Source organism: Cognatundibacterium squillarum (genome assembly GCF_014652435.1).
GTDB lineage: Bacteria > Pseudomonadota > Gammaproteobacteria > Burkholderiales > Burkholderiaceae_D > Undibacterium > Undibacterium squillarum.
Genome location: NZ_BMYU01000005.1, coordinates 230685 through 287986 on the forward strand (window position 1 = coordinate 230685; position 57302 = coordinate 287986).

Genomic DNA, 57302 nt, shown 5'->3' on the forward strand with positions numbered 1-57302 from the left:
GGGTCAGGCTGACTTTGACGCCCGGCAGCAAGACCGCTTTGGAACGCAGCAGACGCTGCAGTTCGCCCAGCGGAATATTCGCGGAATCAAAATACTGCGCATCCGGCCAGACTGTGACACGGGTACCATTTTTCTTATCGCCGCGCGGAATCGGCTGGGTGCGCAGCGGTTCAATCACATCACCGCCGGCAAAGGTCAGCAGATGCAGACCGGCATCGCGCCAGACCATGATTTCTAAACGCTTAGACAGCGCATTTGTCACCGACACGCCGACACCGTGCAGACCGCCGGAAAAAGCGTAAGCGCCGCCGGAACCTTTATCGAATTTGCCGCCGGCATGCAGGCGGGTGAACACGATTTCTACTGTCGGTACACCTTCTTCCGGATGCAGACCAACCGGAATGCCGCGGCCATCGTCTTCAATACTGACGCTGCCATCGGTGTTGAGCGTGACCTGAATGTGTTTGCAATAGCCACCGAGCGCTTCGTCGGAGGCATTGTCGATCACTTCCTGAATGATATGCAGCGGATTTTCGGTACGGGTGTACATACCCGGACGCTGTTTCACCGGCTCCAGTCCTTTCAGGACGCGGATCGACGATTCACTGTAATCAGATGTTGTATTTTTCTTCGTTGCCATGCAGGTTGAAATCGTTGGTTTAAGCAAAATTTGAGCAAAACTGTATGCAGGCTTGCATTTTTTTGTCAGAAGGATACGTTTCGATGTATGCTCTCTGAGTTTTCGGCAGCTATTGTAGCTGCAATGCGTAGCTGGATAAACGATGACAACAAAAACATCTGCCATCGCGATTAGACTCCTCGGTTTTCCCCCGAAAGAAGAAGAAACCTTTCGCAACGTGCTCGTCGTGGCGCGTGAAAAGGGCTATCGCTATACCTGTCTGCTTCCCGGCAGTATTCAGGACCCTGACATGTACATCGTTAATGCCGGTAGTCTGGCGGCGCTGGCATTGCTGTCCGACCTGCATCCCGGAGAGGCGCAACCGGTTTTGCTGATCGGCAAAACGGAGCTGGAATTTGACTATCCGGTGATGCCGCGCCCGATTCGCTGGCGCAAAATTTTCGATGTGCTGGACGATATTATTGATAAGCGCCAGTTGCTGCTGACCACGCTCAGTGCGCAAACGGTGTTGTCGGTGCATGAGCGCCGCAAACATCCGCGTCTGGATCTGGATCTGACCGATCCGGAAGTGTATCAGCGTATGCGCAAGCAACCGCTGGCACGCGGCGGCATTCTGATTGTCGATAAAGACACGCAGTTCCGTGAATATGTTGCGTCGATCATGGATCCTTACGGTATTCCGGTAACACTGGCCAATGATGAGCGCAGCGCTTTGCTGCTGGACGGGAATAATCAGCACGCGCTGACTTTTATTAATACCTCCACGCCCGGAGTTGACCCTTACCGCTTGTGTGATGGCTTAAAACGCCAGAATCAGGGACTGAAGACAGCGGTGGTTCTGCTGGTTGACCGGCACTTTGAATACAAGCCTGAGCTGGGACAGAAAGTCCGCTGCGAAGGTTTTCTGACGAAGCCGATTTCGCGCAAGGTCATACTGAAAACGATGAAGAAATACCTGTATCTGGATCATTAAAAGCGATCTGCGCAGACTATGTGCAACGTGATCTCAGATGAATTTCAAAGTAATTTCAGTCTGAACCGGCTGTAAGATTAAGAAGCAAAGTAGCAAAGTAGCAAAGTAGCAAAAAAGGGCAGCCAGGCTGCCCGTTTTTATTGCGGAACTGCATCGCGATTATTTGCTGAGTAAACGCATCGCACGATCCAGTCCGTCCAGCGTCACCGGAAACATTCGGCCCGCCATCAGTTGCTGCATGATGGCGATGGATTGCCGGTACTGCCACAATCCTTCCGGTTCCGGATTCAGCCAGGCTGCTTTCGGAAAAGTATTCGTGAAGCGCTGCATCCAGACCGCACCTGCTTCCGGATTGTTATATTCCACTGATCCGCCCGGTTGCAGTATCTCGTATGGACTCATGGTCGCATCGCCGACAAAGATCAGTTTGGTATCCGGCGGATAGCGGCGCAATACGTCCATGGTCGGAAAACGTTCCGCATGGCGGCGATGGTTGTTTTTCCATAAGTAGTCATACACGCAGTTATGAAAGTAGTAGAAATCCAGATGCTTGAATTCACTGCGTGCAGCGGAAAACAATTCTTCGGTCAGCGCAATATGGTCATCCATGCTGCCGCCCACATCCAGCAGCATCAGGACTTTAATATTGTTCTTGCGCTCCGGCTGCATACGCAAATCCAGATAGCCCGCATTGTTCGCGGTCGCCCGAATTGTGTCGTTCAGCGCCAGTTCTTCATGCAGGCCGGTGCGGGCAAATTTCCGCAAGCGGCGTAACGCGATTTTGATATTGCGGGTACCAATGGCTTTCTGATCGTCGTAATCCTGAAATGCGCGTTGTTCCCAGACCTTCACTGCGCGACGATGTGTGCTTTCGCCACCGATGCGTATGCCTTCCGGGTTATAGCCGCCATTGCCGAATGGCGATTTGCCGCCAGTACCTATCCACTTACTGCCGCCTTCATGGCGCTCTTTCTGCTCTTTCAGCAATTCCTGCAGTCTGTCCATCAGCTTGTCGTAGCCGAATTTTTCCAGCGCTGCCTTTTGCTCCGGCGTCAGTTCGCGTTTCAGGCGTTGCTCCAACCAGTCCAGCGGGATATCAGGACGCTTTTCAAATAAGGTGTCGATGCCGCGAAAGTATTTTCCGAAGGCCTGATCAAATTTGTCGTAATGCGCTTCATCCTTCACCAGAATGGTACGCGCCAGAAAGTAAAAATCGTCGATGCTGAGCATGCCGGCTTCACTTTCCAGTGCAGCCAGCAAATCCAGAAATTCACGAATCGTGACCGGGATGCGTGCATCCCGAAGGGTATAAAAAAAATCAATCAGCACTACAGACTATCTCCGTTGCGATGCAGGCGGAAGTGCAGATGCTGCTTCACGCCCGGCCATTCATCGAGAAGGATACTATATACCGCGATGTCTCTTACCCGCCCGTCTGGCATGATCATGTGTCGACGCAGTACACCGTCGCGTTTCGCTCCTAACCTTTCAATCGCCGCTTGTGAGCGGTGGTTCAGCCAGTCCGTACGGAATTCCACGACATTACATCCCCATACCTCAAATGCGTGTTGTAGTAACAGCAGTTTGCAATGGGTGTTCACGCCGGTACGGTGCATGCTCTCTGCATACCACGTGTAACCGATTTCCACCCGTTTGTTGGCTAGATCCATATTGCAGAAACGGGTTGAACCAATAATAGTGCCGGATGGCAGGTGGCGGATTGCAAATGTAACGGCGCGGCCTTGTTGCCGCATTTCCATTGCTGATTCAAACCACGCCTTAAAACGCTCAGGGGACGGAATGGAGGTAAAGAATAATTCCCATAAGCGTCCGTCTGTCGCAGCTGCAGACAAAGCAGGTAAGTGGGAAGCATCCAGTGGTTCAAGTTTTACTAAGCTGCTTTCCAGTGTCAGGTCTGCCTGATTCATAGTGACTCCGTTCGATGTTGGAAGAGTAAAATTCACAACAAAACAGTGTAAACCAGTTGCGTACGCCGTAACGCAGCAGATCTGAAAAATATGCTGCAGCAACTGTAAAAACGTTTTATAATCCTTAGTTCCCTGAAAACCCCGGCGATGCTTGCTAACGACCCGTAAAGGCGTTATACTGCAAAGCTGTATAGAAATTTTTCGCGGCGTGGCATTTGATTCAAATTTGCTTTGACCCGTCGCTCTGACCACGTTTAGGAAATCTCATGGCAAATACCGCACAAGCACGCAAACGTGCTCGTCAAGCAGTTAAACAAAACGCACACAACTCCAGCCAGCGCTCTGAGCTGCGCACAGCAATCAAAGCTGTTCGTAAAGCAATCGACGCAGGCGACAAAGCTGCTGCGACTAGCATTTTCCAGTCTTCTGTTTCGACTATCGACAGTATCGCTGACAAGAAAATCATCCACAAAAACAAAGCTGCACGTCATAAAAGCCGTCTGGCAGCTGCTTTGAAAGCAATGGCGTAATTCGCTGTTTCTTGTTCAGCAGTAAGTGGAAAAACCGCAGCATGTCTGCGGTTTTTGCTTTCCGGCTTCTGTATCCTGCTTCAGGTTGCAGAATGACTGAATAGCAAATAAAAAAACCCGGTTTGCGCCGGGGTTTTTTATTTGCTGATTCTAATTGCGCTGAATATCAATCAGGATTTACTGCCAAGCGGCACGCCCTCAATTTTGCTGCCAGTTTTGATGCCTTTGGATTTAAACCATCCCTGACGCATTTCCAGGGCGTAACGCACATTCTTTTTTGCACAATGTGATTCCAGTGACTGCGGTTGCATATCTTCAATATTCACAATCGTCCCGTCGGCATCCATAAATGCAACGGACAGTGGAATGAGTGTATTCTTCATCCACATGCACACCATGGCAGGTGCCTGAAAGTCAAAAATCATGCCTTCATTTAATCCCATCTGAGTCCGGTTCATCAAACCTACCTGGCGATCTGCTTCAGTCGCAGCAACTTCGGCGCGTATCAGGTGAATGCCGGCGTTCAGTGTGGTAACCGGCAGGCGGGACTGGGCGATCGTTGCTGAGGCTGACATCAGTAATGCAATGGTCAGTCCGGTATTTTTCAGTGATCGTAAAAACGTTTTTTTCAGCATAACAGTGTGTTGAAAATGATAATGATGTAAGTATCCTACCGGAAAAATTCTGCCAGGCAGGTAAGGGCGCGCGAATTTTTGTATCAAATCGTCGCTGAGCGGAGGGCATCGTTATTTCAGCAGGTGTGCTGGGTCTACTTCGACCCAGTCACCGGGCATTAACGGGAAATCTTCCAATGCATAACCTGCAATCGATGTACGTACAAGGCGCAGGGTAGGGAAGCCGACCGCAGCGGTCATGCGCCTGACCTGCCGGTTTTTTCCTTCGGATAACACCATTGCCAGCCAGCTGGTCGGAATATTTGCACGCTGGCGTATTGGCGGATTACGTTCCCACAACCATTCCGGCTCTTGTATGCGTATCACTTTACAGGGCTGGGTCACAAAATCACCAAGGTTCAGCGGTTGGCTCAGTCTGTCCAGTGCAGCTTTGTCAGGAATGCCTTCCACCTGTACCAGATAGGTCTTCGGTAATTTATGGTCGGGGTGGCTGATCAGATTCTGCAGTTTCCCGTTGTCGGTCAGCAGAACCAGACCTTCACTGTCAGCGTCCAGTCGTCCGGCCGGGTAAATATTGGGAATCGGCAAATATGCTGCTAAAGTGGGTCTGTCTGGATGCGCAGAGAACTGGCACATCACGTCAAAAGGTTTGTTCAGTAATATGAGTTTCATCAGCTTAGTGTAACCTTAATTTTGCAAATTGATGGCATCCAGTAAAATAGTAGTGCATAATACGAAATTAAGGTCTTCTGTCTTATATAAGAGTTAATGGTGCATGTGGTGTGTTTCCGGCAATTCTGTAAGCAGACACGAGACATAGTCAGTAAAGCGCAACCCGCTAGATCGTCCAACTACGGAGAAAACGATGTATCAACATATTAAAGTACCAGCAGAAGGTCAAAAGATTACGGTCAATGCCGATTTTTCCCTGAATGTTCCGGATAATCCGATCATCCCTTATATCGAAGGCGATGGTACCGGTGTTGATATCAGCCCGGTCATGATCAAAGTCGTTGACGCAGCTGTTGCTAAAGCTTACGGCGGCCAACGCAAAATCAGCTGGATGGAAATCTATGCTGGCGAAAAATCCACAAAAGTTTACGGACCTGACGTTTGGCTGCCGGAAGAAACACTGCAAGTCCTGAAAGACTACGTAGTTTCTATCAAAGGCCCTCTGACCACTCCTGTTGGCGGCGGTATCCGCTCCCTGAACGTTGCTCTGCGTCAGGAACTGGATCTGTATGTCTGTCTGCGTCCGGTACGTTACTTCAAAGGCGTTCCATCCCCTGTTCGTGAGCCGGAAAAAACCGACATGGTGATCTTCCGTGAAAACTCTGAAGATATCTACGCAGGTATCGAATTTGCGCAAGGCTCTGATCAAGTGAAAAAACTGATCAAGTTCCTGCAAGACGAAATGGGCGTGAAAAAAATCCGTTTCCCTGAAACTTCCGGTATTGGTGTTAAACCAGTTTCCGTCGAAGGTACAGAACGTCTGGTACGTAAAGCAATCCAGTATGCAATCGACAATGACAAACCTTCTGTGACGATCGTTCACAAAGGCAACATCATGAAGTACACCGAAGGTGGATTCCGCGACTGGGCATATGCACTGGCACAAAAAGAATTCGGTGCAGAACTGATCGACGGTGGTCCATGGTGCAAATTCAAGAATCCTAAAACAGGTAAAGATATCGTTGTTAAGGATTCCATCGCTGATGCGTTCCTGCAGCAAATTCTTCTGCGTCCGGCAGAATACAGCGTTATCGCTACACTGAACCTGAACGGCGATTACATCTCCGACGCGCTGGCAGCGCAAGTTGGCGGTATCGGTATCGCTCCGGGCGCAAACCTGTCTGATTCCGTTGCAATGTTCGAAGCAACGCACGGTACAGCACCGAAATATGCCGGTAAAGATTATGTGAACCCAGGTTCTCTGATCCTGTCCGCTGAAATGATGCTGCGTCACATGGGCTGGGTTGAAGCGGCTGACCTGCTGATCACATCGACAGAAAAAGCGATTACTTCCAAGAAAGTAACTTACGATTTCGCACGTCTGATGGAAGGCGCGACACAGGTTTCCTGCTCCGGCTTCGGCGACGTGATGATCGAAAACATGTAATTCAGTTCATTCTGATTTGCAAAGAAAAAGCCGGGGAGACCCGGCTTTTTCCGTTTAGTTGCCGGCATATTTGTCAGCATCGTTTGCAGCTATCCATAGCTGCCTGAGCGGTTGTTTGCAGAATAAGTATTACCGACAATTAGGCTTCAGTCAGGCTGTTTCTGGTTCAGAATAGATGCGGATTGGCAATAAAAAAAGCCCTGAATAATCAGGGCTTTTACAAGGAAGTCCGGATCCAGATTAACCGTTTTGGATATTGGATGCTTGCTTGCCTTTAGGGCCTTGCGTGACTTCGAACGAGACTTTCTGACCCTCTTTCAGGGTTTTGAAGCCATTCATTTGGATTGCGGAAAAGTGGGCGAACAAATCCTCACCGCCGTCGTCCGGGGTGATAAAGCCAAAGCCTTTGGAATCATTGAACCACTTGACGGTACCTGTTGCCATAATGCGTCTTTCAAAGAATAACTGATCACACGAGCCGTAAAAGCAAGGAAGCTGAATCAGCCCCTTCCAAACCTGCCCCCTTCGTGTTGCTTAAAAACTATTTTTTAACCAACAATGCCATTCTTTGCGGAAAAAAAAGTTTAGTCAAGAAACTTCACGTCACGATGTTGTATTGTTGTATTCTCAAGAAAAATCTTGTGATTTATGTCACATCAGTTTCATCAACGTCAAAAATTGTGCCTTTCAACAGCCTTGTACTGTGGAAAATCGTCGCAATCTGCTAAATAGTAAGAAACAGGGTAACATTTGTGGCAATGCGGAATAAGTGGGCTATTTATTCGCTTATTATTGGCATTCAAAGACGGCCAAAGTACTAAAATAAGCGTATGGGAACAAAGCAAGAAAACAGTACCGTACTGGAGCGGGAAACGCAAAAGCTGAAACCGCCTCCAATGTACAAAGTGATATTACTCAATGACGACTATACGCCGATGGAATTCGTCGTGGCGATCGTACAGGAATATTTCAATAAAGACCGTGAGACTGCGATGCAAATCATGCTCAGGGTTCACCGCGATGGAAAAGGAATTTGTGGCGTGTATCCTAAAGATATTGCGCAGACAAAAGTGGAGCTGGTGTTGACGCATGCCAGGCGCGCCGGCCATCCGCTGCAATGTGTGATGGAGGAAGTATGATTGCTCAGGAACTGGAAGTTAGTCTGCATATGGCGTTTGTCGAAGCCAGGCAGGCACGTTACGAATTCATTACGGTAGAGCACCTTCTGCTGGCATTGCTGGATAATCCGTCTGCAGCGGAAGTACTTCGTGCCTGTGCAGTGAATATCGAGGATTTGCGCAAAACACTGTCGGTGTTCATAGCAGACAATACGCCTACTGTACCTGGTACAAATGAGGTGGATACACAGCCGACGCTGGGATTTCAGCGCGTGATTCAGCGTGCAATCATGCACGTTCAGTCTTCCTCTAACGGAAAGAAAGAAGTGACCGGTGCCAATGTGCTGGTCGCAATATTCGGCGAAAAAGATTCGCACGCCGTGTACTACCTGCATCAGCAGGGAGTGACCCGTCTGGATGTTGTGAATTTCATTTCGCACGGCGTTCGTAAAGATCAGCCGCAGGATACGCATAAGTCACACGAAGGAGCCGAGGAAGGGCAGGCTGAATCTGGAGCCCGCGAAAATGCGCTGGATCAGTTTACGCAAAACCTGAACCGCCACGCCGCGGAAGGAAAAATTGATCCGCTGATTGGCCGTGATTCAGAAGTAGAGCGGGTTATCCAGATTTTATGCCGTCGCCGGAAAAATAACCCTCTGCTGGTCGGTGAAGCAGGTGTGGGGAAAACGGCGATTGCAGAAGGACTTGCACTGCGCATCGTGCAGGGCGAAGTGCCTGACGTGTTGCAGAATGCAGTGGTCTACTCTCTCGATATGGGGGCATTACTCGCCGGAACCAAGTATCGTGGTGATTTCGAACAGCGCCTGAAAAGTGTTTTGCGTCAGTTACGCGATACCGCACATGGTATTTTGTTCATTGATGAAATTCATACCATTATCGGTGCTGGCTCAGCATCCGGTGGTACGCTCGATGCATCCAATTTACTGAAACCGGCATTGTCCGGCGGTCAGCTCAAATGTATCGGTGCAACGACTTATACCGAATACCGCGGTGTGTTTGAGAAGGATCATGCGTTGTCGCGCCGCTTCCAGAAAATTGATGTGGCTGAGCCGACGGTTGAGCAAACGGTTCAGATTCTCCGCGGATTGAAATCCAAATTTGAAGAGCATCACAACGTTAAATACTCAGCGTCTGCGCTGACAACAGCAGCTGAACTGGCGGCACGCTATATCAATGACCGCCATCTTCCGGATAAAGCAATTGATGTGATTGATGAGGCGGGCGCAGCGCAGCGTGTATTGCCGAAGTCCAAGCAAAAGAAAACGATTGGTAAAGCAGATATCGAAGATATCATTGCCAAAATTGCCCGCATTCCGCCGCAAACGGTGAATCAGGATGATCGTGCTAAGTTACAAACGATAGAGCGTGATCTGAAAAATGTTGTATTCGGGCAGGAGCCTGCGATTGAGGCGCTGTCGTCTGCAATCAAAATGGCGCGTGCCGGTCTTGGAAAAACTGACAAGCCTATCGGTGCTTTCCTGTTCTCCGGTCCAACGGGTGTTGGTAAAACGGAAGTTGCAAAACAGCTGGCATTCACGCTGGGTATTGAGCTGATTCGTTTCGACATGTCCGAATATATGGAGCGTCATGCGGTCAGTCGTCTGATCGGTGCTCCGCCGGGGTATGTCGGTTTTGATCAGGGCGGATTACTGACGGAAGCCATCACAAAGAAACCGCATGCGGTGCTGCTGCTGGATGAGATTGAAAAAGCGCATCCGGATGTTTTCAATATTCTGCTGCAAGTGATGGATCACGGCACGCTGACGGACAATAATGGCCGTAAAGCCGATTTCCGTAATGTGATCATCATCATGACGACAAATGCTGGTGCGGAAAGCCTGCAAAAACGCAGTATCGGCTTCCAGAATACCCGTGAAGCCGGTGATGAAATGGCGGACATCAAACGCATGTTCACACCGGAATTCCGTAATCGACTGGATGCAATCATCAGCTTCCGTCCATTGAACGAAGAAATCATTCTTCGCGTTGTGGATAAGTTCCTGATGCAGCTGGAAGAGCAGTTGCACGAGAAAAAAGTCGAAGCAGCATTTACCGACGCATTGCGTAAATTCCTTGGTAAAAAAGGCTTTGATCCGCTGATGGGCGCACGCCCGATGGCGCGTCTGATTCAGGATCTCATTCGTAAAGCGCTTGCGGACGAACTACTGTTTGGCCGTCTGGTATCCGGTGGTAAAGTTGTGGTTGATTTAGATGATCAGGATCAGATTCGTCTGGAGTTTTCAGAAGGAGAAAATGATCCGCCGTCAGGTGCTTCTCAGGAAGTTGCTGAACTGGAATAACAACAAGTGACAGGGGCGGCATGTGCTGCCCTGTTTCATTTTCGGGGGAGATATGGCGATTCCAAAACCACCGGCATATATGCTGGAATATACAGCGAAAACAATCGAATCTATTTTGTCTGCAGCTGCGATTAACGGTCAGGAAGTGGAAGTGGATGTCTATAAACGCAGCGATGTTAACGAGCGCACTACGGGCATCGGACGCAGGTTAAAAGATGCGGATGACCAGTTTTTAGTATGTGTCAGCGTTAGCAGTGGTGTCAATGAGGATTACTGGAGTTATAACATCGTTCGGGAGTCCGCCAGCCGCGCCCGTAAAACGAAACGCTAAGCTGCAGTTTCGTTAACTGATCGATGCAAACAAAAAGCCGGTTTTGAACCGGCTTTTTGTTGATACTAAGAGCAAGGCCCGAAGCGATGAAAACTTTCGGGCGCTTATTGCTTGCCTGTGCTGCCGAAACCGCCTTCGCCACGGCTACTGTCACCGAATTCATCAACTACATCGAATTCAACCTGCATCACAGGCACGATGACCAGCTGCGCCAGTCTGTCCATAGGGTTCAGTGTAAATGTAGTCTGGCTGCGATTCCATGTGGATACCATCAACTGACCCTGATAATCGGAATCGATCAGACCGACCAGATTGCCGAGTACGATACCATTTTTATGACCCAGACCACTGCGTGGCAGAATCATCGCTGCGTAACCGGGATCGGCAATATGAATGGCGATACCGGTCGGTATCAGAACCGTCTGACCCGGTTCGATCGTGAGCGGAGCATCGATACAGGCACGTAAATCCAGACCGGCACTGCCCGGCGTACCGTAAGCCGGTAACTGATCTTTCATGCGTTGATCAAGAACTTTTAAAGCGACTTTTTTCATAAGAACTCTTCAGGGAAAAACAAAGATCAGTGTGGCAGGCGTTTGGCCAGCTCACTGATCAGCATAGCGGCCAGTGCTGTTTTACTTGCACGCGGCAGTGGGTGGTGACCATGCTCATCGAACAGGATCAGCTCATTATCATCTTTGCCAAAGGTCTGATGGCCGATATTGCCCACCAGTAAAGGCACGTTTTTTTTGAGGCGCTTGGCAGCACCGTATTCCAGTAACTGTTCTGATTCCGCTGCAAATCCCACGCAATACGGCGCATCCGCCATTGCGGCGACGCTGGCCAGAATATCCGGATTTTGTGCGAATTCCAGCTGGGGTAAATCTCCCGCGCCGTTTTTCTTCAGCTTCTGATCGCTGGCATTGGCAACCCGCCAGTCCGCGACCGCTGCCACAGCGATGAAAGCATCCTGACGCTGCGTCAGTAATGCAGCCATCACGGCATCATGCATTTGCTGTGCAGTCTGTACGCTGATTCGTTGCACGCCATAAGGTGCAGACATCGCAACAGGACCGGAAATGAGCGTGACTTGCGCACCGGCACGGTAAGCGGCTTCGGCAATTGCATAACCCATTTTTCCGGAGGATAAATTGGTGATGCCGCGTACCGGATCTATCGGTTCAAAGGTCGGTCCGGCGGTGATCAGTAAATGTTTGCCGGATAGGGCTTTTGGCGTGAATGCCGCAATCATTTCTTCCAGCAATTCTTCGGGTTCCAGCATGCGACCGTAACCGGTTTCGCCACAGGCTTGCGCACCGGCAGCAGGGCCAAGCAGTTGCAGGCCATCCTGGCGCAGAGTGGCAACGTTCCGTTGAGTTGCCGCGTTTTGCCACATTTCCACATTCATCGCCGGTGCAATCAGCAGTGGCAGATTGGCAGGGCGTGCAATGCACAGCGTGGACAATAAATCGTCGCAAAGGCCGTTGGCCAGCTTCGCCATGAAGTTGGTACTGCAAGGCGCAATCAGAATCGCATCCGCATCGCGGGTCAGATCGATATGCGGCATATTGTTAGGGATGCGGCTGTCCCAAGCATCGGTGTACACGGTTTGCCCGGACAAGGCTTGCATGGTGACCAGCGTGATGAACTGCGTTGCAGATGCGGTCATCACCACTTGTACGCTGGCACCGGCTTTGACCAGCGCACGCGTCAGCTCTGCGACTTTGTAGCAGGCAACACCGCCGGTCATGCCGAGTACAATTTTTTTACCCTGCAATACCATGACAACTCCTTACTTATTCACGCGGCGCAATTCATCCAGTATGAATAGCGCAGCACCGAGGCAGATTGCGCTGTCAGCCAGATTGAAGGCCGGGAAATGGTAAATTTCCTGATAATGAAAATCCAGAAAATCGATCACATGACCATACAGTACACGGTCGATCACATTGCCGATGGCACCGCCCATGATCAGTGACAAGGCTGCGCAAAACAGTTTCTGGCTACTATTTTTGAACAAAAGCCAGCTGATATAGGCCGATGCACCCAGACCCAGCGCGGTAAAGAAATAGCGCTGCCAGCCGGATTCAGCTGCCAGGAAGCTGAATGCTGCTCCTTTGTTGTACACCAGCGTCAGATTAAAAAACGAGGTCACGCTCAGCGTTTCAGCATAGCTGAACAGACGTGTGATTGTGATCTTGGTAACCTGATCAAGTAAAACGATGATGGCGGCAATGCCGAGCCACAGAATAAACGCGCTGTTAGAACGGGAATTGCCAACCGGCAGCACTTTCTTTTTGGTTGCCATAAGGTGTGTCAGTAATTTCAGGATAGTTATTCAGGATTGAATGGGCAGCTAGGTTGTGACGCAGAAAAAAGCGGGGAAGATCCCCGCTTTTTTGTCACGCATCAGGCAAACTGACGCGCTTCACCTGCTCCGAACAAATTGCTGTGGCAGCGGCCGCACAGACCGGCATGGTCTGCATGGCTGCCAACATCGGCACGGTAATGCCAGCAGCGTTCGCATTTCTGATGGGTAGATGGCGTGACCAGTACCTGTTCTTCTTCCGCAGTTGCTACTTCACGCACGACAGCAGCAGAGACGATCAGCGGGAATTTCAGGTCATCGGCAAAGCTGCTGAGTACGGCGAATTTTTCACCGCTGGCGAAAATTTCCAGTTCTGCCTGCAGAGAAGAACCGATTTTGCCTTCCATGCGGACTTCTTCCAGTTGCTTGGTCACCTGATTACGCACGTCGCGCAGAATTGCGTAACGTGCCAGCAGTGCTTCCGCGTCAGAAATTGCCGGTAACTGGTAGAAGGTCTGCGTGAAAATCGTTTCGTCGCTGTCTTTGAAAGTTTGCTCACCGGCGAAGAATGCCCAGGCTTCTTCGGCGGTGAAAGACAATACCGGTGCCAGCAGGCGCAGCATCGTATGGGTCAGATGCCAGATCGCAGTCTGTGCAGAACGGCGCGCCGGAGAGTTCACACCGCTGGTGTACAGGCGGTCTTTCAGTACGTCCAGATAGAAACCACCGAGGTCTTCCGAGCAGTAAGTCTGCAGTTTGGCGACGACAGGATGGAATTCATATTTGTCGAAATGTGCCAGCACTTCGGTTTGCAGTGCATTCACACTGGCAATCGCGAAACGGTCGATTTCCAGCATCTCGCTGATCGCGACGGAATCGGTTGCCGGATTGAAGTCCGAAGTATTTGCCAGCAGGAAGCGCAGGGTGTTACGGATACGGCGGTAGGCTTCGGTCACGCGCTTCAGGATTTCATCAGAAATCGAGAGTTCGCCGGAGTAGTCGGTCGATGCCACCCACAGACGCAGAATGTCGGCGCCCAGCGTGTCAGTGATTTCGCGTGGTGCAATTGTGTTGCCCAGCGATTTCGACATCTTGCGGCCTTCGCCATCCACGGTAAAGCCGTGTGTCAGCAGCGCTTTGTACGGCGCACGGCCATCCAGCATAGAGCCGGTCAGCAGGGAAGAGTGGAACCAGCCGCGATGCTGATCCGAACCTTCCAGATACAGATCGGCAGGGAAGCTCAGTTGTTCCGCATGGGAACCGCGCAATACGGTTTTGTGGGTGATGCCGGAATCAAACCACACATCCAGTGTGTCGCGGTTTTTCTCGTACATCGCCGCATCTTCTGCGCCCAGCAATTCTTCCGCGGTCAGTGCATGCCAGGCTTCGATACCTTGCTGCTCAACACGTTGTGCGATCTGTTCCAGCAATTCTGGTGTACGCGGATGCAGGGCACCGGTTTCTTTGTGGATAAAGAATGCCATCGGCACGCCCCACTGACGTTGGCGCGACAGGGTCCAGTCCGGACGGTTGGCAATCATGCCTTGCAGGCGTGCTTTACCCCATGCAGGGAAGAAGGCAGTTTGCTCAACCGCATTCAGCGCTGTGGTACGCAGGGAATCACCACCGTCTTTCGGTGTGTTATCCATGCTGGCGAACCATTGCGACGTGGCACGGTAAATAATCGGTGTTTTATGACGCCAGCAGTGCATGTAGCTGTGGTCAAACATTTTCAGCGAGAACAGCGTGCCGGCATTGCGCAATGCTTCGCAGATCGGTTTGGACGCTTCCCAGATCGTCATGCCGGCAAACAGCGGCAGCGTGGATGCATAGCGGCCATCGCCCATGACCGGCGCGATGATGTCGGCATCTTTCATGCCGTGGGCTTTGCAGGACTGGAAGTCTTCGATACCGTAAGCCGGTGCGGAGTGCACCACGCCGGTACCGCTGTCGGTGGTCACGTAGTCGCCCAGATACACCGGCGACAGACGTGCATAACCTTCGTGGGCAGCGGTCAGCGGATGTTTGAAGCTGATGCCAGCCAGTTTTTCACCGGTGGTGGTAGCGATGACTTCGCCTTGCAATTCCCAGCGTTGCAGGCTGCTTTCCACCAGATCCTGTGCGATCAGCAACAGAATGGTTTCGCCGTTACGTTCGGTTTTGACCAGCGCATACACCACTTCCGGATGCATATTCAGCGCCTGATTCGACGGGATGGTCCACGGTGTGGTGGTCCAGATCACGCAGTAACCAGTTTGTACCGGCAGGGCGCTGAGGCCGAATGCCGCAGCCAGTTTGTCGTGTTCCGCAAACGGGAAGCCGACGTCGATAGACGGATCACGTTTGTTTTCGTATTCAACTTCTGCTTCTGCCAGCGCGGAGCCACAGTCGAAACACCAGTTCACCGGTTTCAGACCACGGTACACATAGCCTTTTTCCAGCAGCGTACCAAGCGCACGGATTTCGTCCGCTTCGTTGCTGAAGTTCATGGTTTTGTAAGGATTGTCCCATTCGCCCAGCACACCCAGACGGCGGAAGCCGGCTTTCTGGTTATCGATTTGCTGATTCGCGTAAGCGCGGGCTTTCTGGATCACTTCATCCACCGGCAGGTTTTTGCCGTGCAGTTTTTCGATCTGAATTTCGATCGGCATGCCGTGGCAATCCCAGCCCGGTACATACGGTGCATCAAAGCCGCCCAGTGTGCGTGCTTTGATAATCATGTCTTTCAGAATTTTATTGACGGCGTGGCCCAGATGGATGTCGCCGTTGGCATACGGCGGACCATCGTGCAGGATGAATTTCGGACGACCGGCAGCGGCTTTGCGTACACGTTCGTAGATTTGTTTATCCTGCCATTGTTTTACCCAGTTCGGTTCGCGCTTGGCCAGATCGCCGCGCATAGGGAAAGCGGTTTCGGTCATATTGACCGGATATTTGCTGGCAGGTTTCGCCGTTTTCTTATCAGACATAATTAAGAGAATTTGCTAAAAATGGTTGGACTCACCGGAGCGCCGGTGCGGAAAGCGGGTGTTTTCCGGTGGTCAAATTCGGTCGGTTGCGGAACTGGCAGGGATACGCGCCTGATCGCGGAAATACGCTCTGGCCTGACTTGCATCGTTTTCGATGGCGGCGGTCAGGGTTTCCAGATCATGGTATTTCTCTTCATCGCGCAGTTTTTGCAGGAATTCAATCTGCACGACTTTGCCGTAAGCGTGGCCGCTGTAATCGAATACATGCGTTTCCAGCAGCACGCGGCCATTGTCTTCCACGGTGGGACGCACACCCAGACTGGCGACGCCCGGTAAAGGTTGATCAGACAGGCCATGTACCTGCACCACGAAAATACCGCTGACGGCAGGGCGCTGATGCGCGATACGCAGATTCAGGGTCGGGAAGCCGATCGTGCGGCCCAGTTTTTGACCGTGTACCACGTGGCCGGAAATGCGGTAGCTGTGGCCGAGTAAATCGCTGGCATGGCTGAAATCACCGGCGGCCAGTGCGGCGCGCACAGCGGAAGAAGAAATACGGATGTCACCGTTTTTGACGGCGGGTAACACACTGACTTCAAAGCCATAGCGCTGGCCGGCTTCTTTCAGGGTGTCGGTATTGCCGGCGCGGCGTGCGCCGAAACAGAAATCTTCACCGACCATCAGCCATTTCACATGCAGACCTTCCACCAGAATCTGGCGGATAAATTCTTCCGGTGACAGCGATGCAAAATGCTGATTGAAGTGTTCCACAATCACGCGGTCAACACCGGCGTTTTGCAGGGATGATAAGTTGTCACGCAGATTGGCAATCCGGGTTGGTGCTTTGGAAACATCGCCGGCCAGACGTGCAAAGAAAGCACGCGGGTGCGGCTCAAAGGTCATGACCGCAGATTCCAGTCCGAGCCGGTCTGCCGCAGCGCGCAAATGGGCGAGCAGCGTCTGGTGTCCGAGATGAACACCGTCAAAATTACCGATTGCCAGCGCGCATGGTGCACGCGAGGCGGCGTTAGGAAGTCCGCGAAATACCCTCATTGTTTCCGGAAAAATCTGCTGCAAAGCGTCAGATTATAAATGCTTTCGGCCATTTCAGCCGCAAATTGCCTGTGTTTGCGCCAGAAGAACGCCTCGGTTGGCTTGTTCTCTGCAGATGCCGGCCTTGTTGCGTCGCACTGATCTGTGCTGTTCAGGCGTCAGGTGCAGGTTGCGGGCGGTCAAAAAGCCGTTTTTCAGCCCAAATGCGGTGTTCTGCACAGAAAAAAGCCGGTTTTTGACGGACGTCCGCAGAAACACTCGCTGAGCGGGCAGATGGAATTTTGCCCGAATGACGATTTCTGCAGAGTCGCACCGGCTGTTCTGTGACGGATCAGGATCAGTGGTGATGCGACCAGGTTACAGAATCGGAAGCCAGATAGGAGGCAACTGCTTCTTTATCGCCGGTGGCATGCTTCATCACTTGTCCGCAATCGCAAATGCCCTGATACGGAGAAATATGGGAGCAGGCTGACACTTTTTGCAGAAACACTTTGACCGGTTTCTGGCAGGAAGTGCATTTAAAGGTCAGGATGCGGGCGGGTTTGGACATAGAACACTCTCAGAATTTCAGAAAAACAAATCAACACAAACAACAAAAAACAAACAGCGAAAGACGATCAGCAAGGACGCGCAGTGCAGCAACAGTTGTGGTCAGCCAGCAAATGCCGCGCTGACCGGCTTACAGGTGATGACGCAAACGCCACAGCGACGTGACTTCCTGCGAACGGGCGCGGTGCAGCGGATCGGCGTTATCGGTGGCTTTGCCATGACGCGGACGAATATCCATTTTGCCGGCCACCACCAGACCGGCGGCGCTGATCAGCGTGAATAATTCATCTTTACCGCGCAAACCCAGATGCTCCGCCAGATCCGACATAATCATCCAGGCTTCGCCATCGTCCGTCAGATGCGATTTCAGGCCATTCAGGAAGCCGCGCAGCATGCGGCTGTCCGGATCGTAGACCGCGTATTCAATCGCGGAACTCGGACGTGCCGGTAACCACGGCGGATTACAGATAATCAGCGGTGCTTTGCCTTCCGGAAACAAGTCAGCAGTTTGCAGCGTGACTTGCGATGCCACGCCTAAACGCTGCAGATTGTCCGCCGCGCAAGCCAGCGCGCGCTGATCCTGATCGGTGGCGATAATGCGGCGCACGCCTTTGCGTGCCAGCACAGCTGCCAGTACGCCGGTACCGGTGCCGATATCAAATGCCAGTTCATCCGATGGCAGACGGGCTTTTTGTACCAGATCGATGTATTCGCCGCGTATCGGTGAAAACACGCCGTAATACGGATGGATTTTGCCGCCGAGTGCGGGAATCTCCACACCGTTTTTGCGCCACTCGAATGCACCGATGATGCCCAGCAATTCGCGCAGCGATAAGGCGAAGGCTTCGCCCTCAGTGACGCCTGCCTGTGTCAGTGCCAGTTTCACATCCGGCGCGCGGCGCAGCGGAATGCGCAGATCGCCGTTCACCGGGATCAGCACCATGCCGAGAATGCGGGCGCGGTGCGCCTGTGCCTGTCGATGCTGATGGAAGACTTGGGTGATATCGCTGCTGACCGGTTTGGTGTTGCGTGAACTTTTCTTCTCCAGACGGCGTCCCAGTGCCTGTACCAGTTGACGGGCCTGATGATAATCACCCTGCCACAATAAGGCCGTGCCTTCGCAAGCCAGTTTATAGGCCTGATCGGCGGGCATGCGGTCATCCGCCAGCAGCACTTTTTTGGGTGGCGCGCTGCCATTTTCAGAGCGCCACAGGCAGGAGCGTTGTTCGCCGTCCTGCTCCCAGTGCAGGTGGCCGGGGAGAGTGTCAGAAGTCATCACAGTCAGAAATTCCAAAGTACAGCAGCAAAGGGCGTAGTGTAGCAAAGAAGCCGTGATTCACAGAATGCTGGCACTCCGGCCGTATTTTGTGTTTAATCACCGTTCCCGAAAAATCCTTGCAGCGACGGATGTTGCGCAGGTCAGCGGGGCAGCGGACAAATGCCGCCACACAGGGCAGGCGCAGTTCGCAGCAAAGAATCATGAACAAGGGATACAAGATGCAAAGTTACAAAGCAATCCTGTCGGCGCTGGCACTCAGCGTGGCGGGCAGCGTGCTGGTGGTGCCGGAAGCCGCAGCGGTGAATCGCCCTGCAAAAGCGGCGGCGAAAAATACGAAGAAGGCAGCACCTGCAGCAAAAGGAAAATCTGCCAAAGTAGCACCGAAAAAAGGTGGTAAAGCCAGCGCTAAAGCAGTCAAGGGTGGCAAAGCAGCCAAGCTGGCGCCGAAGCGCGGCGGACATGAAGATATCCGTCTCATTAAAAGTGCGGAATTTGCGAATACCCGCGCTTATTTCCTGAAAGACTTCTGGCAACAAGACCCGGAAACCGCGATGTCTGCCGGTCGTTACGACGCCGGTAACCGCTTGTCGATTCCCGATGAAGCGAGCCGCGAACGCTATTTGCAGTTTTGCGAGCGCTGGCTGAAAACGCTGGGCAATATCAATGAAACCTATTTGCCAGCGGCGGATAAAACCGATCTCGCGATGATGCGTCAGTATCTGGAAAGCAGCCGCTGGTACATCCAGACTTTCCGCGAATTTGCGTGGAATCCGTCGGTCCACAATGTGGCCGGTGGTTTTGACAGCCTGATCAATACCCAGTTTGCACCGCTGGAAAAACGCCTGCGGTTAATCAGTGAACGCCTGATTAACGTACCGGCATTTTATGCGGCAGCTCAGCAAGGCTTGCAGCAACCGACCCGCGAGCATACGCAGCTGGCCGTTGCACAGGCAGCGGGTACGCTGGCGGTGTTTGATCTGATTGCGGATCAGGCAAAAACATCCACCCTGAGCAGCACAGAAAAAGCCGATCTGAAATCGCGCTTACAGGACGCACGCGTTGCAGTCACCGGTTACCGTGATTATTTGCAGAAATTGCTGAACACTACACCGGACAATGGCTGGCGCTCTTTCCGTATCGGTAAAGAATTGTATGAAGCGAAGTTTAAAGCCGATATCCAGTCCGATCTGACGGCAGAGCAAATGTATCAGAAGGCGCTGGCAGCGAAAGAAGATGCACTGACCCGCATGGCTGCGCTGGCAGATCAGTTATGGCCTAAGGTCATGGGCGATACGCCGAAGCCGGAAAAAGTGAATCAGCGTATTAAGATGGTCATTGATAAGCTGTCAGAAAAACATGTGAGTGCTGATCAGCTGTATCCGGAAATTCGCCGTCAGTTGCCGGTGCTGGAAGCATGGATACGTGACAAGCAATTGCTGAATCTGGATGCGAGCAAACCACTGGTGGTGCGTGAAACGCCGGAATACCAGCGCGGCGTAACGATTGCATCGATAGAAGCGCCGGGCATTTTCCGTCCGCGTGACAACACTTATTACAACGTGACACCGCTGACCGGTCAGTCACCGGAACAAATCGAAAGCACGCTGCGTGAATACAATCACTGGGTATTACAGATTCTGAATATCCATGAAGCGATTCCCGGTCATTACACGCAATTGCAGCATGCAAATCAGTCGATGTCCGTGATTAAAGCCTTATACGGTAACGGTGCAATGATAGAAGGCTGGGCGGTGTACAGCGAACGCATGATGCTGGAATCCGGCTACGGCGGTGACACGCCGGAAATGTGGCTGATGTATTACAAATGGAATCTGCGTACGATCTGCAATACCATCCTCGATTACTCGGTGCATGTACTGGGGATGACGCAGGAGGAAGCGCTGCGTTTCCTGATGGAAGATGCATTCCAGACGCAAGCTGAAGCACGCGGTAAGTGGTCGCGGGTGCAGTACAGCTCGGTACAGCTGACCAGTTATTTCAGCGGTTATGCCGACATCATGGCGTTCCGTGATCAGCAAAAACAAAAGCTGGGTAAGGATTTCCGTCTGAAAGACTTCCACGAGCAATTCCTTAGCTACGGCAGTGCGCCGGTGGCGATGATACGTAAAATGATGGAAGAGGCGCAGAAGAAACCGGAACCAGCGGCGGAGTAATTGTTTGCTGCGGGAACGGAGGTTCTTGTTACACCGTTTCCGTATTGCAGGCAGGTTTCCGGTAGTAACAGACGAGCGGGCGATATGCCCGCTTTTTTGTTTCCCGCAGGCATCTTCGTACTGACGCGCAATCCGGAATCGCGAATTCCGCACAGAAAATGCCTGAAATGCGGTGTACTGCACAGCACCCGCCTTGTCGTCGGCAGAAAGTCTGGTTTTCACAACATGGCATGTGACGAAAATCGCACACTTTGGCGCTTTTCTGTGGTTTTTATGCCGAAAGAATAAATCTTCCAAATCCTCAGTAACAAAACTGACATTTGTCGGTGCTAACCTGCGAAACGTTTGCGCAAACGTTTGCTGTTGATAACGTCTGTTATCTCCGTGGAAATGTTTTGTACAGGCAAAAATCATAATCAAAAATACACGAAAAACCGTTCCGTACCGGACGGTGCTGGCAGGCAGACATCTTGGGGGAATACTGCACACCCTGCGCTGATGCGCAGGGTGGCAGGACTGCGTTCGACTACCCGGAGTGTGCAGGCGCAGCAGCGCTGGTGCCGGACTTCACTCTGCAGGGAGTCTTATGAATCATTTATTCGAATTGCCACGTTTGCGCCGCATTGCGGCCGGCGTCAGCCTGGCATGTCTGTTCGGCGCAGCCGGTATTGCGCACGCCGGTATTGAAGATCACCATGAATTTGAAGCGACACTGCATGTGCCGTTCAAAGGCGATGCGAATCTGCGCGCCGGTGCGAATGCCCGTTATTTCACGGTTGAGTTCGAATATCAGCATCTGAAAACCACCCGTGCCGTGGCATGGCGTGTGGAACTGCTGACACCGCAAGGCCGCGTTGCCGACCGCTGGTACGGTATCGAAAAAATCAGCGGTAAGCCGGTCAGCCAGAAAATTTTCTGGAGTGGTAAAACCCAGTCCGGCGAAGTGCTGGCCGATGGCAATTATCAGGTACGCCTGACCGCAGTGACTGTGGATGCCGCCGGCGTGCCGGTGATGTCCGGTGTGGCGCTGAATCAGTTCGCAGAAAAAACACTGAATGCCCTGCGTAAAGACGCTGAAGTACAAAGCTGGCCAATGCAGATCGGTAAAGTCGCAGCGCCATCCATGCCAGCATTCGCCGGTTTGCCAACGCGCGCCAGCAAACAGGCTGCAGCCAGCGGCAGAAATAACGGTCTGGTAACACGTTCTTCCGTTGCTGCCACCGGTTCGCTGCCTTACACCGTGTATTACGGTAACCTGCACAGCCAGACCAATCACAGTGACGGCGGTGGTGCGCTGAGCAGCTGCACCGGTGCGCAAAATCCGCAATCCGCTGCTTATGGTCCGACCGATGCATATCAGTACGCAATGAACCGCGGTCTGGATTTCCTGCTGGCATCCGAACATAACCATATGTACGATGGTTCGGATTCCACCAATGCATCCGCCAGTCCGGCCACAGCGAAAAATCTGTATCAGTCTGGTCTGAATCTGGCCAGCAGCTTCAATGCCGGTCACGCAAATTTCCTCGCGATTTACGGCATGGAGTGGGGCGTGATCAGCAATGGCGGCCACATGAATATTCTGAACGCGAATGAACTGGTCGGCTGGGAATACAACAGCAGCAACCAGTTGCTGGCAGATACCTTCATCGCTAAAAATGATTACGCATCGCTGTACACGCTGATGAAACAGCGCGGCTGGATTGGTCAGTTTAACCATCCTTCCACCAGCGGTCAGTTCATCGTGAACGGTACGGCGCTTGGCTACACTGCAGACGGCGATCAGGCGATGGCGCTGTGCGAAGTGATGAACACTTCCGCATTTTCGACCAACACCACCGAAACAGAAACCAGCCGTTCCAGCTATGAAGGTGCTTGTAAGAAAGCACTGGAAGCCGGTTATCACGTCGCATTCTCCACCAATCAGGATAACCATTGCGCCAACTGGGGTGCGTCTTACACCAACCGCACCGGCGTGCTGATTCCGAGTGGCCTGCCGCTGAACAATGCGAACTTTATCGATGCAATCAAAGCACGCCGCGTGTTTGCGACCATGGATAAAAACTCGCAAATTATTCTGACTGCCAACGGCCATGTGATGGGTGAGCGTTTCACCAACAGCGGCGCTCTGAATCTGAATATTCTGTTTGCCAACAGCGCAGGCCGCACTGCCGCAACCGTGGAAATTTATGAAGGTGTGCCGGGCCGTAATGGTACGGTGACTTTGCTGACATCCAGCGCGACAGCGTCGGTCACACCAACCATCGGTGAGCATTTCTACTACGCCAAAATCACACAGGACGACGGCAATATGCTGTGGTCTGCGCCGATCTGGGTGACACAATCCAACAGCAGCGCGGATACGACAGCACCGACAGTGTCTGCGACCGAGTCCGGCAGCAGCGGCACGATTACCTTGTCTGCGAATGCATCAGATAACGTCGGTGTGACGAAGGTAGAGTTTTATGTTGATGGCGCACTGAAAGGCAGCAGCACCGCAGCGCCGTACAGCCTGAGCCTGAATTCGACCACGCTGAGCAACGGCAGCCATACGCTGGTTGCGAAAGCTTATGATGCAGCGGGCAACGTCGGTACTTCTTCCAGCGTCAGCTTCAGTGTCAGCAATGTCACTGCAGACACCACAGCGCCAACCGTCACTGCCAGCGAATCCGGCAGCAGCGGCACGATCACGCTGTCTGCAAATGCATCGGACAACGTAGGTGTGACGAAAGTGGAGTTCTATGTTGATGGCACGCTGAAAGGCAGCAGCGCCGCAGCGCCGTACAGCCTGAGTCTGAATTCGACCACGCTGAGCAATGGCAGCCACACGCTGGTCGCCAAAGCTTATGATGCTGCAGGCAATGTCGGCACATCGTCCAGCGTCAGCTTCAGTGTCAGCAATGTGGTATCGACGCAGCTGATCACCAATGGCAGTTTTGAAAGCGGTGCGAGCAGCTGGACAGCCAGCTCCGGTGTGATCACCAACGACAGCACACAGGCGGCACGTACCGGTACGTACAAAGCATGGATGAATGGCTACGGCAGTGCGCATACCGATACGCTGTATCAGCAAGTCAGTATTCCGTCCGGTATCAGCAGTGCTTCGCTGAGTTTCTGGCTGAAAGTGGTGTCGGATGAAACCACCACCACACAGGCTTACGATACTCTGAAAGTGCAGGTGCAAAACAGCAGCGGTACAGTGCTGGCGACGCTGGCGACTTATTCGAATCTGAACAAAGGCAGCAGCTATCTGCAAAAAACCTTTGATCTGAGTGCGTACAAAGGCCAGACCATCCGCATCTACTTTGTGGGTGTGGAAGGCAGCACGGTCGCGACATCTTTCCTGATTGATGACGTGACACTGACAACCAACTGATCCGGTTTTCAGCCCGTGTTAACACGCCACCCTTGCGGTGGCGTTTTTTATTGTGTTCTGCAATGGATTCAAGCAATCTGTGGTCTTTCACCCCTCTGAAAAGGAAGCATGATGCAGTTATTCAGCGCAGAACAGTATCAGCCGGATTTACAGCAGCGATTTACCACGCTGCGCGATAGTCTGCTGCATTTGCTGCCATACGCAAGAATTGAACATGTGGGCTCATCTGCGGTGCCGGGCGCTGTATCGAAAGGAGATCTGGATGTCGCGGTGGTGGTGCTACTGGCGCAACACGCTGCAACAGTGCAAACGCTGCTGGCACTGGGATATACCGAGCAGGCTGATACACTGCGGACAGAAGCGCTGTGCATGCTGAATGCCGGTGCAGAAATGCCGGAACATGCGTTGCAGATCGTTGCGGCCAGATCGGAATTTGAAGATTTCATGCGCTTTCGCGATGCTTTGCTGGCGGAGCCAGCGCTGGTACAGCAATACAATGCAGTCAAGCAGGCGGCCAGCCATTTACCAGCGGAGGCTTACCGTGCCGCCAAAAGTGCATTTATCGAAAGCGTTTTACAGCGTTTGCCAGCAAGTACAGAACAAGGACATTCAGCATGAAAACCATAGGATTAATCGGTGGCATGAGCTGGGAATCGACCCAGACTTACTATCGCCTGATCAATATCGCGATCAGAGAGAAACTGGGCGGATTACATTCGGCGCGGCTGGTGTTGTACAGCGTGGACTTTCACGATATCGAAGTCTTGCAGCGTCAGGGTGACTGGCAGGCAGCCGGTGTGCTGCTGGCGCAGGCTGCGCAATCGTTGCAGGCCGCCGGTGCGGACATGGTAGTGATTTGTACCAATACCATGCACAAAGTCGCGGAACAGGTGCAGGCGGCGGTCAGTATTCCTTTACTGCATATCGCTGATCCGACTGCGCAGGCGATACGCGCTGCCGGTTTTCAGCGGGTTGCATTGCTGGGTACCCGTTTCACCATGGAACAGGATTTTTACCGCGCGCGGCTGGAGCAACAGCACGGCTTGCAAGTGATTGTGCCGGAACAAAACGAGCGCGACGTGGTACACCGCATCATTTATGAAGAGCTTTGCCTGGGGCAGATAAAACCGGAATCGAAGACGGCCTATCTGAACATCATCCGCCAGCTGCAGACACGCGGCGCACAGGCCGTGATACTGGGGTGCACTGAAATTTCCCTGCTGGTGCAGCAAACCGATCTGGACTTACCTTTGTTTGATACGACGGCACTGCATGCGACAGCCGCTGCAGATGCGGCTTTGATTTCTTGAATTCGCTTTTGATGAAAATAATGCTGCCGTGCTGGTTTGATTTGTGCAAAGGATTATATGAATAAATTGAGTTGTAAAATTAAGATAATTTTTACTATTTCATTTATAATTTTTATTTATATTTTCTTTGGCGGTGTTGAGTCCGATTCGATGAGGCTTTCGGGGAGACTTGTATATTCATCGGGAAAAAATCAGATTGATTTAATTAAATTAGATGGCTTCGGAATTGATGGGGGTGGTCAGTTTTCATCGGATGATTATATTAATTATTTTACGTTACTTTCTGATGGTCTGATTCTTTTTGAGAATTGCGCCTGGAACCGTAAGCGAAATTGCATCTTGATGAAATTTGATATAGATGCAAAGAAGACTAGCGTTTTGCGTTCAGGTTATTTGCCGACATATATTTCAGAGGCTCAGGCAATCTTGTTTTATGATCTGGACGAAAAATCAGGGCAAAAGTGGTTGTATATTGCTGATTTAAAAAATCCATTTATCTCAAAGAAAATTGCCAAGGCACCTGCAGATAGGATTCTGCCTAATGGATTAAATTATCCGCTGGCTACTCAGCCAGTCCAAATATCTAACGATGAAATTATATTTGTAGGAGAAGACAGCGCACTGTGGATATTTCAAATATCAAGCGCAAAGCTTCGGTCAACAGGGATTAAAGAAAGTATTCCTCATTTATGGAGGAAACGTACCCAGCAGTTAGTTTGCTATGATTTGAAAGCACAAGAGTTTTATCAAATCTCGCTAATGACTGGACATATTGAAAAGCTACCGCAACTCAAGGGTGCTTATGGTTTAGTCTATTTTCCAAATGATGATGCAATTATTTATGGAAAATCGCATGCAAATATGTTGATTTCAGAGAAATACGATATGTTTGTATACCGTTTTGATAAGAAAAAAGAAATCAAGTTGCGTGATAATGTTTTTATAAGTAGTGGTCTATGGCTTCCACCGAATCCGTGAAACAGCTTGTTGACGCTAAACAGAATATATTGGCCGACCACATCTCAAGTGACGCGAGTGTATTAATTGCGATCTGATCTGATGCACCCCGGGTTTAGCGTGTACAGATACCTGCGGTGACTGTGAACTACGAATTGTTAAGTCAGCGACCAGCTTTCTTAAAGCACGGCCGCAACGGTTTGCCTTAAGCAGGGCTTACATGCCGCCCCAGATGCCGTTCAGCAGGGCAATGCTGGCCAGTCCGGCGGTTTCGGTGCGCAGGACACGCGGGCCGATTGAAAGGCAAAGTACACCGTGACGCACGGCGGCTTGTTCTTCATCCGGACTCAGGCCGCCTTCCGGGCCGATCAGCAGGCTGATGGCTTGCGGCGGGTGATGGCGCGCCCAGTCAGCCAGCGAAGTTTCAGCGCGTGGCGACAGCATGATGCGTTTGTGCATATCCTGTTGTGCCAGCCAGGAATTCAGACTGACCGGTGCATGTAACTGCGCCAGACGATTGCGTCCGCATTGTTCCGCTGCCGCTGTAATAATGCCTTGCCAGTGCGCCATTTTTTTATCCGCACGGTCTGCGCTCAGTTTCACCACGCTGCGCTGAGCGGCAACCGGCTGAATCGAGGTCACGCCGAGTTCCATCGCTTTCTCGATAATCCAGTCCATTTTGCTGCCTTCCGGCAAGCCCTGCACCAGATTCAGCGCATATGGCAGTTCGGTTTCTTCCGGCATGAATAATTTGATTTCAGCGCTCGCGTGTTTTTTGCCGATCTCGGTCAGCGTTGCGATAAACGCGCCGCCGAGACCATTGAATAACTGAATGGTGTCGCCGGCTTTCAGGCGAATCACAGCAACATGGTGGGCGATGGCGGCGGGTAAATCCAGCGTAACGCCAACGTCCAGCGTGGCGTGTTCCGGTGAAAGATAAAATCGTGGCATGAGGCAGCCTGTCAGGCGGAATGCAGAAAAAACCATTATACGCCGCTGCCCGTGCGGGGCACAGCGGCGTTGCGTGCTGTTAATCCGGGATCAGATTTTGTGCAAACTGCGGTAAGGCAAACAGCGCCTGATGCAGACCGGCATGGTAATACTGCAGGCCGGTGATCTCACGCTCTTGCAGCCGTTGCGCAATATCGCTGTGGCTGATTGCGCAGGGATCAGTGTTGCGCGATGCGATTGCCATGCCCCATTGCGCACCGTACAGAGGCACAAACACGGTATAAGGCCGCACCACGGCAAATGCCTGCTGTAATTTTTGCAGCGTGCTGCGGAAACGCTCAGGGTGGTAATACGGGCTGCCCAGATGTATCACCAGCATGCCCTGATCCGTCAGTCGTTCATTGCAGGCGCGGAAAAAATCCGGCGTCATGCAGGTGGCGGCCAGACTGCTGCCATCCGGCGCGACCGGATCGGTAAGATCGAGCAGAATCAGATCCCAGCTTTGCTGCGTTTCGCGGATAAATGCAAAGCCATCGGTACAAGTGATGCTGACCCGTTGATCATCCAGCGCGCCACGGTGAATGGCAGGCAAATGTTCACGCGACAGACGAATCACCGTTTCATCAATTTCACACAGTGTGATGCTGTCGATGGACGGATGCTTCAGCAACTCCTCGCAGGAACCGCCATCGCCGCCGCCAATCACCAGTGCGCGGCGCGGGGCAGGGTGGCTCAGTGCGGCAGGATGCACCAGATTTTCGTGATAGCAGAATTCATCTTTTTCCGACGTCATCATCGCGCCGTCGATGCGCATGACTTTGCCGAAATCCTGCGTCTGCGCAAATTCGATGCGCTGCAAAGGACTCTGAAAACTCTGTATGGCGCTGACTTCGGTCTGATAACCGGTGTGCGCAGTCAGACTTTCATGCCAGTGTGTGCTTTCGGGTGTGCCGCGCTGCAATTCCTGTCGGATCACCCGTAATGGCGCAAAGGCCTGAATCAGATCATCCACAATCCGGCGAGCCTTGCTGCTGTTGTCATTCTGGAAGTTGCAGACATACACATCCAGCGTAACCGCGCGCCGCTCGGGCCAGGTGTGAACCGCGACATGCGATTCTGCCAGTAATAAAGTGCCGGTCACGCCTGCCGGACTGCCGTCTGCATTACTGAACGGAAAGAACTTTTCGCCGACGATGGTCAGGCCGGATGCCTGCGTGATGGCAGTAACGCGGTCGCGCAGAATTTGCGCATCAAGGAATAAAGCAGAGCTGCCTTCGCATTCGAAGCAGTCCGCTGTCAGATGTAAACCTTCCATTTCACTAACTTTTTGCTATCAAACACAGAAAGCGGGCAATTGTATTCGATGGTGCAGTGGTCTGGTAAAATACGCCGGTTTATTTTGCGCCAGCTATTTCGCCGTGCGCAGCCGTACCGGATCTGTTTCCTCAATTCATCATCAATTATCATGATTTCTACACTTCAGCCAGCCACACTCAGCAAAATGGCAAACGCAATCCGCGTTTTGTCGATGGATGCCGTACAGAAAGCCAATTCCGGTCACCCGGGCGCGCCTATGGGCATGGCAGACATCGCCGTGGCACTGTGGAAAGGTCATTACCGTCACAACCCGTCGAATCCGGGCTGGATTAACCGTGACCGCTTTGTACTGTCTAACGGTCATGGCTCCATGCTGCATTATTCCCTGCTGCATCTTAGCGGTTACGATCTGGATATGAATGAAATCCGTAACTTCCGTCAGCTGCATTCCAAAACGGCAGGCCACCCGGAAGTGCATATCACACCGGGCGTGGAAACAACGACCGGTCCGCTGGGTCAGGGTATTACCAATGCGGTGGGTATGGCGCTGGCAGAAAAACTGCTGGCAGCAGAATTCAATGAAGACGGTTTCCCGGTTGTCGATCACCACACTTATGTATTCATGGGTGACGGCTGCCTGATGGAAGGTATTTCCCACGAAGCCTGCTCACTGGCCGGGACATGGCAGCTGAACAAACTGATCGCGTTCTGGGATGACAACGGTATTTCCATCGACGGTCATGTTGAAGGCTGGTTCACTGATGACACACCGAAACGTTTTGAATCTTACGGCTGGAATGTAATCCGTGGTGTGGATGGCCATGATGCGCTGGCAGTGGATGCGGCAATTCAGGCAGCAAAATCTGCTGACAAACCAACCCTGATCTGCTGCCGTACTGTGATCGGTAAAGGTTCGCCGAACAAACAAGGTACGCACGATGTACATGGCGCAGCGCTGGGTGATAAAGAAGTGGCTGCCGTTCGTGAATATCTGGGCTGGACACTGCCACCATTCGAAATGCCTGCTGACGTGTATGAAGCATGGGATGCGAAAGCGGCCGGTGCAACTGCAGAAGGCACATGGAACAGCCTGTTTGCCGCTTACGCAGAAAAATTCCCGGCTAAAGCCGCAGAACTGACACGCCGCATGAAAGGCGAACTGCCAGCGGATTTTGATGCGGTCATCGCAAAAGCGGTTGCTGCCTGCGTAGAGAAAAAAGAAAACATCGCTACCCGTAAAGCCAGCCAGAACGCGATTCAGGCATTTGCACCAGCGCTGCCTGAATTCCTCGGCGGTTCTGCTGATCTGACCGGCTCTAATCTGACCAACTGGAAAGAATGCGTTGCAGTACGTGCTAATCAGGCCGGTAACCACGTGAACTACGGTGTGCGTGAATTCGGTATGAGCGCGATCATGAACGGTATTGCGCTGCACGGCGGCTACCTGCCATTCGGCGCGACCTTCCTGACCTTCTCTGACTACAGCCGCAACGCGCTGCGTATGGCAGCGCTGATGAAAGTGCGCAGCCTGTTCGTATTTACCCATGATTCTATCGGTCTGGGTGAAGACGGTCCTACGCATCAATCCGTAGAACACGTTTCCAGCCTGCGTCTGATCCCGAATCTGGACAACTGGCGTCCTTGTGACACAGTGGAATCCGCTGTGGCATGGGGCGCTGCAGTGACCCGTAAAGATGGCCCGAGCACACTGATTTTCTCGCGTCAGAATCTGCCGTATCAGGAACGCACTGAAGCGCAGATCGCTGACATCGCTCGCGGTGGTTATGTACTGCGCGACGCAGCCGATGCCAAAGCCGTGCTGATCGCCACCGGTTCGGAAATCGAACTGGCAGTCAAAGCAGCGACGGAACTGGAACAGCAGGGTATCGCAGTGCGCGTGGTTTCTATGCCATCCACCGATGTATTCGACCGTCAGGATGCAGCTTATAAAGCGTCCGTACTGGGTAAAGGTCTGCCACGTGTCGCAATCGAAGCCGGTGTGACCGACTTCTGGTACAAATACGTGGGTCTGGAAGGCGCAGTCGTTGGTATCGACAGCTTCGGTGAATCTGCACCGGCTGGCGTACTGTTTAAACACTTTGGTTTCACGACAGAAAATGTCATCGCCAAAGTTAAAGCCGTACTGGCCTGAGATTGAGTAATTACGAATGAGCAGTATCAAAGAAGTCAGTCTGCGTCGTGCTACTGTAGCCGACGCAGAAGCCATCGCCGCCGTCCGTGTGGAAGGCTGGCAAACCACTTACCGTGGCATGATTCCGGATCAGTATCTCGATGAGATGCTGGTTGATGACCATGTGCTGTACTGGAAGCGCATTCTGCAGGCTTTACCGGCAGCAGCCGACAAAGCCTGTGTGTATGTCGCCGAAAGCGAAGGTCATGTGATCGGCTTTGTGTCTGCCACTTTGCTGGCGGAACCCAAGCATGGTTATCATGCCGAACTCGGTGCTCTGTATATTCGTCCGCAATGGCAGCGCGCCGGTATCGGCCGCCGCATGATGCACAAGGTCGCGCGCACGCTGCAAAGCTGGAATTGCGCTGATCTGGTGGTCTGGGTCTTGTCGGATAACCGTCTGGCGCGCAATTTCTATGAAGAGTTGCATGGCGAATTCGTGCTCGAGCAGGAATTCAGCTGGGACGACATGGATCTGAAAGAAGTGGGGTATGGCTGGAAAGACCTGAATGTCTTACTGGCTTCCGTGAATGCAGTTGCTGGCTCTGCCGCAGTCCATTAAAACAAGACGGCAGAGACAGGCAGGTTTTTTGTTGTTTTTTTATTTGTAATCATCCTTTGGAGATTCACTATGACGATTCGCGTCGCAATTAACGGCTATGGCCGTATCGGTCGCAACATCCTGCGCGCCCACTACGAAGGCGGCAAATACAAAGATCAGATCCAGATCGTTGCGATCAATGATCTGGGCAATGCAGAATCTAACGCGCATCTGACACGTTACGACACTGCACACGGCAAGTTCCCTGGCACAGTGGCAGTTGAAGGCGATTTCATGATCGTCAACGGCGACAAAATCCGTGTATTCGCAGAACGCAATCCAGCCAACATCCCTTGGGGTGAGCTGAATGTTGACGTAGTTCTGGAATGCACAGGCTTCTTCACAACCAAAGAAAAAGCATCCGCACACATCGCTGGCGGCGCGAAAAAAGTCATCATCTCCGCACCTGGCGGTAAAGATGTGGACGCAACCGTTGTGTACGGTGTTAACCATGACGTTCTGAAATCCACAGACACTGTGATTTCCAACGCATCCTGCACCACCAACTGCCTGGCACCAATCGCTAAGCCACTGAACGATGCAATCGGTATTCTGAACGGTCTGATGACCACTGTTCACGCATACACCAACGATCAGGTTCTGACTGACGTCATGCACGAAGACCTGCGTCGCGCACGTTCCGCAACCCAGTCTATGATCCCGACTAAAACCGGTGCAGCTGCAGCGGTTGGTCTGGTTCTGCCAGAACTGAACGGCAAACTGGACGGCTACGCAATCCGCGTTCCGACCATCAACGTTTCCATCGTTGACCTGTCCTTCGTTGCAGCACGCGACACGACAGTTGACGAAGTTAACCAGATCATGAAAGCAGCTGCTGAAGGCCCGCTGAAAGGTGTTCTGGAATTCAACAGCGCACCACTGGTATCTGTTGACTTCAACCACAACCCGGCTTCTTCGACTTTCGATTCCACACTGACCAAAGTTTCTGGTCGTCTGGTCAAAGTTTCCAGCTGGTACGACAACGAATGGGGCTTCTCCAACCGTATGCTCGACACCACTGTTGCACTGATGAACGCGAAGTAATTTCATCGGCTGACGCAAGTCTGAAAAATCCCCCGTTACGACGGGGGATTTTTTTTCGCCTGTGACTTGCAAACGATCATGCAAGGTTGCAGCGCAGACTACTGCCGGTGGCGCGGCTTGCACCTGTGTGGCATGCCGGAACTCATGCTACCCTGACTGGTCTTATGATGTGCACCTGCGCTGCACAGGCCGGATACCTTTAGCCTGAACGAAGTCTGGTGCAGCACGCAGAAATGAATGCAAACGAATCGCAGGAGATACACATGGCTAAATTTTCATTCGGTCAGCTGGTACGTGAAAACAAAGGTTTTATCGCGCTGATGCTGGGTATGGCGGTATTTCGTCTGGGCTACGCGGATTACTATCTGGTGCCGTCGGCATCGATGTATCCGACTCTGCGCGAAGGTGACCGCATTATCTGCCAGCGCACCGCGTATGACCTGAAAGTGCCGCTGACCGACATCATCCTGAAAAAACTGAATGACCCGCAGCGCGGCGATATCGTGACCTTCAGCTCGCCGGAAGACGGCACGCGTCTGATCAAACGCCTGATTGCCTTGCCGGGCGATACTGTGGAAATGCGTGGTGAAGAATTGCTGATCAATGGCAAACCGGCGCAGTATGAAGCGCTGAACCTGAATAATCCGGATCAGCTGACACCGCAGCGCGAATATCCGGGCAAGCAACAGGTCTACCGCGAAAAAATCGGTGATCACAGCCATCTGATGATTGTGATGCCGGAGCGCGAAGCCTTGCGCAGCTTCGGACCGGTGAAAGTGCCGGAAGGCCAGTACATGATGCTGGGCGATAACCGCGATAACAGTAAAGATTCGCGCTTTATCGGCTTTGTACCGCGAGAAAACATCACAGGCCGTGTTGAACGCGTGATGTTTTCGCTGAATGCAGATAACAACTGGATGCCGCGCATGGATCGCTTCGGTGCCAGCCTGAAAGATCATTCCTGATTACCTGATGCGGCATGACGCCGCATACAGCCGGTTCTCTCTTTGCGCTCTTCGGGGCGCTTTTTTATGGTCGCTTTGTTCGTCTGATGTTTTGAATTCGCGGGTTCTTTGTGTCTGTTGATGCGCTGAAATGCACAATATTGGTGCGAAATGCGGAGAATTGCACAGCACCCAGGCGGTCGTCGGCAGAAAGTCTGCTTTTGCGAAAACTGGTGATGCGGATTACAGCACAGCCGCAGGCTGCTTACTGCGATTGAAACGACTGAGGGCTGGCAGCGTCAGTTATTGGCGGGGAAGGTGGGCAGCGGCGAGTAAGGGTGCAGTCCTGCGGCGGCAGTACGGTAGCGGAAAAGCCCAGAAAAGCCGGGAAGTGTGCAGGCGTTGAAGCGTACGGAGGTCAGAATGCCTTGGCGGGCCGGCTGCCCGCCGTGAGATCAGGCGGTTTCTTTTGGCTGATGGCCGAGTGATAAAGAGATCTGACGCGCGGTTTCTGTCAGATTGGACAGCCAGTCTTCCTGCAGGCGGTCGGCCGGTGCGGAAATCGATAAACCGGCAATCAGTTTGCCGGAATCATCATAAATTCCGGCAGCCATACAGCGCACACCCAGTTCCAGCTCTTCATTGTCACGGGCGATGCCTTTGCTGCGCACTTCGGACAGTTCGCGCTCCAGCTTATTCAAATCAGTGATCGAATTTTTATTGTGGCCAGCCAGTCCGGTGCGGGTTGCATAAGCACGAATCGCACGCGGCTCATCAACCGATAAAAACAGTTTGCCGGTCGAGGTCAGATGTAAAGGTGCGCGGCCACCGATGGCGCGCACCACCTGCATGCCGGAACGTTCAGAGTAAGCGCGGTCGATATACACAATTTCATCGCCCTGACGCACCGACAAATTCACGGTCTGATTGGTCTGGCGGTGCAGGGTGCGCATGAATTCCAGCGCCACTTCGCGTACATCCAGACGGCTTTTGACAATATTGCCCAGTTCCAGCAGGCGCATACCCAGATGGTAATAACCGGCTTCGGCGCGGTCCACAAAACGGGTGGCGACCAGATCATTCAGAATGCGGTGGGCGGTGGAGGGATGCAGGCCGGTTTCCTGTGCCAGTTGTTTCAGACTGACCGGATCATGGTGACGTGCAAGAACATCCAGCAGCGAGACCATGCGCTCGATTACCTGAATCGAGGTTTTTTCCTGGGGTGTAGCGTCGTTATTCATGGGAACTCTGATGCAGTGCAATAATTGTTTTATATCACAATGTGAAAAGTTCGTGCGGGTTTCTCCGCGTTTTGTTGCAAAATCTGCCCGAGCATGTCTTCAGCTTGTATTTTCGGTTTTCGTGCAAAGTGTGAACGGCAGGACAGATGTGGTTTAGAATGCGGACGCAGGGTGCTGCCTGTTAGGCAACACCCTGCGTCCGGACAACAATAGGAAATTTTATGAGTGAACAGCAGCAACCTGTCAGCGAATTCAAAAGCAAAAGTGGCTTACGCCGCATATTTTCAGCGTTTTTTTACTCAATCGACGGTATCCGCACTGCGTGCCGTACCGAGCACGCTTTCCGTCAGGAATTGGTGCTGGTCGTCGTCGGTATCATCATCGCGCTGGCGCTGCCGCTGTCCTCGTATCAGAAATTGCTGATGATTGCGGTGCTGCTGCAGGTGCTGGTGGTCGAATTGCTGAATTCTGCGATTGAAGCCGTGGTTGACCGCGTATCGCTGGAACGCAATCCCTTATCCAAAAACGCCAAAGATTATGGCAGTGCAGCAGTGCTGCTGACCCTGCTGATCGCGATCGGAACCTGGGCCGTGATTCTGGTCAACCGGTTTTATTACTGAGCAAAACCCATGTCCGGTTTCGCCGGCTGAATAACTTCCGTTAAGAGAATGCAATGATCGCTTCCACGCAAAACAAAACTCTGGCTGGCAAACTGCAGGCCGCCATCAATGACAAAACTAAGCCGATCGGCAGTCTGGGGCAGCTGGAAAATCTGGCGCTGCAGATTGGCCTGATTCAGGAAACCCTCAAGCCGCGTCTGAGTCAGCCATCCATGCTGATTTTCGCCGGTGATCACGGCGTGGTGGCGGAAGGTGTTTCCGCGTATCCGCAGGATGTGACCTGGCAAATGGTGGAAAACTTTCTGGCAGGCGGCGCGGCGATCAATGTGTTTGCCCGTCAGCATCAGATTGCCTTACATATTGTGGATGCCGGTGTGAACCATGATTTTGGCCAGCGCGACGGTTTGTTGTCGATGAAAGTCGGGAAGGGGACCGCCAATTTTGCGCAACAGGCAGCGATGAGTACAGAAGCCTGTGCGCAAGCCATAGAAAATGGCCGCGCCGCGCTGCGTGCTACCGAAGGCAATATCGTTGGTTTCGGCGAAATGGGGATCGGCAACACGACTGCTGCGGCAGCGCTGATGCATGTGCTGACCGGTGTGCCGGTGGAGCAATGTGTCGGTGCCGGTACGGGTTTGCTGCCGGAGGGTATTGCACATAAGGCAGAGGTGATTCGCCGCGCAGTGGCTTTACACGGCCCGCTGCATGATCCGGCGGTGGTACTGGCAACTTATGGCGGTTTTGAAATCGCCACCATGGTTGGTGCGATGCTGGAAGCCGCGGCGCAACGCCGTATTCTGCTGATTGACGGTTTTATCGTCAGCTCAGCGCTGCTGGTGGCTGCGCGCATGGCACCGGCAATTCTCGATTACTGCGTATTCGCGCATTGTTCCGATGAAAGCGGACACGGCCGCATGTTGCAGGCGCTGGGCGTGAAGCCGGTATTGTCGCTCGGTTTGCGTCTGGGCGAAGGTACGGGTGCAGCGCTGGTGCTGCCGCTGGTGCAGTCTGCTGTCGCTTTTCTGAATGAGATGGCAACCTTCAGTTCCGCGCAAGTCAGCGAAAAGAGTTCCGCATGAGTCAGATGGCCGGTTACCTTTTGCATCAGCTGCGTTTGTTTCTGATTGCGATGCAATTTTTTACCCGTGTACCGGTACCGGCATGGGTAGGATTTCAACCGGCCTGGCTGCAGCAAAGTTCGCGTTATTTTCCGGCGGTTGGCTGGCTGGTCGGTGCAGTCGCTGCCGGCGTGTACAGCTTTGCAGCGCAGTGGTGGGTGAATGTGATCGCAGTATTGCTGTCAATGATCGCGACCATACTGCTGACGGGTGCGTTCCATGAAGATGGTTTTGCTGATGTTTGCGATGGCTTCGGCGGCGGTTATACACCACAGCGTGTGCTGGAAATCATGAAAGATTCCCGCATCGGCGCTTACGGCGCGATCGGTATCTTCCTGATGCTGACCACGAAGTTTGCGCTGTTATTCAGCACGCCGCTGGTACTGGTGGTGCCTGCACTGCTGCTGGCGCATCCTTTATCGCGCCTGATGTCCTGCAGTCTGATCTTTCTGATGCGCTATGCACGGGAAGAGGGAAAAGCGAAACCGCTGGCAGAACGTATGAGTTCGAATGAATTCGGGATTGCTTGCTTAACTGTGATTGCGCCTGCAGGTTTACTGATTCTGTGGCAGCCGTTGCTGCTGGACAGGCTGTTACCCGCCATATTGCTGATGGTGTTCGCGACTTTCATTATGGCCAGAATGTTTATGCGCAAAATTGGCGGGTTCACCGGTGATTGTCTTGGGGCCGTGCAGCAAGTCACCGAAGTGGTGTTTTATCTGGGCTTACTCGCAACACCCATGAGCGGCACCTGATATGCAGGACGTTGCCGCGCGTCAATTACGTTTGATCACGATCCGGCATGGTCAGCCTGATGTGCCTTCCGGCCATTGTTACGGGAACACCGATCTGGCGCTGAAGGAAGGCGTAAACGATCTGTTGCTTGCCCAGCACGACGCTTTATTTGGGCAGGCAAGGGCAGAATGCTGGCCGGTGTACAGCAGTCCTTTGCAGCGTTGTGCTTCGCTGGCCGCAGCGGTCAGTCCGGATTTTCGTGCTGATTCCCGATTGCGCGAATGGGATTTCGGTGCATGGGAAATGTTCTCCTGGGATAGTGTGCCGCGATCAGAACTGGATGCCTGGGCCGCGGACCCCGTGAATTACAAACCCGGCGGATGTGAGAATCTGCTGATGATAGTGCAACGTTTGCACAGCTTCCTGCATGAATTACCTGTCAGTGACAAAGCTTACTTGCTGATCACTCATGCAGGTGTGATACGCTTGTTATCAGTATGGCAGGCAAGTCATGTGCAAACCGCAATGGCAGCGCAAGCCAGCGTTGCGCCGTCTTATGGTGCACGTTCTGACTTTAACATATCACTGTTTCCGGCCTGAAATTCCATCCTGACAGCGGGGGGTGAAGCATGAGGGAGCAAAGGCGCAACCCGCGCATCTGGGTCAGCTGGCGTTGCGGTATCCGTTTCCCCGACGGACGACTGGTTATATGCCGTGCTCAGAATATTTCAATTGACGGTATTGCACTGCAATGCGAAGACTTGCTGGTGCAGGGACAACGTTATCCTATGATGGTGGAAATTCCGGGAATACGCGACCCGCGCGAGATTCACCGCGTCAGTTGCACCGGTGAAATCCGGCATGTGATTCTTAGTGAAGGTGCTTACCGCGCCGGTATTCAGCTCAGTGCTATGACTGAATTACACGCTGAACTTGTGCGTGCCTGGATGGCTAAAGCGGATAAGCAAATTGCCTGATTCTTGTCGTCCGGCAAGAAAATCCGGCTAAGCTTATTTATCAAACTTATAATCGGTTGCTGCACACCCTCACTGTCTATACAATGTCGGGGTTTTGGTGCTCGCGGAGACTTTCGTCAACGCGGTTAAACGGGAAACAGGATGCCGCCATGGCAATACTGTGCTGCCCCCGCAACGGTGTACAGATTGCAGCAATTGCTGCCAGCCGGTCACACGCCACTGTGTTGTTTCAACATGGGAAGGCTCACCGGTGATATCTGTCAGCCCGGATACCGGCCAGACAACCCAGAAGTGATACGAACGGGGGATTTCGTAGACTGCGGTGCGCATCGTCTCCGGTGCGGTCACGCCCTGAACCCGGTTCAGTCAGTCTTCCCGTCCAGCGTATCAGTGTTTCAGGCACGCAGCGGGGATGCTGCAGGCCAAGGTTTACTTTCCAGTTATCATGACATTTCAATTCACACCTATCGCTCTGGCCGCGGCGCTCGCTGCTGCTTTTCCCGTTTCTTCCGCTGTTGCTGCCGCTAATCCTGTTCCGGAAGCCGCTGCTGTTGTGGTGACTGCTGCCCGTCAGGCACAGGCGCCTGCCGATGTGCTGGCAGATATCAATGTGATCAGCGCAGAAGATATCGCCAATTCCGGTGCAGTATCGGTCGCCGATTTATTACAGCAACAACGCGGTATCGAAATCGCCCGTAACGGCGGCGCTGGTTCGAACACTTCCGTTTTCATCCGCGGCAGCAACAGCGTACAAAACGTGGTGCTGGTTGACGGTGTGCGCGTCGGTTCTTCCACCACTGGTGGCGCCAGCTGGGCGACGCTGCCACTGGATCAGATCGATCATATTGAAATCGTGTACGGTCCATTGTCCAGTATGTATGGTGCCGATGCGGTGGGTGGCGTGATTCAGATTTTCACGAAAAAACAAAAAGGCGCGGTGCGCTCTGTGGTGTCTGCAGGTATCGGCAGTTACGGCACACGCGAAATGAACGGCGGCGTATCGGGTTCAGTCAATAAAGAACTGAGCTTTTCGATGAAAGCAGCGCATCAGGAAGCGGAAGGCTTTTCTGTCACCCGTCCGGGCGCAGGTCCTTACAGCTATAACGCCGATAAAGATGGTTACAAGCTGGACAGCTTCAGCGCTAGCGCGAATTACGAGTTCAGTAAGCAGGCAGAAGTCGGTGCGCAGTTTATGACCAGCCGTCTGAATGCACAGTTCGATGCAGGTCCGTCTTACGATGACCGTAACGTACAGAATCAGGAAATGATTTCTGTGTTCGGAAAAATGCGTGTCAATGACATCTGGAACACACAGTTGCAGCTGTCTCAATCGCGTGATCAGACTTACACCGATGCATCGTATGGCAAGAGCCAGATCGATACCCGTCAGGATTTCATCACACTGCAAAACCAGTTCCAGTTTGGCAAAGACAGTGCGCAACTGATTGCAGAACGTCGCGAAGAAAATGTAATTACCACAACCAAGGCAATTAATGGCAAGCGTCGCACAGACTCGCTGGCCGGTTCTTACTTGTGGAAGCAGGATGCACATCTGGCCAGCGCAGCAGTCCGCTACGACCGCAGCTCGGTATATGGCAATAACACCACCGGTAATCTGGCTTACGGTTATCGTTTCGCCGAGGGGCTGCGTCTGAACGCCAGTTACGGTACCAGCTTCCGCGCACCAACATTTAATGAACTGTATTACCCGGGTTACGGCATCTCGACCAACCGTCCGGAAAAATCAAAAAATGCTGAAATCGGTGCGGTATATCAGAAAGGTGATCTGGAACTGAGTGCTGCGTATTTCCGTAACCGCGCAACCGATTTGCTGGTAACGGCAAAAGTCTGTCCGGTTGATCCTGTGACCAATAAATACGGTTGCGCATACAACGTCAATCAGGCAACGATTTCCGGTCTGACTTTGTCCGGCGCGATGAAATTCGGTCAGCTGGGTATCAAAGCCAGCGCCGATTTCCAGGATCCGAAAGATGACACGACCGGCCTGCAACTGGCACGTCGCGCGAAACGCCACGGCACACTGTCGGCTGACTGGAGTGAAGGTAACTGGAAAGCCGGTGTGGAAACTGTTTTCTCCGGTCGTCGTTACGATGACGTTGCCAACAAAAATGCGCTCGGTGGCTACAGTCTGCTGAACCTGTACACCAGTGTTCAGCTGAACAAGGATACCCGTGTTCTGGCGCGCTGGAATAATGCACTGAATAAGGATTACGAAACAGCGAAAAACTACACGACAACCGGCTCCAGCCTGTTTGTCGGTGTGCAGTACGCGTATTAATCGTATGCAAGGGCTCCGCAATGCGGGGCCCTTTGTCTGAACTCTGAAATATCAGAAATGCAGGAAACGCAGATGTCGGGATTTTTAAAACAAAGGCTGGCACAGCCTGCCACCATGCGCAGCTGGCGCGGCGGTATTGCTTTACCGGCGCTGATGCTGCTGACGGTACTGAGTCTGCTGTTCGCCTGCGTCACCGGTTCCGTACCCTTACCGGTGCATGATTTATGGCAAGCCTTGCCGGAGTTATGGCAAGGGCAGCCTTCTACACTGGCAGGAACACTGCTGGAATTACGCTTACAGCGTGCAGCAGGTGGTTTTCTGACCGGTGCCACGCTCGCTTTATCCGGCGTTTTAATGCAAGCCTTATTGCGCAACCCGCTCGCCGATCCTTATGTGCTGGGGATTTCCGGCGGTGCCTCCGTTGGCGCACTGAGCATGATTTTGTTATACGGCAGTTTGTGGATGGTGGATGTCGCCGCGTTTGGCGGTGCCGTTGCCGTTGCCCTGATTCTGTTTGGCCTCGCTTACCGTGATTTCAAAGGACACGGCAGCAGCGATGGCAGTGCACAGTTATTGCTGCTGACCGGCGTGATTATCGCCTCCGGTTGCGGCGCCATCATTACCCTGATCTTATCGATTGCGCCGGACAGTCGTCTACGCAGCATGGTGTTCTGGATGATCGGTGATTTATCCAACGTCAAACCCGGCATCAGCAGCTGGCTGATTCTGATCAGTATTGCGGTGCTGGTTATGAAAAATGCGCGCGCGATTAATCTGGCCGCCATGCATGCTGACCATGCGGCGACGCTGGGTGTGAATATCGGACGCCTGCGCCAGTTATTGTTTTTAGGTGCGGCCTTACTGACGGCAAGTGCGGTTTCGAATGCCGGCAGCGTGGGATTTGTCGGTCTGATCATGCCGCATGCCTGCCGCTTTGCACTGGGGCCGGATCACCGTTTATTAATTCCGGCATCGATGCTGGCTGGAGGCAGTTTCATTGTGATGGCCGATACGATTGCGCGTACCGTCGTCGCGCCGCAGCAGTTGCCGGTTGGCGTGATTACCGCGCTGATCGGCGTGCCGGTATTTCTGATCCAGTTACATCAGTTAAGGAAGCGCTGATGCAGATCCGCCATTTAAGCGTACACACGCCGAAACGCGAATTAATACGTAATTTAAATCTAGAAATGCATCCCGGCGAATGCTGGTGCCTGATCGGGCGCAATGGCGCCGGTAAATCGACGCTGCTGAAAACGCTGGCCGGCATCCGCGACATTAAAACCGGCGATGTGTTGCTGGAAGGCAAACGCTTACAGGACTGGTCTTTACGCGAGCTGGCATCGCGTCGTGCATATCTGGCACAGAGCCGCACCGATGCATTCGGTTACACCGCGCTGGATACGGTGCTCAGTGCGCGTCATCCGTATCACGACGCGCATTACTGGGATCAGGACAGCGATGTGCAACAGGCGATGCAGGCACTGGCAGCAATGGACGTTGCCGCGTTAGCTGAGCGTGATGTGCGCAGTTTGTCCGGCGGTGAGCGGCAACGCGTGGCGATTGCGGCCCTGCTGGCGCAGGATGCGCGCTGGTTGCTTTTAGATGAACCGGCAAATGCGCTGGATCTGGCGCATCAGGTCAGTGCCATGTCTTTGCTTGCCCGTTTGTGCAAAGAGCAGCAGAAGGGCGTGCTGATGGTCAGCCATGACTTGAATCTGGCTGCCCGCGTGGCAACTCACGCATTGTTGCTGATGGGCGATGGCAGCTGGATAGCAGGTCCGGCTGATGAAGTATTACGTGCTGATTTACTCAGCACTTGTCTCGGGCATCCTGTCAGTGCGATCCCGCATGAAGGACTAACCGTTTTCATCCCGCAGGCGATGCCTGTCTGATTTTCTGAAGAGAAGAATAATGCAAGAACAAAACGCGGCAGCGACACCTGAAGTGGCAGCAGACGATATTCAGACCCGTCACCAGCGCCGTATGGCACGTAAAAAAGCCATCGTCGATGAAAAAATTCAGCAGGCACAACGACTGACCGGTGTGTTGTTAGTCCATACCGGCAACGGTAAGGGTAAAAGCTCCAGTGCGTTTGGTATGGTGATGCGTGCGCTGGGTCATGGTATGAAAGTCGGCGTTGTGCAATTCATCAAAGGCGCAATGTCGACCGGCGAAGAAAAGTTCCTGCGCCGCTTTCCCGACGAAGTGCAGTTCCATGCGATGGGGGAAGGCTATACCTGGGAAACTCAGAATCGCGAGCGTGACATGGAAAAAGCCGCGCTGGCCTGGGAACAGGCGAAGCGCTTCCTGACAGATCCTGAAATTGGTCTGGTGGTGCTGGATGAACTGAATATCGCGCTGAAATATCAGTATCTGGATTTGCAGCAAGTGATTGCAGATCTGGATGCGCGTCCTGAAATGCAACATGTGGCTGTGACGGGGCGTGGTGCGCCGCCGGATCTGATTGAGATTGCAGATACCGTCACGGAAATGCAGGTCATCAAACATGCATTCAAAGAAGGCATTGCTGCACAGGCAGGTGTGGAATGGTAAGCCGCGCACGTGTGCTGATGGTGTCTGCCGTGGCGTCCGGTCAGGGCAAAACTACCGTGACAGCGGCACTGGCACGCAAACTGCGCCAAAGCGGGCGCACCGTGCGTGTATTCAAAACCGGACCGGATTTTATTGATCCGCGTATTCTGCAGGCAGCCAGCGGACATGCTGTGTATTCGCTGGATTTGTGGATGACCGGCGAACCTGCTTGCCGTCAACAATTGGCGCATGCTGCGCAGGAAGCAGATTTTATTCTGATTGAAGGCGTGATGGGCCTGTACGACGGCAATCCTTCGTCTGCTGATCTGGCGCGCTTTTTTGACGTACCTGTTCTGGCTGTGCTGGATGCATCGGCGATGGCGCAAACAGTGGGCGCGGTTGCGATGGGTTTGCGCGATTTCGGTCCTGTACGTCTGGCAGGCGTGATCGCCAACCGCGTTGCATCGGAAGGACATGCAGCGATGGCAAAAGAAGCCATGCGTGATATTCCGCTGGCAGGCTATCTGATCCGACAGAAGCTCAGTCTGCCGGAACGCCATCTGGGGCTGGTATTGCCGGATGAAGTTGAACATCTGGATGCGCTGTTAGATCAGATGGCAGATGCCTTAGCACTGGATCTGGCAGTGATGGATGCTATGCCGGAAACCGAATTTGCGGATGTCACCACAGAACAGATTGCACCGCTGCTGCAAGGAAAAACCATTGCGGTAGCGCGTGATGATGCGTTTGCTTTCCTGTATCCGGCCAATCTGGATTGCCTGCAGCAACTCGGTGCGCAACTGATTTATTTTTCGCCGCTGGCGAATGATGCAGTGCCAGCAAGTGCAGATGCGGTGTATCTGCCGGGTGGATATCCGGAACTGCATGCCGCAGCGCTGGCGCAAAACACTGCTTGGCTGACATCGGTACGTGCTGCAGTGGCAGCCGGAAAGCCTGTGTGGGCGGAATGTGGCGGCATGATGGCACTGACAGAGGCTTTGCAGGATCAGGATGGTGTCACGCATTCCATGGCAGCGCTGTTGCCCGGCAAAGCAGTGATGCAGGAGAAGCTTGCTGCACTGGGGCCACATTTTCTGTCCACTACATGCGGTGAATTGCGCGGACACAGTTTTCATTATTCACGTTTAGAAACACATCTGGAAGGTGTGTTGCATACCACACGTCATCGCGATCAGAAAACCGGTGAAGCTGTGTATCAGCAGGGCTCTCTGCGCGCCAGTTATTTCCACGCTTATTTCCCGTCCTGTCCGCGTGCTGCGGCAGCATTGTTTCTCGGGGAAGCGCTGTGACAGTACATCTGATCACAGGTGGTGCGCGTTCCGGCAAAAGTGCGTATGCCGAACAGCTGGCAGCACAGGCCGAGGCAGCCGGTCAGCAGATTATTTATATCGCTACCAGTGCCGGTAACGATGCGGAAATGCAGCGCCGCGTTGCATTGCACAGGCAGCAGCGTCCTGCGCACTGGGTGACGGTGGAGAGTCCTTTGCAACTGGCCGCAGCGTTGCAGCAATGGAATCAGCCGCAATACTGGATACTGGTCGATTGCCTGACAGTCTGGCTGTCGAATTTACTGTTTTCCGGTGATCAGCATTTTCCGGAAACCGGACTGATCACACCACCGGCTATGGTTGCCGAACAACGTGATGCCCTGCTGCGGCAGCTTGCCGACAGCCGCGCCGATGTCACACTGGTGTCGAATGAAGTCGGACTGGGCATTATTCCTATGGGCGCGGTGACACGCTGGTATATGGATGAGGCCGGAAGGCTGAATCAGGCGGTGGCAAAACTGGCGCAGCAGGTCACGCTGGTGGTGGCAGGCTTACCCTTGTCACTGAAGCCGGGAGCTGTTGCATGTTCGCGCTGATCAGTACCGGCGTGCTGGCGCTGGGAGGTGTTTTGCTGGATCTGGCGCTGGGTGAACCACGTCGCTGGCATCCGCTGGTTGGTTTTGGCCGTATTGCCGGCTGGATAGAAAAAAAAGCGAATCACAGCGCTGCCAGCAGACCAGAGGGCTTACTGGCGTGGATGCTGGCGGTATTGCCACTGGTATTGCTGAGTCAGGCGCTGATTGTGCTGGCGGCGTATTTCAGCGTCTGGCTGGCAGCAGCGCTGCATTGTGTGTTGCTTTACGCTTGTATCGGTTTGCGCAGTCTGCGCGAACACAATTTGCCGATACAGACTGCGTTAGAGCAGGGTGATCTGCCGCAGGCAAGACGCTTAACTTCGTACATCGTCAGCCGCGACACGGAGCATGGCGATGCGTCGTATCTGGCAAAGGCCAGTGTGGAGTCCGTGCTGGAAAATGGTTGTGATGCTGTGTTTGGCACATTGTTCTGGTTTGCAATCGCAGGTGGCCCCGGTGCGGTGCTGTATCGATTATCGAATACGCTGGATGCGATGTGGGGTTATAAATCTTTGCGTTTTCTGAAGTTTGGCTGGGCAGCGGCACGAATCGATGACGTGCTGAACTATATTCCTGCGCGCCTAACGGCAATCAGTTATGCCTTGCTGGGTAACAGCAAACTTGCATTGCAGTGCTGGCGCACGCAGGCGCCGGGCTGGCCTAGCCCGAATGCGGGGCCGGTCATGTCCAGCGGTGCGGGTGCGCTGGCAATTGCGCTTGGGCGCAGCGCTCGCTACGACGGCGTGGATGAGGTCCGTCCTCCACTGGGCGAGGGACGGGCTGCAATACCGTCAGACATACAGCGTGCCTGGCAACTTGTCTGGCGCACCACATGGCTGTGGATTGCTGTATTGCTGAGTATTTCCCTGATCTGGAAAGGATTTGGCAATGCCTGAACATGGCGGCAATCTGAATGACGCAGTCGCCCGTTTCGGGCGTGCGCGTGGAGACTGGGTTGATGTATCGACCGGCATTAATCCCGCACATTATCCGGTACCACCTTTGCCGGATAATGTCTGGCATCGTTTGCCGGAAGTATCGAAAGAACTGGAGCAGGCTGCGGCGGCGTATTACGGCTTTCCGGCTTGCGTGGCGGTGGCTGGTACGCAGGCAGCGATTCAGGCTTTGCCACGCTTGCGTGTACGCTGCCGTGTCTGTGTGTGCGGTCCTTCGTATGCTGAGCACGCATGGCAATGGCAGCAGGCGGGGCATGAAGTAATACGAGCGCGGTATGCAGAGCTGGAACAGCATTTGCCGCAGGTTGATGTGATGGTGGTGGTGAATCCGAATAATCCGACCGGCGAAACCATTGCGCCCACCACGCTATTAGCCTGGCGTGAACAACTGGCTTCACGCGGGGGCTGGTTGATTGTGGACGAAGCATTCGGCGACACCGTACCGGAGCTCAGTATCGCAAAGCACAGCGATTTGCCGGGCTTATGGGTGTTGCGTTCGGTGGGTAAGTTTTTCGGGCTGGCGGGATTGCGGCTTGGTTTCGTCGGTGCATCTGCGAACTTGCTGGCGCAGCTGAGTGCATGGCTGGGCCCGTGGGCCGTCAGCGGTCCCGCACAAATCATTGCACGGCAGGCGCTGAGTGACCGCGCTTGGCAGCAGCACAACCGCCAGTTTCTGCAGCAACAGGGGCAGCGTTTAAGAAACCTGTTGACTGCAAATGGCTGGCAAAGTCAGGGTACGGAATTATTTCAGTGGTGCAGCCATGTTCAGCTGCAGCATCAGACCGAAGCACTGTGGGAACATTTCGCGCAGCATGGTATCTGGGTGCGTTACTTTGATCATTCTGCATGGAGTGCACACGGATTGCGCTTTGGCTTACCGGCAACAGAAGCAGACTGGCAGCGACTGGAACAGGCTTGCCAGCGATGGAAACGACGGGAAACAACATGAAAAAGAACTTCGCAGCAGCGGCATTTCTGACGCTGTCAATGGCATTTGACGGTGCATTTGCCGCCGGCACCAACAGCATCAGTGTGACTGATGATCTGGGACAAACGCTGACGCTGGCGCGGCCTGCGCAGCGTGTCGTCAGTCTGGCACCGCATGTCACCGAACTCCTGTTTGCTGCAGGAGCAGGCGACAAAATTGTCGCCACCGTGAAATACAGTGATTTTCCTGAAGCGGCAAAACAGATTCCGCGCATCGGCGATTTGCGCCAGATAGATCTGGAGCGCGTGATTGCGATGAAGCCGGATCTGGTGGTGGTCTGGATGCATGGCAGTTTTGACCGTCAGCTGGATAAGCTGCGGCAGGCAGGCGTGCCGTTTTTTTTCAGCGAACCGCATAAGCTGGAAGATATTCCGCTGGCTTTGCGTAAGCTGGGGCAACTGACCGGCAGCGAAGCGCGTTCTGAACCGGCAGCGAAAGAATTTCAGCAACAGATCAGTCTGCTGCAGCAAAAATATGCGCAGCGTCCGGTAGTGCGAACCTTTTATCAGGTCTGGAACAAACCTTTATACACGCTGAACGGCAAACACATTATCAACGATGTATTCCGTTACTGCGGCGCGCAGAATGTATTTGCATCGCTGGAAGCCGCAGCGCCGGTGGTGAATATCGAAGCCGTAGTCAAAGAAAATCCCGAACTGATACTGACCGGTGAAATGCGTCATAAAGACAGCCAGTTTGAATTGTGGAAACCGTTTAGTACGCTGCATGCGGTACGTGCCGGCAATCTGATTGCGCTGGATGGCGATTTAATGAACCGCCCGGGGCCGCGCATTATCGACGGCGCGAAGCAGGTCTGTGAAGCACTCGATCAGGTACGTCAGAAGCGTACAGGAATGAAATAAATACACATATTAAGAAAAGGGTAGCACGATGTCGCAGTATCAGCGTATCGCCTGTCTGAGCACAGAAGCCGTCGAAGTTATGTACGCTATCGGCGCGGAAGATTTGATCGCCGGTATTTCCGGCTACACCGTGCGTCCGGCGCGCGCCAGAGAAGAAAAAGTCAAAATCAGCGGATTTTCTTCAGCGAAGCTGGATCGCATTCTGGCGGTGAAGCCGGATCTGGTACTGGCGTATTCGAATATGCAGTCGGATTTGTGCAAAGAATTAATCAGTGCCGGTGTGGAAGTACATTGCTTCAACCAGCACAGTGTTGATGGCATTTACAAAATGATTGCCACCGTTGGCTTGCTGACGGGGCGCAGTGCTGAAGCGGCGCAACTGACCGAAACCCTGCAGCAGACAGTGCAGTCCGTACTCATGCAAAGCCGGCAGTGGACGCGCAGACCACGTGTGTATTTTGAAGAATGGAATGAGCCGCTGATGTCTGGCATTGGCTGGGTATCGGAACTGATTCGCATCGCTGGCGGCGATGATATTTTCCCTGAGCTGGCGAATTGCTACTCCGGTCGTGAACGCATTATTGCCGATCCGCTGGAAGTAGTGCGGCGTGCTCCTGACATCATCATCGGTTCATGGTGTGGGAAGAAGTTTCAGCCGGATCAGCTGATGCAGCGCGAAGGCTGGGCGCAGATTCCGGCGGTTCAGCACGGGCAAGTGTTTGAGATCAAATCACCGGACATTCTGTCACCGGGGCCTGCCGCGATTCAGCATGGTTTATTGCAATTGCAGGTACTGATCTCCGGCTGGCAGCAGCAACAGTCTGCGTAAAACAAGGATACAGGCATGCAGTTTCATACCCTGATGGTGCAGGGCACCACCTCAGACGCAGGCAAAAGCACGGTAGTTGCGGCGCTTTGCCGTCTTGCGCAGCGCGACGGTATCCGTGTGGTGCCGATGAAGCCGCAAAACATGGCGCTGAACAGTGCCGTGACGGTAGATGGCGGCGAGATAGGCCGTGCGCAGGCCTTGCAGGCACAGGCCGCCGGACTGGAACCGCATACCGACATGAATCCGGTATTGCTGAAACCTTCCAGCGATACCGGCGCGCAAGTCGTGGTGCATGGCAAAGTGCGCGCCGATATGAATGCGCGTGACTATCATCAGTACAAAACGATTGCGATGTCTGCGGTGCTGGAATCGTATCAACGGCTGCGCGATCAGTATGCACTGGTGATGGTGGAAGGTGCTGGCAGTCCGGCAGAAGTGAATCTGCGCGAACGCGATATCGCGAACATGGGTTTTGCCGAAGCGGTGGATTGTCCTGTAATTCTGGTTGCAGATATTGATCGCGGCGGCGTGTTTGCGCATTTTGTCGGTACGCTGGCCTGCCTGTCGGAAAGCGAGCAGCAGCGCATTGTCGGCTTTGTGATTAACCGTTTTCGCGGTGATATCCGCTTGCTGGAACCGGGGCTGGCGTGGCTGGAACAGAAGACCGGCAAGCCTGTACTCGCGGTGCTGCCTTATCTGCACGGCTTGCAGCTGGATGCAGAAGATGCAGTGCTGACGCAGCAGGAGGGCAAAGGCCGTTTTCGTATTGTGGTGCCGGTCATTCCGCGTATTTCTAATCACACCGATTTTGATGTGCTGCGCGCGCATCCGGATGTGGATCTGCATCTGGTCGGGCCGGGGCAAGCAATTCCGCCCGCTGATCTGATTGTCCTGCCCGGCAGCAAAAATACCATGGCTGATCTGGCGTTTCTGCGGGAGCAGGGCTGGGAAGCTGCGCTGCAGAAGCATTTGCGTTACGGCGGCAAAGTCATCGGCATTTGCGGCGGTTATCAGATGCTCGGACAGCAGATCAGCGATCCTTTCGGCGTGGAAGGCAGCGCAGGGCAGACACAGGCCGGTTTCGGCTTGCTGCCGGTCAGTACCAGACTGGAGCAGCACAAGCAATTGCGCCGTGTGCAGGGGCATACTCTGTTCGGTACGCAGGCTGCTGTTGAGGGTTATGAAATCCATATGGGCGTTTCTGAACGCGCACAGGACTGCGCTGCTGCGCTGATGCTGGACGGCATGCCGGACGGTGCGGTGTCAGCCGATCAGCAAGTGATGGGAACCTATCTGCATGGTTTGTTCGATCATCCGCAGGCTTGTCAGGCCATCCTGCAATGGGCAGGGCTGGAAGCGCCGCAAATACTTGATCTGGCTGCTTTGCGTGAAGCCAGCATCAACCGCGTCGCCGATGCCTGCCAGCCATTGTGGGACGCACTGCGTCGTTTACCGGACTAAAAGTCAGGTACAAACCCACTCGCCACGCTCGCCTAAGGCAGGCCAACAGCGCCTGCCAGCCTCTGTGCCTATGCAGATCTCCGCATCACCTCAAAAAACACCTGCCCGCTCAGCCAGCAAATTCGCGGACGTCCGTGAAAAAGCCGGTTTTTCTGTGCTGAAGTCCGCATTTTGCATGTGAAATGCATATTTTCCGTTCTGAATTGATTTCCGGGAGCAGGCGGAAGTGTATTCAGTTATTGATGCTGATATTGCAATTTGTGAGGAGCTGAAATGCTCCCTTCGGGTGTTTACTCCGGTTGACGGGTTTCAGCTTGCAATGCGCAATACAAACGGGACGTGGAGAATGACGGCAATGGTCAGAGCTTTCCATGAACAGTCGCAAGAAGAAGAACAGTCATCACAATGGTGCCCGCGACCACCATGCGGAGTTTCCGGTGATTGTCCCGGGTTTCATCGGGATGGGTTTCTGATAAGTAGCGCCACTCGTCAATCCATTTTTGCCGAACCAGAAAACGTGACCAGGCGGGCGGAGAGTAAAGGCGGTAACCGCAAATGTAATTGGCTAGGACTAAATACGAATAGAGCAAAAGCTCCAAATAATCTGCAATTGCAGATTCACGATCTAGGATTTTCCAACACTTCAGTGGAATCGCGATCAATATTCCCAGCCACATAGCTGTCATACTAAAACGCGTGTAAACGGGATTTTTCATTTTTTAGATTTGGCAATATAGTCAGTACTATTGAGTGACTGACTATATTGTTGTTAGAGATTGATAATCAGTTTTTTCCGCCCTGTGCGGGGACACGGCCACCCCGATTCCAGCGCGAATAAAGTTCGTCGCCAGCTGACCAGATAATACCGCCTAAAATTGCACCTCCCAAAAATGCCCCACCAGTTCCGACAACCAGCAATCCAGCGATACCTCCAACGACTATACCTGCTGCGGTCGTGTTTCCATCACCACCATGAATTTGTTCTAATTCCTCAATTTTTAATTCTTGCATCGAAATCTCCTAAGTTGAATTTGGGGGAATTCCCGGCTCCAACTTTAGGGAAACAAGATTGTTTGATTGAAACATAAATCGAGCAAATTTAAGTAAACGTAATAATTGTGACACTCCGTTTGTCATTTGCAGCGGCGTATTCACTGAGAGTTACGGGATCCGAAGCGGCGACTGTGCATCATTTATTTCTTTAATGCTTAAAAAATAACAATCTTCGCAAGTCGCGGGCTTTTTTGCGACATTCGTCGGTAAATGGAACCCGGAAATTTTGTTGCACTTTATGTGGTTGCAAACTTCGAGGGCACATCATTCTGTGGTTTTTTTTACAGTATTTTTGAACGCTTGCACTGTCCGGATTGAGCGCTCGCGCAGTTAGCAGTCTGCGTTGAACGTCGGTTTGGGTAAGAGTACGCATACTTTGCTATGAATGCACAAATGAATCGGTGCGAAGTGCCATGGTGGAATAGTTACGGGTAGCTGTGGCAGTTATGGAACCTGTGCAGAACTCCGCATCACCCCAAAAAGCACCTGCCCGCTCAGCCAGCAAATTCGCGGACGTCCGTGAAAAAATCGTTTTTTCTATGCCGGAGTCCGCATTTTGCATGTGAATTGCATTATTTCAGCAGAGGGGGAGTAACAGCTTGGATGGGTGTTGTGTACAAAAGAAAACAACCCGCTTTGCGGCGGGTTGTTTATCCATGCAAAATTTGTCTTTTGCCGTTCAGGTGGTTTCGGCATTGGCATCAAATTCAGATTGCCATTCTTCTGCCAGTGCTTTGGCTTTTTCCAGTTGATCTTCACTCAGCTGCTTTTCCGCGTATTCGCGGTACACAGCGGCATCATCGTAATCGCCGGCTAGCAGCATCCATTTGTAACCTTCCACCAGATCCGGCTTCATCCCTTTACCTTTGAAATACATCAGGCCCAGCTGATACTGAGCGCTGGCGTTACCCTGATCTGCTGCTTTCTGAAACAGATCCTGCGCCTGTTTGTAATTCAGCGGGACGGCATTGCCGGTGACATACAGCACACCCAGGCTGTATTGCGCATCCGGATAACCCTGATCTGCCGCTTTGCGGAACCAGTTCACTGCGGTACCGTAATCCGGTTGTACGCCTTTGCCTTTGGCATACATGCGCGCCAGATTGGTTTCGGCGCGGACATTGCCTTGTTCTGCCGATTTGGTGAACCATTCGAGGGCCTGCGCATAATCTTCTTCCACGCCTTCACCTTTCAGGTACATCAGCCCCAGATTGAACTGGGCATCAGCATTTCCGTCTTCTGCAGCTTCGCGGAAAGATTCAATGGCTTCAGCGTACTCTTCATTTTCATAAGCACTGACCGCGTTTTCAAACACATTGGCATGTGCAAAATGCAAACCCGCGCCGGCAACGGCGAGCAGGCCGGTTAATACGAGGGGACGAAATATGCGGCGATTCATGATGATTTCCTGAGTGTTTCCGGTTCACGTTCCATTGTAGACCGCGCTTGGCAGAAGGAAAAGTCGGGAAAATTGCTATATGGCAATAAATTTCGCGAAAGTAACAATGATTTGCGAACCTGACAAAAAATTAAGCTTCCTCCGGCAGATACTGCCGCATAAAAGTATATTTTTCGCCAGTGAGCGATCAAAACAGGCTGAGTTGCGGTTCGGGCGTATTGTCTACCGGTTCCGCCTGCAACCAGTGCGCGTCCGGCAGTTGCAGCAGCCCGGTTGCGAATTGCAGATCGGTGTGGTGCAGCCAGGCATCGTAGTCCTTCGCCGCAATCACGACCAGTGAACGTTTCTCATCTGCAGGCGGATGAAACCGCGACATCAGCGGATGCTGATCTGCGTTGACGGTAATCTGCGTGAAACTGTGCACGATTTCGCCCTCGGGAGTGCGTCGGCTGCGATACAGGCCGGCCACTGCGAAATCCTCGCCGCTAGCCATCGCAATCTTCCAGCGCTGCGCCCGCCCGCTCTCGTAGTTGGGTTCGCAAAAATACTGCATAGGAACAAGGCAGCGCTGTCCGCGTTGCCAGTGCCGGGCAAAACTCGGTAAAGCGGCAATGGTTTCCGCTCTGGCGTTCATCGTACTGAATGGTTTGCGTCCGGCCGGAAATTCGGACTTTGCAATCAGTCCGAATCCGGCCAGCACGACTTCGCGCTGACCGGCATGGTCTGGCTTAATAATCGGTGCCGCATAGTCTTGCCATACTTCCGGTTTCCATTCCGGCAGACTGTCTGTGTTGACGGCAAAATGTTTTTCCAGTGCGTCGCGGCGGCTGGGCGTGTAATTGACGCACATTGCTCAGCCGGCAGTTTCTGTGCTGACCAGATCCCAGTCAGCTTCATCTTCGTAGCAAATCATCCAGTTTGCGGCGCGATGCCACGCTTCCACAGCGATAGCATCCAGTCTGCCCGGGACGGGCCTGTTTTGCAGATGTGCATGGCGCACAGCCCAGTGGAAGCGGTAGAGTAAATCCGCCCAGTCCAGTAAGTCGGTTTTGCTGCGCAGGTGCAGTGCTCGCGCTTCATGTACGGTGGTAATTTTTTGCAGGTCGGGCTGACCGCTGTGCTGATCCGGCATCCCTGGTTTGTTTTCCAGACCGGCAGCCCACATCAGAAAGCACAGCGCATGGCGAGATGATTGCTGCAGCTGCAATGCGCTGGCGTCATCCAGATTGCCATCCAGTAAAGCCTGCTCTTGTTTGCTGAGGGCAGCGGAACTGCTGTCGGTAGCGTGTTGCGGGTAAGTGCAGACAGTTGCCAGCGCCTGCAGGCGTTGAAGTACTGCATCTGCACCGCGAATCTGAATTTCATCTTCGGATTCGATCGTCGGCAACTGAAGATTCAGTCGTATGCCGCGTTTGTGCAGCGTTAATTCGGAAAGTTCTTTGCGAATCTCTGGGGATTTCATGTAATACGACTCCTTAATGCCCTGCATTGTACGTCAGTGGTGTGCAATGCAGGGGAAAACGGAGTGCACTTAAGCGGTGCGGCGGGAAGGACGTGCGATCAGGTACACGATGCCCGCCAGTAACAGAAACGGCAGGGCGAGCGGGAGCAGGGACACTGCCAGTGCCACCACGACCAGTCCGGCGACAACCACCATCAGTGCAGAGACACCCGCGATCACCAGTCCGGTACACGCCAGCGCAAAAACGGTTGCCAGTACACCAATCCCTAAGCCACCAGCCAGCATTGAGAAGCCGAACAGACCACCAATCTCATGGTCATTCACCACTACGTGCGCATCCGGTGAAAATTGCCAGGCAAGGCCGGCGATCAGCAGGACAGTCAGAATTGCGATAGCAGCAGTTTTTTGAATACGCATGATGTTCTCCTTGTGAAGTGTCTTTGTTGTCAGCATCCCGTGTGCATGAGTACAGAATAATGCGCTGCCGGAGTGCGCTCAACGGGAATGCGACAGGGCGTAAAAAAGCAGGGATGTAATGCAGACAGCGCTGATGAACAGAAACAATCAGGCGTAGCGGCGGAGGGGCTATTTGTGTTGATGAACCGTTAAAACAAAAAGCCCGCTGTTTTTGCAGCGGGCTTTTTTAATTCTGGCGGAGAAGGGGGGATTCGAACCCCCGGTAGGTATTACCCTACGCACGCTTTCCAGGCGTGTGACTTAAACCACTCATCCACCTCTCCAGGCATTCTTTCGCGTTCAGCGAAGACCAAGACTATAGCAAAGGATTGCAGAAAAAGGAAGAGCTGTTGCGCAGCTTTTACAGCAAAGTTCCTTATGCGCCTGTCCACGGCAACTGTCGGAAGCACCATCCGCCGACGGTTTTACGGTGTCCGGCTGTATCTTTATCGCCTTCAAAACCTTCCAGAATATCAAAACACTGCGTATAGCCTGCTTCGGTGGCAGCTTTCGCTGCGTGTCGCGAGCGTACGCCGGAGCGGCACAAAAACACGATGCAACGTTGTTTGTCAGGAACTGTTTCTTTCAACTGGCTGAGAAATGCCGGATTTGGTGTGCCGCCGGGGTACAAACTCCACTGCACAGCACCGTGCTGCTGTTCCGGAACACTGACTTTGCCAATCCAGTCGCGCTCAGCCTGCGTGCGCACATCAATCAGTATGACCGAAGGGTCTTGCTGTAGTAAATTCCATGCTTCTTCCGGCGTAACAGCGCCTGCATAAGGTAGCTGCTGTTCAGTGGCGCGTGCGGAGGCATGGCTTAAAATTTCCTGAGCGGACATATTCGTTTCCATCGAAGGTTTCAGCTAAAAATAGTACAGTCAATTCGGAAAGTGTATCGCCGGAATGAATTTTGCCGGTATCAGGCATGCAATTCTGCGGTACTGTTTCCGCGTTGCGGAAGGCTGAGTGTAGCAGATGGTTTACCAAACAAATATCCCTGGTATGCATGACAATCCAGTGTTTGTAAAAAGCTCCGCTGAGATTCCTGCTCAACACCTTCAGCAATGACGGAAAGCCCGAGACTTTTTCCGAGACCAATAATGGTTCTGACGATAGCAGCATCACTAGGATTGACCAGAATATCTCGAACAAATGACTGATCGATTTTTAACTGTTGCAGAGGTAAGCGTTTGAGGTAGGCCAGAGACGAGTAGCCGGTTCCGAAATCATCCAGAGAGAAACAAATTCCATAAGAACGCAAAATGTGCATCCTTGTGATGGTTTGCTCAACATTGTCCAGCAACAGGCTTTCGGTCAATTCCAGCTTCAGACTGCCGGGCTGAATCTGATGCTGTGTTACTGCTTCCAGTACCGTATCGACAAAGTCATCCTGGCGGAATTGTTTGGCACTGACATTAACCGACATCGTCATTGATGCATATACGGGATCAGTCTGCCACAGGGCTAGCTGCGCACATGCCTGATGCAACACCCATTTCCCGATTGGTACAATCAGCCCCGTTTCTTCTGCAAGCGGAATAAATTCGGCTGGCGAAACCATGCCTTTTTTCGGATGCTGCCAGCGCAATAATGCTTCGGCCCCCAGCCATTTGCCTGTGCTGTTTACTTGCGCCTGGTAAAACAGTCTGAATTCATGCTGGCGCAGGCCGTTTCTCAGATCGGCCTCCATTTCGGCGCGGGCAGCGATGATGTTCAGCATTGCCGGATCAAAAAAGCAGGCATTGTCTCCACCGGCAGATTTCGCTTCATACATCGCAACTTCGACCTGTCTGAGTAATTCTTCAGCGGATGTGTGACTTGCGCCGAATAATTCTATCCCCAGACTTGCTGTTGTATGAAAGTACTGCCCTTCGATGGTGAAGGGTTTTTTTATCTCTTCCAGAATCTGATTGGCGATGGACTTCACTTCAATGACGGAATCCCGTATCTGGTCGCTGAGATCCTCAATAATCAGTGCGAACTCATCTCCGCCGATGCGGGCCAGCGTGTCACCCTTACCGGTTCTTGCCTGTAGCCGTTTGGCGACATGTTGCAGAATCAAATCGCCTTTACCATGCCCGCTGGTGTCATTAATCGTCTTAAAATTATCCAGATCCAGAAATAAAATAGCGCCGAAGCGATTGCTGCGGGTATTGCTGACCATTGCATGCTGCAAGCGGTTGAGTAGCAGGCGACGATTCGCCAGGCCCGTCAGGGGATCGTGATATGCCAGATGTTCCAGCTTGGCTTCGGTCGCTTTCCTTTGCGTGATATCGAGCATGGTGCCCACATAATTAACAACGTCTCCGGACTCTGACCGGATTGCTGTAATGGTCAGCCATTCGGGGTAAATTTCACCGTTTTTTCTGCGATTCCAGATTTCCCCCTGCCAGACGCCTTTGGAATCCAGTTGTTCAGCCATGTCTTTATAGAAGCTGCCACCATGAATGCCGGATTTCAGTAAGCTGGTCGTTTTGCCAACAGCTTCTCCGCGCGAGTAGCCGGTGATGCGTGTAAACGCCTGATTAATTCTCAGGATTTTGCGTTGTTCGTCGGTAATGACAATGCCTTCTTGTCCTTCAAATGCGATGGCAGCGATGCGTAAATCATTTTCCACACGCTTGCGACTGGTTATATCCTGTGTTGTGCCAATCAGTCTCTGGCCTTCGGTAGGATGGGCTTCAAACGTCAGTTCAGAGTGAACCCAGCGAGTCTCTTCATCGAAAACTAAGCGATACTCGGCTGATGCGGACTGACCTGCACATGCCT

The 57302-nt window shown here is 52.9% G+C and carries 55 protein-coding genes, 1 tRNA gene and 1 riboswitch (2 of these 57 cut by a window edge); of the genes, 31 read left to right on the top strand and 25 right to left on the bottom strand.

What is annotated here, in order from left to right; all coding sequences use genetic code 11:
* Positions 1-640: the start of a DNA topoisomerase IV subunit B gene (locus IE092_RS12010; protein WP_189357420.1), read on the bottom strand. The gene continues 1349 nt to the left of window position 1, outside the view; only the first 640 of its 1989 coding nucleotides appear in the window; it begins with the start codon at positions 638-640; its stop codon lies beyond the left edge, outside the window.
* 142 nt (positions 641-782) lie between these two features.
* Here IE092_RS12010 and IE092_RS12015 point away from each other — a divergent pair, with 142 nt between their 5' ends.
* Positions 783-1613 (top strand): response regulator, encoded by an 831-nt coding sequence (locus tag IE092_RS12015; RefSeq protein WP_189357421.1) that lies wholly within the window; start codon positions 783-785, stop codon positions 1611-1613.
* 159 nt (positions 1614-1772) lie between these two features.
* On the opposite strand, the gene IE092_RS12020 is transcribed toward IE092_RS12015, so the two are convergent.
* Entirely contained in the window at positions 1773-2942 is a 1170-nt protein-coding gene (locus tag IE092_RS12020; protein ID WP_189357422.1) for a vWA domain-containing protein, read from the bottom strand.
* Entirely contained in the window at positions 2942-3541 is a 600-nt protein-coding gene (locus IE092_RS12025; RefSeq protein ID WP_189357423.1) for a GNAT family N-acetyltransferase, read from the bottom strand. Before IE092_RS12025 ends, IE092_RS12020 begins: the two co-directional genes overlap by 1 nt.
* Before the next feature lie 266 nt (positions 3542-3807).
* On the opposite strand from IE092_RS12025, the gene rpsT reads away from it, so the two are divergent.
* A complete protein-coding gene (gene rpsT / locus IE092_RS12030) occupies positions 3808-4071 on the top strand; it encodes a 30S ribosomal protein S20 (RefSeq protein WP_189357424.1) in 264 nt (87 codons plus the stop codon).
* A 170-nt stretch (positions 4072-4241) separates the two neighbouring features.
* Here rpsT and IE092_RS12035 read toward each other — a convergent pair whose 3' ends face one another.
* Positions 4242-4706: a DUF192 domain-containing protein gene (locus tag IE092_RS12035; RefSeq protein WP_189357425.1), complete on the bottom strand. Its 465-nt coding sequence runs from the start codon at positions 4704-4706 to the stop codon at positions 4242-4244.
* A 111-nt stretch (positions 4707-4817) separates the two neighbouring features.
* Positions 4818-5378, bottom strand: a complete 561-nt coding sequence (locus tag IE092_RS12040; RefSeq protein ID WP_189357426.1) for a pseudouridine synthase — start codon at positions 5376-5378, stop codon at positions 4818-4820.
* A 193-nt stretch (positions 5379-5571) separates the two neighbouring features.
* On the opposite strand from IE092_RS12040, the gene icd reads away from it, so the two are divergent.
* On the top strand, positions 5572-6825 hold the full coding sequence (gene icd, locus IE092_RS12045) for an NADP-dependent isocitrate dehydrogenase (RefSeq protein ID WP_189357427.1): 1254 nt from the start codon (positions 5572-5574) through the stop codon (positions 6823-6825).
* Positions 6826-7065: 240 nt separating this feature from the next.
* On the opposite strand, the gene IE092_RS12050 is transcribed toward icd, so the two are convergent.
* Positions 7066-7269 (bottom strand): cold-shock protein, encoded by a 204-nt coding sequence (locus IE092_RS12050; protein ID WP_040040153.1) that lies wholly within the window; start codon positions 7267-7269, stop codon positions 7066-7068.
* A 386-nt stretch (positions 7270-7655) separates the two neighbouring features.
* Between IE092_RS12050 and clpS the strand changes: the two genes are divergently transcribed.
* Genes clpS through IE092_RS12065 form a run of 3 tightly spaced genes read left to right on the top strand, consistent with a single transcriptional unit; the run spans position 7656 to position 10595 of the window.
* The gene (gene clpS, locus IE092_RS12055) at positions 7656-7964 is read left to right on the top strand and encodes an ATP-dependent Clp protease adapter ClpS (protein ID WP_189357428.1); all 309 of its coding nucleotides are present in this window, start codon (positions 7656-7658) and stop codon (positions 7962-7964) included.
* The gene (gene clpA, locus IE092_RS12060) at positions 7961-10264 is read left to right on the top strand and encodes an ATP-dependent Clp protease ATP-binding subunit ClpA (RefSeq protein WP_189357429.1); all 2304 of its coding nucleotides are present in this window, start codon (positions 7961-7963) and stop codon (positions 10262-10264) included. Before clpS ends, clpA begins: the two co-directional genes overlap by 4 nt.
* Positions 10265-10316: 52 nt before the next feature.
* Positions 10317-10595, top strand: coding sequence for a hypothetical protein (locus IE092_RS12065; protein ID WP_189357430.1), 279 nt, complete (start codon positions 10317-10319; stop codon positions 10593-10595).
* A gap of 104 nt (positions 10596-10699) precedes the next feature.
* Here IE092_RS12065 and dut read toward each other — a convergent pair whose 3' ends face one another.
* The 7 genes from dut to IE092_RS12100 form a co-directional block, all read right to left on the bottom strand.
* The gene (gene dut / locus IE092_RS12070; RefSeq protein WP_189357431.1) at positions 10700-11149 is read right to left on the bottom strand and encodes a dUTP diphosphatase; all 450 of its coding nucleotides are present in this window, start codon (positions 11147-11149) and stop codon (positions 10700-10702) included.
* 26 nt (positions 11150-11175) lie between these two features.
* Entirely contained in the window at positions 11176-12378 is a 1203-nt protein-coding gene (gene coaBC / locus IE092_RS12075; protein ID WP_189357432.1) for a bifunctional phosphopantothenoylcysteine decarboxylase/phosphopantothenate--cysteine ligase CoaBC, read from the bottom strand.
* Between the two features lie 9 nt (positions 12379-12387).
* Positions 12388-12903, bottom strand: coding sequence for a signal peptidase II (gene lspA, locus IE092_RS12080; protein WP_189357433.1), 516 nt, complete (start codon positions 12901-12903; stop codon positions 12388-12390).
* A gap of 101 nt (positions 12904-13004) precedes the next feature.
* A complete protein-coding gene (gene ileS / locus IE092_RS12085) occupies positions 13005-15872 on the bottom strand; it encodes an isoleucine--tRNA ligase (protein ID WP_189357434.1) in 2868 nt (955 codons plus the stop codon).
* Positions 15873-15944: 72 nt separating this feature from the next.
* Positions 15945-16925, bottom strand: a complete 981-nt coding sequence (locus tag IE092_RS12090) for a bifunctional riboflavin kinase/FAD synthetase (protein ID WP_189357435.1) — start codon at positions 16923-16925, stop codon at positions 15945-15947.
* Positions 16926-17262: 337 nt separating this feature from the next.
* On the bottom strand, positions 17263-17475 hold the full coding sequence (locus IE092_RS12095; protein WP_189357436.1) for a hypothetical protein: 213 nt from the start codon (positions 17473-17475) through the stop codon (positions 17263-17265).
* 129 nt (positions 17476-17604) lie between these two features.
* Positions 17605-18750 carry a methyltransferase gene (locus IE092_RS12100; RefSeq protein WP_189357437.1) on the bottom strand — a complete coding sequence of 382 codons (1146 nt, stop codon included), beginning with the start codon at positions 18748-18750 and terminating at the stop codon, positions 17605-17607.
* Positions 18751-18953: 203 nt separating this feature from the next.
* Between IE092_RS12100 and IE092_RS12105 the strand changes: the two genes are divergently transcribed.
* From IE092_RS12105 to IE092_RS12125, 5 genes are all read left to right on the top strand, one after another.
* Positions 18954-20927 (top strand): DUF885 domain-containing protein, encoded by a 1974-nt coding sequence (locus IE092_RS12105; RefSeq protein WP_229793154.1) that lies wholly within the window; start codon positions 18954-18956, stop codon positions 20925-20927.
* Positions 20928-21513: 586 nt separating this feature from the next.
* Entirely contained in the window at positions 21514-24303 is a 2790-nt protein-coding gene (locus IE092_RS12110) for an Ig-like domain-containing protein (RefSeq protein ID WP_189357438.1), read from the top strand.
* 108 nt (positions 24304-24411) lie between these two features.
* Positions 24412-24921 (top strand): GrpB family protein, encoded by a 510-nt coding sequence (locus tag IE092_RS12115; protein ID WP_189357439.1) that lies wholly within the window; start codon positions 24412-24414, stop codon positions 24919-24921.
* On the top strand, positions 24918-25613 hold the full coding sequence (locus IE092_RS12120) for an aspartate/glutamate racemase family protein (protein ID WP_189357440.1): 696 nt from the start codon (positions 24918-24920) through the stop codon (positions 25611-25613). The genes IE092_RS12115 and IE092_RS12120 overlap by 4 nt, the downstream gene beginning before the upstream one ends.
* Positions 25614-25670: 57 nt before the next feature.
* Positions 25671-26591, top strand: coding sequence for a hypothetical protein (locus IE092_RS12125; protein ID WP_189357441.1), 921 nt, complete (start codon positions 25671-25673; stop codon positions 26589-26591).
* Positions 26592-26786: 195 nt separating this feature from the next.
* Here the strand turns inward: IE092_RS12125 and IE092_RS12130 are convergent, their stop codons facing one another.
* Positions 26787-27521 carry a 16S rRNA (uracil(1498)-N(3))-methyltransferase gene (locus IE092_RS12130; RefSeq protein WP_189357442.1) on the bottom strand — a complete coding sequence of 245 codons (735 nt, stop codon included), beginning with the start codon at positions 27519-27521 and terminating at the stop codon, positions 26787-26789.
* A 79-nt stretch (positions 27522-27600) separates the two neighbouring features.
* A complete protein-coding gene (speE, locus tag IE092_RS12135; protein ID WP_189357443.1) occupies positions 27601-28836 on the bottom strand; it encodes a polyamine aminopropyltransferase in 1236 nt (411 codons plus the stop codon).
* A gap of 150 nt (positions 28837-28986) precedes the next feature.
* Here speE and tkt point away from each other — a divergent pair, with 150 nt between their 5' ends.
* The 4 genes from tkt to lepB all read left to right on the top strand — a co-directional run bounded on the left by tkt (position 28987) and on the right by lepB (position 33639).
* Positions 28987-30990 (top strand): transketolase, encoded by a 2004-nt coding sequence (gene tkt / locus IE092_RS12140; protein ID WP_189357444.1) that lies wholly within the window; start codon positions 28987-28989, stop codon positions 30988-30990.
* A 16-nt stretch (positions 30991-31006) separates the two neighbouring features.
* Positions 31007-31591, top strand: a complete 585-nt coding sequence (locus IE092_RS12145; protein ID WP_189357445.1) for a GNAT family N-acetyltransferase — start codon at positions 31007-31009, stop codon at positions 31589-31591.
* Between the two features lie 69 nt (positions 31592-31660).
* On the top strand, positions 31661-32674 hold the full coding sequence (gene gap / locus IE092_RS12150; protein ID WP_189357446.1) for a type I glyceraldehyde-3-phosphate dehydrogenase: 1014 nt from the start codon (positions 31661-31663) through the stop codon (positions 32672-32674).
* A gap of 263 nt (positions 32675-32937) precedes the next feature.
* On the top strand, positions 32938-33639 hold the full coding sequence (gene lepB, locus IE092_RS12155; protein ID WP_189357447.1) for a signal peptidase I: 702 nt from the start codon (positions 32938-32940) through the stop codon (positions 33637-33639).
* Positions 33640-34073: 434 nt separating this feature from the next.
* On the opposite strand, the gene IE092_RS12160 is transcribed toward lepB, so the two are convergent.
* Positions 34074-34859, bottom strand: coding sequence for an IclR family transcriptional regulator (locus tag IE092_RS12160; protein ID WP_189357448.1), 786 nt, complete (start codon positions 34857-34859; stop codon positions 34074-34076).
* Between the two features lie 221 nt (positions 34860-35080).
* On the opposite strand from IE092_RS12160, the gene IE092_RS12165 reads away from it, so the two are divergent.
* The 16 genes from IE092_RS12165 (at position 35081) to IE092_RS12240 (ending at position 50161) form a co-directional block, all read left to right on the top strand.
* Complete coding sequence (locus IE092_RS12165) at positions 35081-35479, top strand: diacylglycerol kinase (RefSeq protein ID WP_189357449.1); 399 nt, start codon at positions 35081-35083, stop codon at positions 35477-35479.
* 53 nt (positions 35480-35532) lie between these two features.
* Complete coding sequence (gene cobT, locus IE092_RS12170; RefSeq protein ID WP_189357450.1) at positions 35533-36558, top strand: nicotinate-nucleotide--dimethylbenzimidazole phosphoribosyltransferase; 1026 nt, start codon at positions 35533-35535, stop codon at positions 36556-36558.
* Positions 36555-37352 carry an adenosylcobinamide-GDP ribazoletransferase gene (locus IE092_RS12175; RefSeq protein ID WP_189357451.1) on the top strand — a complete coding sequence of 266 codons (798 nt, stop codon included), beginning with the start codon at positions 36555-36557 and terminating at the stop codon, positions 37350-37352. Before cobT ends, IE092_RS12175 begins: the two co-directional genes overlap by 4 nt.
* Position 37353: 1 nt before the next feature.
* Positions 37354-37932: a histidine phosphatase family protein gene (locus IE092_RS12180; protein ID WP_189357452.1), complete on the top strand. Its 579-nt coding sequence runs from the start codon at positions 37354-37356 to the stop codon at positions 37930-37932.
* 29 nt (positions 37933-37961) lie between these two features.
* The gene (locus tag IE092_RS12185) at positions 37962-38309 is read left to right on the top strand and encodes a PilZ domain-containing protein (protein WP_189357453.1); all 348 of its coding nucleotides are present in this window, start codon (positions 37962-37964) and stop codon (positions 38307-38309) included.
* 78 nt (positions 38310-38387) lie between these two features.
* A riboswitch (cobalamin riboswitch) is annotated at positions 38388-38604 on the top strand.
* A gap of 150 nt (positions 38605-38754) precedes the next feature.
* Positions 38755-40608 (top strand): TonB-dependent receptor domain-containing protein, encoded by a 1854-nt coding sequence (locus IE092_RS12190; protein ID WP_189357454.1) that lies wholly within the window; start codon positions 38755-38757, stop codon positions 40606-40608.
* A 72-nt stretch (positions 40609-40680) separates the two neighbouring features.
* Positions 40681-41730, top strand: coding sequence for a FecCD family ABC transporter permease (locus IE092_RS12195; RefSeq protein ID WP_373295330.1), 1050 nt, complete (start codon positions 40681-40683; stop codon positions 41728-41730).
* Positions 41730-42500 carry an ABC transporter ATP-binding protein gene (locus tag IE092_RS12200; protein ID WP_189357455.1) on the top strand — a complete coding sequence of 257 codons (771 nt, stop codon included), beginning with the start codon at positions 41730-41732 and terminating at the stop codon, positions 42498-42500. The genes IE092_RS12195 and IE092_RS12200 overlap by 1 nt, the downstream gene beginning before the upstream one ends.
* Positions 42501-42519: 19 nt before the next feature.
* Complete coding sequence (gene cobO, locus IE092_RS12205; RefSeq protein WP_189357456.1) at positions 42520-43161, top strand: cob(I)yrinic acid a,c-diamide adenosyltransferase; 642 nt, start codon at positions 42520-42522, stop codon at positions 43159-43161.
* Entirely contained in the window at positions 43155-44450 is a 1296-nt protein-coding gene (locus IE092_RS12210) for a cobyrinate a,c-diamide synthase (RefSeq protein ID WP_189357457.1), read from the top strand. Before cobO ends, IE092_RS12210 begins: the two co-directional genes overlap by 7 nt.
* Positions 44447-45025 (top strand): bifunctional adenosylcobinamide kinase/adenosylcobinamide-phosphate guanylyltransferase, encoded by a 579-nt coding sequence (gene cobU, locus IE092_RS12215; RefSeq protein ID WP_189357458.1) that lies wholly within the window; start codon positions 44447-44449, stop codon positions 45023-45025. The genes IE092_RS12210 and cobU overlap by 4 nt, the downstream gene beginning before the upstream one ends.
* Entirely contained in the window at positions 45013-45960 is a 948-nt protein-coding gene (gene cbiB, locus IE092_RS12220; protein ID WP_189357459.1) for an adenosylcobinamide-phosphate synthase CbiB, read from the top strand. The genes cobU and cbiB overlap by 13 nt, the downstream gene beginning before the upstream one ends.
* Complete coding sequence (gene cobD, locus IE092_RS12225) at positions 45953-46969, top strand: threonine-phosphate decarboxylase CobD (protein WP_189357460.1); 1017 nt, start codon at positions 45953-45955, stop codon at positions 46967-46969. The genes cbiB and cobD overlap by 8 nt, the downstream gene beginning before the upstream one ends.
* Positions 46966-47871, top strand: coding sequence for a cobalamin-binding protein (locus tag IE092_RS12230; RefSeq protein ID WP_189357461.1), 906 nt, complete (start codon positions 46966-46968; stop codon positions 47869-47871). The genes cobD and IE092_RS12230 overlap by 4 nt, the downstream gene beginning before the upstream one ends.
* A gap of 28 nt (positions 47872-47899) precedes the next feature.
* Positions 47900-48700 (top strand): ABC transporter substrate-binding protein, encoded by an 801-nt coding sequence (locus IE092_RS12235; protein ID WP_189357462.1) that lies wholly within the window; start codon positions 47900-47902, stop codon positions 48698-48700.
* A 15-nt stretch (positions 48701-48715) separates the two neighbouring features.
* The gene (locus IE092_RS12240; RefSeq protein WP_229793155.1) at positions 48716-50161 is read left to right on the top strand and encodes a cobyric acid synthase; all 1446 of its coding nucleotides are present in this window, start codon (positions 48716-48718) and stop codon (positions 50159-50161) included.
* A 359-nt stretch (positions 50162-50520) separates the two neighbouring features.
* Here IE092_RS12240 and IE092_RS12245 read toward each other — a convergent pair whose 3' ends face one another.
* From IE092_RS12245 to IE092_RS12285, 9 genes are all read right to left on the bottom strand, one after another.
* On the bottom strand, positions 50521-50847 hold the full coding sequence (locus IE092_RS12245) for a hypothetical protein (RefSeq protein ID WP_189357463.1): 327 nt from the start codon (positions 50845-50847) through the stop codon (positions 50521-50523).
* A 97-nt stretch (positions 50848-50944) separates the two neighbouring features.
* A complete protein-coding gene (locus tag IE092_RS12250; protein ID WP_189357464.1) occupies positions 50945-51172 on the bottom strand; it encodes a hypothetical protein in 228 nt (75 codons plus the stop codon).
* 721 nt (positions 51173-51893) lie between these two features.
* Positions 51894-52613: a tetratricopeptide repeat protein gene (locus IE092_RS12255; protein ID WP_189357465.1), complete on the bottom strand. Its 720-nt coding sequence runs from the start codon at positions 52611-52613 to the stop codon at positions 51894-51896.
* Between the two features lie 187 nt (positions 52614-52800).
* The gene (locus IE092_RS12260; RefSeq protein WP_189357466.1) at positions 52801-53463 is read right to left on the bottom strand and encodes an SOS response-associated peptidase; all 663 of its coding nucleotides are present in this window, start codon (positions 53461-53463) and stop codon (positions 52801-52803) included.
* A gap of 3 nt (positions 53464-53466) precedes the next feature.
* Positions 53467-54075 (bottom strand): DUF4272 domain-containing protein, encoded by a 609-nt coding sequence (locus IE092_RS12265; RefSeq protein WP_189357467.1) that lies wholly within the window; start codon positions 54073-54075, stop codon positions 53467-53469.
* 69 nt (positions 54076-54144) lie between these two features.
* Entirely contained in the window at positions 54145-54492 is a 348-nt protein-coding gene (locus IE092_RS12270; protein WP_189357468.1) for a hypothetical protein, read from the bottom strand.
* Between the two features lie 233 nt (positions 54493-54725).
* Positions 54726-54815 (bottom strand) — tRNA-Ser (locus tag IE092_RS12275).
* A gap of 92 nt (positions 54816-54907) precedes the next feature.
* On the bottom strand, positions 54908-55372 hold the full coding sequence (locus tag IE092_RS12280; protein ID WP_189357469.1) for a rhodanese-like domain-containing protein: 465 nt from the start codon (positions 55370-55372) through the stop codon (positions 54908-54910).
* 80 nt (positions 55373-55452) lie between these two features.
* Positions 55453-57302, bottom strand: partial view of a bifunctional diguanylate cyclase/phosphodiesterase gene (locus IE092_RS12285; protein WP_189357470.1) — the 3' portion only. The gene runs 1060 nt beyond the window's last position; the window shows 1850 of its 2910 coding nt (coding positions 1061-2910); its start codon lies off the right edge, out of view; its stop codon occupies positions 55453-55455.

Excerpts from the sequence above, each read along its gene's own strand:
- IE092_RS12015 (WP_189357421.1), top strand. The coding sequence starts at position 783 with ATGACAACAAAAACATCTGCCATCGCGATTAGACTCCTCGGTTTTCCC.
- IE092_RS12025 (WP_189357423.1), bottom strand. The coding sequence starts at position 3,541 with ATGAATCAGGCAGACCTGACACTGGAAAGCAGCTTAGTAAAACTTGAA.
- rpsT (WP_189357424.1), top strand. The coding sequence starts at position 3,808 with ATGGCAAATACCGCACAAGCACGCAAACGTGCTCGTCAAGCAGTTAAA.
- IE092_RS12035 (WP_189357425.1), bottom strand. The coding sequence starts at position 4,706 with ATGCTGAAAAAAACGTTTTTACGATCACTGAAAAATACCGGACTGACC.
- IE092_RS12040 (WP_189357426.1), bottom strand. The coding sequence starts at position 5,378 with ATGAAACTCATATTACTGAACAAACCTTTTGACGTGATGTGCCAGTTC.
- icd (WP_189357427.1), top strand. The coding sequence starts at position 5,572 with ATGTATCAACATATTAAAGTACCAGCAGAAGGTCAAAAGATTACGGTC.
- IE092_RS12050 (WP_040040153.1), bottom strand. The coding sequence starts at position 7,269 with ATGGCAACAGGTACCGTCAAGTGGTTCAATGATTCCAAAGGCTTTGGC.
- clpS (WP_189357428.1), top strand. The coding sequence starts at position 7,656 with ATGGGAACAAAGCAAGAAAACAGTACCGTACTGGAGCGGGAAACGCAA.
- clpA (WP_189357429.1), top strand. The coding sequence starts at position 7,961 with ATGATTGCTCAGGAACTGGAAGTTAGTCTGCATATGGCGTTTGTCGAA.
- IE092_RS12065 (WP_189357430.1), top strand. The coding sequence starts at position 10,317 with ATGGCGATTCCAAAACCACCGGCATATATGCTGGAATATACAGCGAAA.
- dut (WP_189357431.1), bottom strand. The coding sequence starts at position 11,149 with ATGAAAAAAGTCGCTTTAAAAGTTCTTGATCAACGCATGAAAGATCAG.
- coaBC (WP_189357432.1), bottom strand. The coding sequence starts at position 12,378 with ATGGTATTGCAGGGTAAAAAAATTGTACTCGGCATGACCGGCGGTGTT.
- lspA (WP_189357433.1), bottom strand. The coding sequence starts at position 12,903 with ATGGCAACCAAAAAGAAAGTGCTGCCGGTTGGCAATTCCCGTTCTAAC.
- ileS (WP_189357434.1), bottom strand. The coding sequence starts at position 15,872 with ATGTCTGATAAGAAAACGGCGAAACCTGCCAGCAAATATCCGGTCAAT.
- IE092_RS12090 (WP_189357435.1), bottom strand. The coding sequence starts at position 16,925 with ATGAGGGTATTTCGCGGACTTCCTAACGCCGCCTCGCGTGCACCATGC.
- IE092_RS12095 (WP_189357436.1), bottom strand. The coding sequence starts at position 17,475 with ATGTCCAAACCCGCCCGCATCCTGACCTTTAAATGCACTTCCTGCCAG.
- IE092_RS12100 (WP_189357437.1), bottom strand. The coding sequence starts at position 18,750 with ATGACTTCTGACACTCTCCCCGGCCACCTGCACTGGGAGCAGGACGGC.
- IE092_RS12105 (WP_229793154.1), top strand. The coding sequence starts at position 18,954 with ATGAACAAGGGATACAAGATGCAAAGTTACAAAGCAATCCTGTCGGCG.
- IE092_RS12110 (WP_189357438.1), top strand. The coding sequence starts at position 21,514 with ATGAATCATTTATTCGAATTGCCACGTTTGCGCCGCATTGCGGCCGGC.
- IE092_RS12115 (WP_189357439.1), top strand. The coding sequence starts at position 24,412 with ATGATGCAGTTATTCAGCGCAGAACAGTATCAGCCGGATTTACAGCAG.
- IE092_RS12120 (WP_189357440.1), top strand. The coding sequence starts at position 24,918 with ATGAAAACCATAGGATTAATCGGTGGCATGAGCTGGGAATCGACCCAG.
- IE092_RS12125 (WP_189357441.1), top strand. The coding sequence starts at position 25,671 with ATGAATAAATTGAGTTGTAAAATTAAGATAATTTTTACTATTTCATTT.
- IE092_RS12130 (WP_189357442.1), bottom strand. The coding sequence starts at position 27,521 with ATGCCACGATTTTATCTTTCACCGGAACACGCCACGCTGGACGTTGGC.
- speE (WP_189357443.1), bottom strand. The coding sequence starts at position 28,836 with ATGGAAGGTTTACATCTGACAGCGGACTGCTTCGAATGCGAAGGCAGC.
- tkt (WP_189357444.1), top strand. The coding sequence starts at position 28,987 with ATGATTTCTACACTTCAGCCAGCCACACTCAGCAAAATGGCAAACGCA.
- IE092_RS12145 (WP_189357445.1), top strand. The coding sequence starts at position 31,007 with ATGAGCAGTATCAAAGAAGTCAGTCTGCGTCGTGCTACTGTAGCCGAC.
- gap (WP_189357446.1), top strand. The coding sequence starts at position 31,661 with ATGACGATTCGCGTCGCAATTAACGGCTATGGCCGTATCGGTCGCAAC.
- lepB (WP_189357447.1), top strand. The coding sequence starts at position 32,938 with ATGGCTAAATTTTCATTCGGTCAGCTGGTACGTGAAAACAAAGGTTTT.
- IE092_RS12160 (WP_189357448.1), bottom strand. The coding sequence starts at position 34,859 with ATGAATAACGACGCTACACCCCAGGAAAAAACCTCGATTCAGGTAATC.
- IE092_RS12165 (WP_189357449.1), top strand. The coding sequence starts at position 35,081 with ATGAGTGAACAGCAGCAACCTGTCAGCGAATTCAAAAGCAAAAGTGGC.
- cobT (WP_189357450.1), top strand. The coding sequence starts at position 35,533 with ATGATCGCTTCCACGCAAAACAAAACTCTGGCTGGCAAACTGCAGGCC.
- IE092_RS12175 (WP_189357451.1), top strand. The coding sequence starts at position 36,555 with ATGAGTCAGATGGCCGGTTACCTTTTGCATCAGCTGCGTTTGTTTCTG.
- IE092_RS12180 (WP_189357452.1), top strand. The coding sequence starts at position 37,354 with ATGCAGGACGTTGCCGCGCGTCAATTACGTTTGATCACGATCCGGCAT.
- IE092_RS12185 (WP_189357453.1), top strand. The coding sequence starts at position 37,962 with ATGAGGGAGCAAAGGCGCAACCCGCGCATCTGGGTCAGCTGGCGTTGC.
- IE092_RS12190 (WP_189357454.1), top strand. The coding sequence starts at position 38,755 with ATGACATTTCAATTCACACCTATCGCTCTGGCCGCGGCGCTCGCTGCT.
- IE092_RS12195 (WP_373295330.1), top strand. The coding sequence starts at position 40,681 with ATGTCGGGATTTTTAAAACAAAGGCTGGCACAGCCTGCCACCATGCGC.
- IE092_RS12200 (WP_189357455.1), top strand. The coding sequence starts at position 41,730 with ATGCAGATCCGCCATTTAAGCGTACACACGCCGAAACGCGAATTAATA.
- cobO (WP_189357456.1), top strand. The coding sequence starts at position 42,520 with ATGCAAGAACAAAACGCGGCAGCGACACCTGAAGTGGCAGCAGACGAT.
- IE092_RS12210 (WP_189357457.1), top strand. The coding sequence starts at position 43,155 with ATGGTAAGCCGCGCACGTGTGCTGATGGTGTCTGCCGTGGCGTCCGGT.
- cbiB (WP_189357459.1), top strand. The coding sequence starts at position 45,013 with ATGTTCGCGCTGATCAGTACCGGCGTGCTGGCGCTGGGAGGTGTTTTG.
- cobD (WP_189357460.1), top strand. The coding sequence starts at position 45,953 with ATGCCTGAACATGGCGGCAATCTGAATGACGCAGTCGCCCGTTTCGGG.
- IE092_RS12230 (WP_189357461.1), top strand. The coding sequence starts at position 46,966 with ATGAAAAAGAACTTCGCAGCAGCGGCATTTCTGACGCTGTCAATGGCA.
- IE092_RS12235 (WP_189357462.1), top strand. The coding sequence starts at position 47,900 with ATGTCGCAGTATCAGCGTATCGCCTGTCTGAGCACAGAAGCCGTCGAA.
- IE092_RS12240 (WP_229793155.1), top strand. The coding sequence starts at position 48,716 with ATGCAGTTTCATACCCTGATGGTGCAGGGCACCACCTCAGACGCAGGC.
- IE092_RS12245 (WP_189357463.1), bottom strand. The coding sequence starts at position 50,847 with ATGACAGCTATGTGGCTGGGAATATTGATCGCGATTCCACTGAAGTGT.
- IE092_RS12250 (WP_189357464.1), bottom strand. The coding sequence starts at position 51,172 with ATGCAAGAATTAAAAATTGAGGAATTAGAACAAATTCATGGTGGTGAT.
- IE092_RS12255 (WP_189357465.1), bottom strand. The coding sequence starts at position 52,613 with ATGAATCGCCGCATATTTCGTCCCCTCGTATTAACCGGCCTGCTCGCC.
- IE092_RS12260 (WP_189357466.1), bottom strand. The coding sequence starts at position 53,463 with ATGTGCGTCAATTACACGCCCAGCCGCCGCGACGCACTGGAAAAACAT.
- IE092_RS12265 (WP_189357467.1), bottom strand. The coding sequence starts at position 54,075 with ATGAAATCCCCAGAGATTCGCAAAGAACTTTCCGAATTAACGCTGCAC.
- IE092_RS12270 (WP_189357468.1), bottom strand. The coding sequence starts at position 54,492 with ATGCGTATTCAAAAAACTGCTGCTATCGCAATTCTGACTGTCCTGCTG.
- IE092_RS12280 (WP_189357469.1), bottom strand. The coding sequence starts at position 55,372 with ATGTCCGCTCAGGAAATTTTAAGCCATGCCTCCGCACGCGCCACTGAA.